The organism is Xanthomonas euvesicatoria pv. euvesicatoria (genome assembly GCF_020880415.1).
Taxonomy (GTDB): Bacteria; Pseudomonadota; Gammaproteobacteria; order Xanthomonadales; family Xanthomonadaceae; genus Xanthomonas; species Xanthomonas euvesicatoria.
The window spans coordinates 1-55,761 of sequence record NZ_JAJIUJ010000018.1; the positions used below are offsets into that span (position 1 = coordinate 1).

The 55,761-nt window shown below is 65.8% G+C and carries 41 protein-coding genes and 1 pseudogene; 25 read left to right on the top strand and 17 right to left on the bottom strand.

From position 1 onward, the window contains the following. Positions 1-23 precede the first annotated feature (23 nt). Positions 24-944, top strand: coding sequence for an LpxL/LpxP family Kdo(2)-lipid IV(A) lauroyl/palmitoleoyl acyltransferase (locus LN450_RS02255; RefSeq protein WP_011348529.1), 921 nt, complete (start codon positions 24-26; stop codon positions 942-944). Positions 945-1,036: 92 nt separating this feature from the next. Here the strand turns inward: LN450_RS02255 and LN450_RS02260 are convergent, their stop codons facing one another. The 3 genes from LN450_RS02260 to LN450_RS02270 are packed head-to-tail and all read right to left on the bottom strand — an operon-like array spanning position 1,037 to position 3,669. Next, the gene (locus tag LN450_RS02260; RefSeq protein WP_011348530.1) at positions 1,037-2,368 is read right to left on the bottom strand and encodes an O-antigen ligase family protein; all 1,332 of its coding nucleotides are present in this window, start codon (positions 2,366-2,368) and stop codon (positions 1,037-1,039) included. After that, complete coding sequence (locus tag LN450_RS02265; protein ID WP_011348531.1) at positions 2,349-3,461, bottom strand: glycosyltransferase; 1,113 nt, start codon at positions 3,459-3,461, stop codon at positions 2,349-2,351. The genes LN450_RS02260 and LN450_RS02265 overlap by 20 nt, the downstream gene beginning before the upstream one ends. Before the next feature lie 10 nt (positions 3,462-3,471). Next, complete coding sequence (locus tag LN450_RS02270) at positions 3,472-3,669, bottom strand: zinc-finger domain-containing protein (protein ID WP_008573675.1); 198 nt, start codon at positions 3,667-3,669, stop codon at positions 3,472-3,474. 313 nt (positions 3,670-3,982) lie between these two features. Here LN450_RS02270 and LN450_RS02275 point away from each other — a divergent pair, with 313 nt between their 5' ends. Continuing rightward, the gene (locus tag LN450_RS02275; protein ID WP_042840835.1) at positions 3,983-7,345 is read left to right on the top strand and encodes a GH92 family glycosyl hydrolase; all 3,363 of its coding nucleotides are present in this window, start codon (positions 3,983-3,985) and stop codon (positions 7,343-7,345) included. A 360-nt stretch (positions 7,346-7,705) separates the two neighbouring features. On the opposite strand, the gene LN450_RS02280 is transcribed toward LN450_RS02275, so the two are convergent. Then, positions 7,706-10,015: an NADP-dependent malic enzyme gene (locus tag LN450_RS02280; protein ID WP_011348533.1), complete on the bottom strand. Its 2,310-nt coding sequence runs from the start codon at positions 10,013-10,015 to the stop codon at positions 7,706-7,708. A gap of 196 nt (positions 10,016-10,211) precedes the next feature. Then, positions 10,212-11,585 carry a dicarboxylate/amino acid:cation symporter gene (locus LN450_RS02285; RefSeq protein ID WP_003483384.1) on the bottom strand — a complete coding sequence of 458 codons (1,374 nt, stop codon included), beginning with the start codon at positions 11,583-11,585 and terminating at the stop codon, positions 10,212-10,214. 283 nt (positions 11,586-11,868) lie between these two features. Here LN450_RS02285 and LN450_RS02290 point away from each other — a divergent pair, with 283 nt between their 5' ends. The 4 genes from LN450_RS02290 to LN450_RS02305 all read left to right on the top strand — a co-directional run bounded on the left by LN450_RS02290 (position 11,869) and on the right by LN450_RS02305 (position 18,484). Next, a complete protein-coding gene (locus LN450_RS02290; protein WP_008573669.1) occupies positions 11,869-13,041 on the top strand; it encodes an OprO/OprP family phosphate-selective porin in 1,173 nt (390 codons plus the stop codon). Between the two features lie 364 nt (positions 13,042-13,405). Beyond that, complete coding sequence (locus tag LN450_RS02295) at positions 13,406-16,051, top strand: hybrid sensor histidine kinase/response regulator (protein WP_039418606.1); 2,646 nt, start codon at positions 13,406-13,408, stop codon at positions 16,049-16,051. Between the two features lie 307 nt (positions 16,052-16,358). Next, a complete protein-coding gene (tcuC, locus tag LN450_RS02300; protein WP_014091012.1) occupies positions 16,359-17,708 on the top strand; it encodes an MFS transporter in 1,350 nt (449 codons plus the stop codon). Further along, entirely contained in the window at positions 17,705-18,484 is a 780-nt protein-coding gene (locus tag LN450_RS02305) for a substrate-binding domain-containing protein (RefSeq protein ID WP_011348536.1), read from the top strand. Before tcuC ends, LN450_RS02305 begins: the two co-directional genes overlap by 4 nt. On the opposite strand, the gene LN450_RS02310 is transcribed toward LN450_RS02305, so the two are convergent. Then, entirely contained in the window at positions 18,476-19,378 is a 903-nt protein-coding gene (locus tag LN450_RS02310) for a LysR family transcriptional regulator (RefSeq protein WP_005912048.1), read from the bottom strand. The two genes, LN450_RS02305 and LN450_RS02310, sit on opposite strands and share 9 nt — an antisense overlap. 249 nt (positions 19,379-19,627) lie before the next feature. Between LN450_RS02310 and LN450_RS02315 the strand changes: the two genes are divergently transcribed. The 3 genes from LN450_RS02315 to LN450_RS02325 are packed head-to-tail and all read left to right on the top strand — an operon-like array spanning position 19,628 to position 21,640. After that, on the top strand, positions 19,628-20,698 hold the full coding sequence (locus tag LN450_RS02315; RefSeq protein WP_011348537.1) for an aldo/keto reductase: 1,071 nt from the start codon (positions 19,628-19,630) through the stop codon (positions 20,696-20,698). Positions 20,699-20,714: 16 nt separating this feature from the next. Continuing rightward, positions 20,715-21,260, top strand: a complete 546-nt coding sequence (locus LN450_RS02320) for a nuclear transport factor 2 family protein (protein WP_011348538.1) — start codon at positions 20,715-20,717, stop codon at positions 21,258-21,260. A gap of 11 nt (positions 21,261-21,271) precedes the next feature. Next, positions 21,272-21,640 carry an Atu4866 domain-containing protein gene (locus tag LN450_RS02325; protein ID WP_039419067.1) on the top strand — a complete coding sequence of 123 codons (369 nt, stop codon included), beginning with the start codon at positions 21,272-21,274 and terminating at the stop codon, positions 21,638-21,640. Positions 21,641-21,864: 224 nt separating this feature from the next. On the opposite strand, the gene LN450_RS02330 is transcribed toward LN450_RS02325, so the two are convergent. The 4 genes from LN450_RS02330 to LN450_RS02345 all read right to left on the bottom strand — a co-directional run bounded on the left by LN450_RS02330 (position 21,865) and on the right by LN450_RS02345 (position 25,841). After that, the gene (locus LN450_RS02330) at positions 21,865-22,503 is read right to left on the bottom strand and encodes a response regulator (RefSeq protein WP_003483405.1); all 639 of its coding nucleotides are present in this window, start codon (positions 22,501-22,503) and stop codon (positions 21,865-21,867) included. Between the two features lie 209 nt (positions 22,504-22,712). Then, positions 22,713-23,762 carry an ABC transporter substrate-binding protein gene (locus LN450_RS02335; RefSeq protein WP_041855086.1) on the bottom strand — a complete coding sequence of 350 codons (1,050 nt, stop codon included), beginning with the start codon at positions 23,760-23,762 and terminating at the stop codon, positions 22,713-22,715. Beyond that, complete coding sequence (locus LN450_RS02340) at positions 23,762-25,147, bottom strand: sensor histidine kinase (RefSeq protein WP_011348541.1); 1,386 nt, start codon at positions 25,145-25,147, stop codon at positions 23,762-23,764. The genes LN450_RS02335 and LN450_RS02340 overlap by 1 nt, the downstream gene beginning before the upstream one ends. Then, entirely contained in the window at positions 25,140-25,841 is a 702-nt protein-coding gene (locus tag LN450_RS02345) for a response regulator transcription factor (protein WP_005912054.1), read from the bottom strand. Before LN450_RS02345 ends, LN450_RS02340 begins: the two co-directional genes overlap by 8 nt. Before the next feature lie 255 nt (positions 25,842-26,096). On the opposite strand from LN450_RS02345, the gene LN450_RS02350 reads away from it, so the two are divergent. The 4 genes from LN450_RS02350 (at position 26,097) to LN450_RS02365 (ending at position 30,981) form a co-directional block, all read left to right on the top strand. Next, positions 26,097-27,290 carry an OprO/OprP family phosphate-selective porin gene (locus tag LN450_RS02350; RefSeq protein ID WP_011348542.1) on the top strand — a complete coding sequence of 398 codons (1,194 nt, stop codon included), beginning with the start codon at positions 26,097-26,099 and terminating at the stop codon, positions 27,288-27,290. 226 nt (positions 27,291-27,516) lie between these two features. Then, a complete protein-coding gene (locus LN450_RS02355) occupies positions 27,517-28,845 on the top strand; it encodes a CitMHS family transporter (protein ID WP_005912056.1) in 1,329 nt (442 codons plus the stop codon). 118 nt (positions 28,846-28,963) lie between these two features. Further along, positions 28,964-29,704, top strand: coding sequence for an acetoacetyl-CoA reductase (phbB, locus tag LN450_RS02360; RefSeq protein ID WP_005912059.1), 741 nt, complete (start codon positions 28,964-28,966; stop codon positions 29,702-29,704). Positions 29,705-29,949: 245 nt separating this feature from the next. Then, complete coding sequence (locus tag LN450_RS02365) at positions 29,950-30,981, top strand: LacI family DNA-binding transcriptional regulator (RefSeq protein WP_008573641.1); 1,032 nt, start codon at positions 29,950-29,952, stop codon at positions 30,979-30,981. 194 nt (positions 30,982-31,175) lie between these two features. Here LN450_RS02365 and LN450_RS02370 read toward each other — a convergent pair whose 3' ends face one another. Beyond that, positions 31,176-32,501 carry an MFS transporter gene (locus LN450_RS02370; protein ID WP_011348543.1) on the bottom strand — a complete coding sequence of 442 codons (1,326 nt, stop codon included), beginning with the start codon at positions 32,499-32,501 and terminating at the stop codon, positions 31,176-31,178. A 266-nt stretch (positions 32,502-32,767) separates the two neighbouring features. On the opposite strand from LN450_RS02370, the gene LN450_RS02375 reads away from it, so the two are divergent. Further along, positions 32,768-35,230: a TonB-dependent receptor domain-containing protein gene (locus LN450_RS02375; protein ID WP_011348544.1), complete on the top strand. Its 2,463-nt coding sequence runs from the start codon at positions 32,768-32,770 to the stop codon at positions 35,228-35,230. A 34-nt stretch (positions 35,231-35,264) separates the two neighbouring features. Beyond that, on the top strand, positions 35,265-37,184 hold the full coding sequence (locus LN450_RS02380) for an alpha-amylase family protein (RefSeq protein ID WP_039417695.1): 1,920 nt from the start codon (positions 35,265-35,267) through the stop codon (positions 37,182-37,184). Between the two features lie 185 nt (positions 37,185-37,369). Here the strand turns inward: LN450_RS02380 and LN450_RS02385 are convergent, their stop codons facing one another. From LN450_RS02385 to rsgA, 3 genes are all read right to left on the bottom strand, one after another. Beyond that, entirely contained in the window at positions 37,370-38,050 is a 681-nt protein-coding gene (locus tag LN450_RS02385; protein ID WP_011348546.1) for a type 1 glutamine amidotransferase domain-containing protein, read from the bottom strand. 291 nt (positions 38,051-38,341) lie between these two features. Beyond that, positions 38,342-39,604, bottom strand: coding sequence for a flavohemoglobin expression-modulating QEGLA motif protein (locus LN450_RS02390; protein WP_011348547.1), 1,263 nt, complete (start codon positions 39,602-39,604; stop codon positions 38,342-38,344). Next, entirely contained in the window at positions 39,604-40,695 is a 1,092-nt protein-coding gene (gene rsgA / locus LN450_RS02395; protein ID WP_011348548.1) for a ribosome small subunit-dependent GTPase A, read from the bottom strand. The genes LN450_RS02390 and rsgA overlap by 1 nt, the downstream gene beginning before the upstream one ends. Before the next feature lie 153 nt (positions 40,696-40,848). On the opposite strand from rsgA, the gene LN450_RS02400 reads away from it, so the two are divergent. The 3 genes from LN450_RS02400 to LN450_RS02410 all read left to right on the top strand — a co-directional run bounded on the left by LN450_RS02400 (position 40,849) and on the right by LN450_RS02410 (position 43,890). Continuing rightward, positions 40,849-42,120, top strand: a complete 1,272-nt coding sequence (locus LN450_RS02400; RefSeq protein WP_011348549.1) for a pyridoxal phosphate-dependent aminotransferase — start codon at positions 40,849-40,851, stop codon at positions 42,118-42,120. Continuing rightward, positions 42,120-42,770 (top strand): SGNH/GDSL hydrolase family protein, encoded by a 651-nt coding sequence (locus LN450_RS02405; protein ID WP_011348550.1) that lies wholly within the window; start codon positions 42,120-42,122, stop codon positions 42,768-42,770. Before LN450_RS02400 ends, LN450_RS02405 begins: the two co-directional genes overlap by 1 nt. Positions 42,771-43,218: 448 nt before the next feature. Next, the gene (locus LN450_RS02410) at positions 43,219-43,890 is read left to right on the top strand and encodes a methyltransferase (RefSeq protein ID WP_039417694.1); all 672 of its coding nucleotides are present in this window, start codon (positions 43,219-43,221) and stop codon (positions 43,888-43,890) included. Between the two features lie 146 nt (positions 43,891-44,036). Here the strand turns inward: LN450_RS02410 and LN450_RS02415 are convergent, their stop codons facing one another. Beyond that, on the bottom strand, positions 44,037-44,828 hold the full coding sequence (locus LN450_RS02415) for a polysaccharide deacetylase family protein (RefSeq protein ID WP_011348552.1): 792 nt from the start codon (positions 44,826-44,828) through the stop codon (positions 44,037-44,039). A gap of 45 nt (positions 44,829-44,873) precedes the next feature. Between LN450_RS02415 and grxD the strand changes: the two genes are divergently transcribed. Both grxD and LN450_RS02425 read left to right on the top strand, forming a co-directional pair. After that, entirely contained in the window at positions 44,874-45,800 is a 927-nt protein-coding gene (gene grxD, locus LN450_RS02420; RefSeq protein WP_008573624.1) for a Grx4 family monothiol glutaredoxin, read from the top strand. A 198-nt stretch (positions 45,801-45,998) separates the two neighbouring features. Continuing rightward, positions 45,999-46,868, top strand: a complete 870-nt coding sequence (locus LN450_RS02425) for a hypothetical protein (protein WP_039418572.1) — start codon at positions 45,999-46,001, stop codon at positions 46,866-46,868. Positions 46,869-47,022: 154 nt separating this feature from the next. Here LN450_RS02425 and LN450_RS02430 read toward each other — a convergent pair whose 3' ends face one another. Continuing rightward, the gene (locus LN450_RS02430) at positions 47,023-47,589 is read right to left on the bottom strand and encodes a DUF924 family protein (protein ID WP_029820243.1); all 567 of its coding nucleotides are present in this window, start codon (positions 47,587-47,589) and stop codon (positions 47,023-47,025) included. A 133-nt stretch (positions 47,590-47,722) separates the two neighbouring features. On the opposite strand from LN450_RS02430, the gene LN450_RS02435 reads away from it, so the two are divergent. The 4 genes and pseudogenes from LN450_RS02435 to LN450_RS02450 all read left to right on the top strand — a co-directional run bounded on the left by LN450_RS02435 (position 47,723) and on the right by LN450_RS02450 (position 53,002). Next, positions 47,723-49,132 (top strand): amidohydrolase, encoded by a 1,410-nt coding sequence (locus tag LN450_RS02435; protein WP_011348555.1) that lies wholly within the window; start codon positions 47,723-47,725, stop codon positions 49,130-49,132. Further along, positions 49,129-50,409, top strand: a complete 1,281-nt coding sequence (locus LN450_RS02440) for an amidohydrolase family protein (protein WP_011348556.1) — start codon at positions 49,129-49,131, stop codon at positions 50,407-50,409. The genes LN450_RS02435 and LN450_RS02440 overlap by 4 nt, the downstream gene beginning before the upstream one ends. A gap of 301 nt (positions 50,410-50,710) precedes the next feature. Continuing rightward, complete coding sequence (locus LN450_RS02445) at positions 50,711-51,037, top strand: hypothetical protein (RefSeq protein ID WP_046932196.1); 327 nt, start codon at positions 50,711-50,713, stop codon at positions 51,035-51,037. 365 nt (positions 51,038-51,402) lie between these two features. Then, positions 51,403-53,002 (top strand): annotated as a pseudogene (locus LN450_RS02450) (rhamnogalacturonan lyase B N-terminal domain-containing protein). Positions 53,003-53,385: 383 nt separating this feature from the next. Here LN450_RS02450 and LN450_RS02455 read toward each other — a convergent pair. Next, a complete protein-coding gene (locus tag LN450_RS02455; RefSeq protein ID WP_005920703.1) occupies positions 53,386-54,201 on the bottom strand; it encodes a GH12 family glycosyl hydrolase domain-containing protein in 816 nt (271 codons plus the stop codon). Between the two features lie 479 nt (positions 54,202-54,680). On the opposite strand from LN450_RS02455, the gene LN450_RS02460 reads away from it, so the two are divergent. Further along, positions 54,681-55,625, top strand: coding sequence for a DegV family protein (locus LN450_RS02460; RefSeq protein WP_011348559.1), 945 nt, complete (start codon positions 54,681-54,683; stop codon positions 55,623-55,625). Positions 55,626-55,761: the final 136 nt, after the last annotated feature.

The following is a 55,761-nucleotide window of genomic DNA, read 5'->3' on the forward strand; positions in this document are numbered from 1 at the left end:
ATCACACGCTCTAGAATTGACGCATGTCCGAGCCCGCCAACGTCGCCGTCCGCCCTTCCCTGCGCAACCCCAAGCACTGGCCGATGTATCTGGGCCTGGCGGTGATGGTGGTGGCAGGGCGCCTGCCCTGGACGCTGCAACGTGCCGTGGGCCGCGGCGTGGGCTGGATTGCCATGCGCCTGGCGGGCACGCGTCGGCGCGCGGCCGAGGTCAACCTGAAACTGTGTTTCCCCGAGCAGGACGATGCCTGGCGGGCGCGGCTGTTGCGCGACAGTTTCGACGCGCTCGGCGTGGGCCTGTTCGAGTTCGCGCGCGCCTGGTGGGGCAGCATCGATGTCATTCGACCAGGCGTGAAGATCGAGGGCCTGGAGCATCTGCAGCAACTGCAACAGCAAAAACGTGGCGTGTTGCTGGTGTCCGGCCACTTCATGACGCTGGAAATGTGCGGGCGCCTGCTATGCGACCACGTGCCGCTGGCCGGCATGTACCGCAGGCATCGCAACCCGGTGTTCGAGTGGGCGGTCAAGCGTGGGCGCTTGCGCTATGCCACGCACATGTTCGCCAACGAGGACCTGCGCGCCACCATCAAGCATCTCAAGCGCGGTGGTTTTCTGTGGTATGCGCCGGATCAGGACATGCGCGGCAAGGACACCGTGTTCGTGCCGTTCTTCGGACATCCGGCCTCCACCATTACCGCCACGCATCAGCTGGCACGGTTGACCGGCTGCGCGGTCGTGCCGTACTTCCATCGTCGCGAAGGTGGCCGTTACATCCTCAAGATCGCACCGCCATTGGCCGACATTCCGTCCGATGACGTCATCGCCGATACCACGCAGGTCAATGCCGCCATCGAAGACATGGTGCGCGAAGCGCCGGACCAATACCTGTGGATCCATCGGCGCTTCAAGCGCCAACCGGGTGGACGTAGCGATTTCTATCGCTGACGCCTGCTCGGCGAACGCCTGCAACGCATGTGTGGGCGTTGCCGCCGCAGCTCGTAAAAGGGAGGAAGTGCCGATCAACCGCGTGCACCGCGCTACTGCGGCGCGCGGTCCGCATCGTCGTTGAGCAAGGCGCCGGCATACAGCCCGGCCAGCATCAGGCTCAGCCCGCCCCAGAAGCTGGAATAGAACGCCAGATGGGTGTTGAACGGAAATACCGTGGCCACCAACGCAATCATCGCCGGCCGCGCCTGCTCGCGTGCCACCACGCTTGAGTAGCGCCACGCACGCCATGCCTGCGCCGCGCCAGCCAGCCACAGAAGCAAGCCGATCACGCCGGTTTCGGCCAGGATCTCGAGCACGATCTGATGCGCATGAAAGGCCGGCCCGCCGCCCCAGGCCGGCGCTTGGCCAGGTGCCGGATTGCAGGCCGGATAGGCCTGCCGGAACCCGCGCACGCCTACGCCGTTGAGCGGATGCGCGCGGATCATGCACAGCGACGCCCCCCAGATCTGGGCACGCCCGGACAAGGCCTGGTCCACGCCCTGTTCGCCATTGCCGAACGCCAGCGTAGTGCGCTGGATGCGCTCGCGCGCCTGTGGCGCCACCGCCACCACCGCCACGGCCAACAGTGCGCCGACCACCGCCGCGGCCAGCAAACGACGTCCGCCCAGCAGCTGCCAACCGGACAGCAGCATGATCACGCCATAGGTGATCCACGACGCGCGCGAGCCGGCCAAGACCAACACAATGCCGACCGCCGCCGCGCCGACAAGCCAGGCCAAGACATGACGCCGCCCCAACGCCAGCAACAGGAACGGCGACAGGCTGGCCAGGGTCTGCCCGAATTTCAGATTGCAGGGGCCCAGCACGCCGCTCAACCGGTCCACCAGCGCCAGTTCCTGGGCCGTGCACAGGCCATGGCCGCTGATCAACTGCTTGATCTGATCGATGCCAAAAAACAACGGGCTGGTGCCGAAGGCGGCCTGCAGCAACGCGTCCAGCGTCCACACCCCACCGATGACCGCCAGCCCGGTAAAGGTGCGACCCCGACGCTGTGCATTGGCCACGGCGATGGCGCATAACCACATGAACGGCAGGTAGCGCAGATCGGTGGCCGACTTGCGTAGTGCGCGGCCGGCATCCATCGCGTCGAACGCCGACAGCATCTGCGGCAACCAGTACGCCAGGAACAACACGCTGGTCAGTGCCCAGGCTGCGCCGCTGAGCAGGCGCGTGCCGCCGCGAAAGCGCGCATGCAACAGGCGGTACGCCGCGAACAACGCGCCCAACGACAACACCGTTTCGGCCAGGCCGGGCGTAGGCCATAGCGCCACGAACACGATCACCCACAGCGGCGCCCAGCGGCCGGCATCGGGCGTCAACACGGGCGCCCGCGGGAGGGCCTCAGCGGCGGAGTTCGTCATAGACCTTCAGGGTGGCCGTTTGCATGGCCTGCAACGTGTAGGGGATCACGGCCGGCGCTGCCGGGGCGTGCTGCAGCAACTGCAGCGCCTGCGTGCATAAGGCCCGGGCATCGAAAGCGGCGACCGCACCACCGGGCTGTAACTCGGCCAGCAATTCGCCAACGCCGCCGTGTGCCCAGCCCAGCACCGGACGGCCGACCGACAGCGCCTCCACCACGGTGCGGCCGAAGGCTTCCGGCTTGCGCGAAAGCTGCAGCACCAGATCGCTGGCCGCATAGGCCTCGGCGATGCGGGCAGTGGGCTCGGTCAAGGCGATTGCCTCGGCAACGCCCAGCCTCGACGCTTCTGTCTCCAGCTCCCGCACGTACGCCTCGCGCCCGGGCTCGCGTGCGCCGGGCAACCACAAAAAGGCCGGCATGCCGGCTGCACGGATGTCGGCGAGCAGCTGCAGGCCATCGGCATGCCCCTTCAGGCGCGTGCCGCGGCCCGGCAGCAATAGCAGCGGTGCATCGGCCGGCAGAGCGGGCAGCAGCGTCTGCGCCCATGCACGGGCACTGCGGTCCGGCTGCAGCCGGCGCGGGAACTGCGCGATATCCACCCCACGCGGAATGGTGCGCAGCCGCGCCGGATCGGTCTGCGGGTAATGCGTGCACACGTATTCGCGCACCGTCTTGGACACGCAGATCACGCGCTCGCCGTAGGTCATCACTGCGCTGTAGCGGCTGGGCGAATTGAGTCCGTGCACGGTGGTCACCAGGCGCGGCCGCGTCGCCTCGGGCATGCCGCGCAGCGCGTACCAACCCAGCCAGGCCGGCAGCCGCGAACGTGCATGCACGATGTCGGCCCCGAGTTCGGCGAACAAGCGACGCAAGCCGATCACATGCCGCAGCGTCAGCAACGATTTGCGGCCGATCTCCAGGGTGAGATGCTCGCCGCCCACATCCAACAGCGGCTGCACCAGGCGTCCGCCGGCCGACACGACGACGGCGCGATGACCGGCGCGCACCAGCGCGGCAGCGATTTCCAGGGTGGAGCGCTCGACGCCGCCGGACTGCAATGCCGGCAGCAGTTGCACCACGGTCAGGCGGTGCATCCGGCCAGTATCAGTCGGCGAGCACGAACAGCGCGCCGCAATACGGGCACTTGGCTTCGCCGTTGGGCTCGTCTTCGATCGGCAGGTACACGCGCGGATGCGAGTTCCACAGCGCCATCTGCGGCGTCGGGCAGCTCAGCGGCAGGTCGCCGCGGTGCACGGTGTAACGCTTTTCGGCATTGGCGGGCGCGGTGGCGGTCTGGCTCATGGCGGTGCGATCGGAAGGCAAAGGCAGAGCGCGGATTCTAGCAGCCCGCGTGGTGATCGGCCCATCGACCGGGCGGTACAGGCCCGCGCGGGGGTGAGTTGCAAGAGTTGCCAATCCAATCGCCGAGGCCGCTATGGAATCGGCGATTCTGCAGCAGCCCCCCAATCGGCGGCGCGACAGCGCAACGACACCGCACCGCGCATGCCGCCTATCATCGGGAGCCGGCGTCTATCCAACCGGCGACGTGAACCATACCGGGCGCAACATCGGCCCAGCGCACGTGCCGTTACGTGCCCCAAGGAGACACTGCCCCGTGACCTTGCCTGTTGTCCTGCTGCATAAGCGTGGTCTGCCGCGCACCATCGCCATTGCCCTGTTCTGTCTCGCTGCGCTGCCGGCGATGGCCGCCACGCACTTCGCAAGCGCGTTCGAGGACGGTGACCCCTCACCGATGCCGGTGACCGACACTGCCGTGCAGGTTGCCGTCGGCGCCGGCCCGGCAGCGCCGTACGCCGCCAAGCCAAATGCCGGCTACAGCGCAGCGCATGCGCTGCGTTACGCGAGCAACGGCGCAGGTGGGCGACGCGCGTTGTTCACCACCGATCTGCTGATCCAGACGCAGACCACGCTGTCGTGGATGGTCTTGCCGGAAAGTGTCGGCAACGACCATGTGGCATCCACGTATGTCTCGCTGGACCTGCTGCTGGACGACGGCACACATGTCTCTGCCAGCGCAGCGCGCGATCAACATGGCGTGGCATTGGGTGCGCAGGCGCAGGGCGATTCGAAGACGCTGTACCCGCAACAGTGGGCGCGCAAGCAGGTGCGGTTGGGAGATGTGCCCGGGCTGCGTGGGCGGCGTGTGCGTGCGATCGAACTGGACGTGGCGCCGCCTGCGGGCGCGCGCGCTGCCGGGTGGATCGACGATATCGCCATTGCCGAGGTGCCGCTGGCAACGCCGGCGCGGCCCTCGGATCGGGTGCTGACCACGCGCGGCACGCAATCCAATGGCACGTTTTCGCGCGGCAATAATTTTCCTGCGACGGCCGTGCCGCACGGTTTCAACTTCTGGACGCCGGTCACCGATGCGGGAACGCTAACCTGGCTATACCGCTGGAACGAGCACAACGGTGCAGACAATCGCCCGCGTCTGCAGGCGCTGTCGCTGAGCCATCAACCGAGCCCGTGGATGGGCGACCGGCAGACGTTTCAGGTGATGCCCTCGCTCACTGCCGGCGTGCCGGATGCCGATCGCAGCAGGCGTGCACTGGGGTTTTCGCATGACGACGAACAGGCCCGCCCCTATCGCTACGCCGTGCAACTGGACAACGGCATCCATGCCGAGATCGCACCCACCGATCACGCTGCACTGTTTCGTTTTCGCTTCCCGGCGCGGGGCGATGCCAATCTGCTGTTCGACAACGTGGACGCGCGCGGCGGGCTAAAGCTGGATGCGGCGACCCAGACACTGTCCGGTTACACCGATGTGCGCAGCGGTTTGTCGACGGGCGCAACGCGCATGTACGTCTATGCCAGCTTCGACAGGCCCTGGCACAGCAGCGGCCTGCTTGACACCGGCCGCCCGACCGGATGGATCAAGTTCGATGCCGGCAGCGCGCGACAGGTACAGATGCGCATTGCCACTTCGCTGATGTCGGTGGATCAGGCAAAGCACAATGCAGAACTGGAAATTGCCGCAGACGCGAGCTTCGAGCAGGTCGCCGCGCGCGCGCAGGAGGCCTGGGATGCATTGCTGGGGCGCTTCGAAGTGCCCGATGCCACTGCCGACCAGACAACCACGCTGTATTCCAACCTGTACCGGTTGTACCTGTATCCGAACTCGGCGCATGAAAACGTGGGCACTGCGACTGCCCCGGATTGGCGCTACGCCAGCCAGAACAGCTGGTCGGACGACACTATCGACGGCAGCGCGGTGCGCAGCTTCGCACCGATCCGCGATGGCCGGGTGTACGTCAACAACGGGCTGTGGGATACGTTTCGCACGGCCTGGCCTGCGTATGCGCTATTTGCGCCCGATGATGCCGGCGCCCTGGTGCAGGGGTTTGTCGAACAATCCCGGGCGGGCGGCTGGATTGCGCGCTGGTCGTCGCCCGGTTATGCAGACCTGATGGTGGGTACCAGCTCGGATGTGGCGTTTGCTGATGCCTGGCGAAAAGGCGTGCAAGGCTTCGACCCGGCCGAGGCCTACGCCGCTGCACTGAAGAACGCCACGGTCGTTGCGCCGGACCGGCATGTCGGGCGCAAGGGCATGGCGCGCTCGACCTTCCGCGGCTATACCGATACCGACACGCATGAAGGCATGTCGTGGTCGATGGAGGGCGCCCTCAACGACTTCGGCATTGCCAACATGGCCGAGGCGTTGTCCATCCAGGCCAACACTGCCGCAGCGCGCGAGCGCTATGCGACCGAAGCGCTGTATTTTCGCTACCGCGCAGCCGGGTATGCGGCGCTGTTCGACCCGGCGGTCGGCTTCTTCCAGGGGCGCAAACCCGACGGCACGTGGCGCGTGGACGCGGCGCAGTACGATCCACGCGTGTGGGGCAACGATTACACCGAATCCAGCGGGTGGACGTTTGCATTCACCGCGCCACACGATGGCGAAGGCCTGGCTACGCTCTACGGTGGCCGCGCGGCACTGGCCGCCAAGCTGGACATGTTTTTCGCCACGCCCGAGACTGCCCAAGCGCAGTTTGCAGGCTCGTATGGCAACACCATTCACGAGATGACCGAAGCACGCGATGTGCGCATGGGCATGTACGCGCACAGCAACCAGACTGCGCACCACATTCCATGGATGTATTTGTATGCAGGGCAACCGTGGAAGACACAGCGCATTACGCGCGAAGTTCTGGCGCGCCTGTACTTGGGTAGCGAGATCGGCCAGGGTTACCCTGGCGACGAAGACAATGGCGAGATGTCGGCGTGGTATCTGTTCGCTGCGCTGGGGTTGTATCCGTTGCGGATGGGAGCGCCGGAGTATGTGATCGGCTCGCCGCTGTTCAAGCAGGCGCGCGTGCGCTTGCCGGGCGGCGGTACGCTGACGATCAATGCGCCGCAGAATTCGCCGGAAAATGTGTATGTGCAATCGCTCAGGCTCAACGGCAAGCCATGGCGCAAGACCTGGTTGCCGCATGCGGCGATCGCCAAGGGTGCGACGCTGGACTTCGAGATGGGGCCCACGCCCTCGCGCTGGGGCAGCGCACCAGAGGATGTGCCGCCGTCGTTGACCGCGCCAGGCAAGCGCCCTGCCCCGTTGCGTGACCTGCTGGGTGCCAGCGCACGCGTGACGCAGGCCGATGGTCGCGCGCTGACGGCTTTGCATGACGACGATGCGGGCAGCGCGAGCGCGGTGTCGCCCGCCACGGTGCTGACGTTGAGCGGTCTTGATCGCGGTGAGGCCATGCTTTACACCGTGACCAGCGGCGACGCTGCGATTGCGTCGGCCGCGTGGACGCTGGAAGCACGCACTGCAGGAGGCACGTGGCGCGTCGTCGATACGCGCCGCGAGGAGCGTTTTCAATGGCCGCTTCAAACGCGCCCGTTCCGGATCGCGACGCCCGGTTCGTATGCGGAGTATCGGCTGCATTGGACCGCGCCCGCGCGTGCACAGGTGGCGGAGATAGAGTTACTGGGTGCGGTGCCGGATGGGCGCTGAGGACTGAGGTTTTGGGCGTGATCGCTGGGATGATGACGACCCGCGACGCCTGCTGTTTGCGTCGCTCGTCAACGTTTTGGATGGTCGACGCTGAGTCGCTGCCAAGGGTAGGCCGTACCCTCACCGCAACCCCTCTCCCGCGGGGAGAGGGGCTTGTGGGTTATTGCTGCAGACTGGGGACTAAGAGCAGCTAACAAAACTACTGCGCTACGTTTTGTTAGCCGCTCTAAGTGCCTGGGCGCCTTGCACCCTATCGAGGAAGACACTTATCGGCCGTTGTCTTGCCGGCCGAGCGCTTGCTGCTTCAAATCAAGCAGCACTCGGCCAAGTCTTGGACCTGGCAAGTCTGAACATCTCGAGTCAGTCGCTGCCCTTGTCGGCTGCCGCCTTTTCCGCATCGCGCTGCCTGCGGATCTGCGCATCCACCGCTGCGATGGCGGTCATGTTCATCACCCGGCGCGAGGTGGCGCTGGTGGTGAGGATATGCACCGGCTTGGAGATGCCCATCAGGATCGGGCCGATCGCCACGCCATCGGTGAACACGCGCACCAGGTTGTAGGCGATGTTGGCCGCTTCCAGGTTCGGCAACACGAACAGGTTGGCGCGGCCCTTCAAGGTGCTGTTGGGCATGATCTGCTTGCGTAGCGCCTCGTCCCAGGCGGTGTCGCCCTGCATTTCGCCGTCGATGTTGAGCTCGGGCTTGCGCTTGAGCAGCGCTTCGCGCACCTGGCGCATCTTCAGCGCATCGCGCGAGTCGTGGCTGCCGAAGTTGGAGTGCGACAGCAGCGCGATATTCGGCTCGATGCCGAACAGCTTGAGGCGGTACGCGGCCTGCAATGTGGCTTCCACCACCTGCTCCACCGTCGGGTCTTCCTGCACGTGCGTATCCAGGAAGAAGAACACGCCCAGCTGGTTGATGACACCAGTCATCGCCGAGGTGGAGCTCACCCGCGGTTCCAGCGGAATCACGCTGCGCGCGTAGCCCAGCTTCTTGTGGAAGCGGCCGACCACGCCGGACAGCATCGCGTCGGCTTCGCCGCGCGCCACCATCACTGCCGCGATCAGGGTCGGGCGCGAGCGCATCAGCTCCTTGGCCGCGGTGACGGTCACGCCACGACGCTCGGTCAGCGCGTGGTAGTACTGCCAGTAATCGTTGAAGCGGGGGTCGTCGAGGATGTTGGTGATCTCGAAATCCACGCCGGCGGTCAGGCGCAGGCCCATGCGTTCGATGCGTGCTTCGATCACGTCCGGGCGGCCGATCAGGATCGGGAAGGCCAGGCCTTCGTCGACCACGTTCTGCACCGCACGCAGCACCACTTCTTCTTCGCCCTCGGCATACACCACGCGCTGCTTGTCGGCGCGCGCGCGGTCGTAGACCGGCTTCATCATCAGGCTGGTGCGGTAGACGAACTGGCCGAGCTTGTCGCGGTAGGCCTCCATGTCGGTGATCGGGCGCGTGGCCACGCCCGAATCCATGGCCGCCTGCGCAACCGCAGACGACAGTTCCACCAGCAGGCGCGGGTCCAGTGGACGCGGAATCAGGTAGTCGGGACCGAAGCTCGGGGTCTCGCCGCCATAGGCCGCACCCAGGTCGGAGGCCTCGCGCCGCGCCATCGCCGCGATCGCCTTGACGCAGGCGATCTTCATCTCTTCGTTGATGCCGGTGGCGCCCACGTCCAGCGCGCCGCGGAACAGGTACGGGAAGCACAGCACGTTGTTGATCTGGTTCGGATAGTCCGACCGACCGGTGCCGATGATGCAATCCGGGCGCACCGCCTTGGCCACTTCCGGGGTGATTTCCGGATTGGGGTTGGCCAGCGCGAAGATCACCGGCTGGCGCGCCATGCTGGCGACCATCTCCGGCTTGAGGATGCCGGCGGCCGACAGGCCCAGGAAGATGTCCGCGCCTTCGACGATTTCGGCCAGGGTGCGCTTGTCGGTATCGCGGGCGTAGCGCTGCTTGTCCGGGTCCAGATCGGTGCGGCCGGTGTGGATCACGCCATCGCGGTCCAGCGCCAGGATGTTCTCCGGCTTCAGGCCCAGCGATACCAGCATGTTGACGCAGGAAATGCCGGCCGCGCCCATGCCGGTGGTGGCCAGCTTGACCTCTTCGATCTTCTTGCCAGTGACCACCAGCGCATTGAGCACGGCGGCGCCAACGATGATCGCGGTGCCGTGCTGGTCGTCGTGGAACACCGGGATGTTCATGCGCTCGCGCAGCTTGCGCTCGACGATGAAGCATTCCGGCGCCTTGATGTCTTCCAGGTTGATGCCGCCGAAGGTCGGCTCCAGGCTGGCGATGATGTCCACCAGCTTGTCCGGGTCGTTCTCGTTGATTTCGATATCGAACACGTCGATGCCGGCGAACTTCTGAAACAGCACGCCCTTGCCTTCCATCACCGGCTTGGAGGCCAGCGGGCCGATGTTGCCCAGGCCCAGCACCGCCGTGCCGTTGGTGATGACCGCCACCAGATTGCCGCGCGCGGTGAGCTCGCTGGCCTGGGTGGCATCTTCGACGATGGCCTCGCAGGCGAACGCCACGCCCGGCGAATACGCCAGCGACAGATCGCGCTGGGTCAGCATCGGCTTGGTCGCGGTGACCTTGATCTTGCCGGCCGGCTGCTGGCGGTGGTAGTCGAGGGCGGCCTGTTTGAAGTCGTCGGTGGACATCGGTGGTGTGGTTCTCGAAGGCGCAGGAGGCTGAATTCTACCCTCCTGCCTGAACAAGGGCCTGTCGCGCAGCTGTCAGCGCGGCAGGGAAATCACGGGTGCGGCGTGACGCGCAGCGCAGCCGGCGTGGAGGCCAAACAAGAACGGCCCTGCATCCCGTCGCTAACACCGACGGAAGACAGGGCCGTAGGAAGCATCAACGCAGGCTGGCAGGTGCCACGCCGGGTTGGCCGACCGGGGCCAGCAGCGGCGGTTCGCCGCCGTCCAGCACCAGCTTGAGCCGGTCGCGGTCCAGGGCGTTTTCCCAGCGCGAGACCACCACGGTGGCGACCGCGTTGCCGATGAAGTTGGTCAGCGAGCGGCATTCGCTCATGAAACGGTCCACGCCCAGGATCAGCGCCATGCCGGCCACCGGCACTTCAGGCACCACGGCCAGCGTGGCGGCCAGGGTGATGAAGCCGGCACCGGTGACGCCGGCCGCTCCCTTGGAGCTGAGCATCGCCACGGCCAGCAATGCGATCTGGTGGCCCAGGGTCAGTTCGGTATTGGTGGCCTGGGCGATGAACAGCGCCGCCAGCGTCATGTAGATGTTGGTGCCGTCCAGATTGAACGAGTACCCGGTTGGCACCACCAGGCCCACCACCGACTTCTCGCAACCGGCCTTTTCCATCTTCTCCATCAGCGACGGCAACGCCGACTCCGACGAGGACGTGCCCAGCACCAGCAGCAGCTCGGCCTTCAGGTAGCGGATCAGCTTGAGGACCGAAAACCCGCACAGCCGGCTCACCAGCCCCAGGATCACCAGCACGAACAGCAGGGATGTCAGATAAAACGAACCCACCAGCCAGGCCAGGTTGACCAGCGACTCCACGCCGTACTTGCCGATGGTGAAGGCGATGGCGCCAAAGGCACCGATGGGGGCGGCACGCATCAGGATGTGCACCAGCTTGAACACCGGGGCGATCAGCGCTTCCAGCAGGTTCAGCACCGGCTTGCCGCGCTCGCCCACCAGCGCCAGCGACACGCCGAACAGCACCGCCACGAACAGCACCTGCAGGATGTTCGGCCCGGTCAGCTTGCCGTTGACGACCTGATCGCCGGTGAACGCGCCGATCAGCGAGTTGGGGATGATGTCCATCAGGAAGCCGACCAGGGTCAGGTCATGCGACTTCTCGACGTAGCTCTTGACCGCACTCTGGTCCAGATCGGCCGGATTGATGTTCATGCCGGCGCCGGGCTGCACCACATGGGCGACCACCAGACCGACCACCAGGGCCAAGGTGGAAAAGAACAGGAAGTAGGCCATCGCCTTGCCGAACACCCGGCCCACCGTCTTGAGATGGGTCATGCCGGCGATGCCGGTGACGATGGTCAGGAAGATCACCGGGGCGATGATCATCTTCACCAGCTTGATGAACGCGTCGCCCAGCGGCTTGAGGCTTTCGGCGAAGGCGGGCTCGAAATGGCCCAGCAGGGCACCGAGAACGATCGCCACCACCACCTGAAAATACAGTTGGCGATAGAAGGGGACGGATGCCGGCAGGGGGCCGGCAGGCTTGCTGATGTGCATGACACCACTCCGAGAGACGAGAGAGGGTGCCGAGCAGGCACCCGTTGCACGCATTCTGGCCGCACGTCACAGCCCCGGCCGATAGCCCATTGGTACTACCCCATGTCCAGCGGCTGAACGTGGGCTTACACTTCAGCCGCGCCGCCGCCGGCCGTTAATTCCGTTTAACGCAGACACCGTTTCTGTGCTGCCGTCGTCCGGACCCTGCGCGCTTGCTGAAGACATTCATTGCGATCGCCATGGCAGGACGCCCGGCCCCTTTTCATTGCCGAAGACCATACCTATGCGCCTCAATCTGCTTGTCCTGGCGTTGGCTGCTGCCATCGTCCCCGCCGCTGCCAATGCAGCCACCTCGATCGAAAACTGGCCGACCAAGTACACCTTCGGTGACGGCACCGAGCTTGGCCTGACCGGCAACTACGCCTACGACGACAACAACTTCTCCGGCGACGACCGCCTGGAAGACCGCAACGACTTCCGCCGCAAGGAATTCGGCGCCACCATCAAGAAGAAGGGCGTCTACGACGCCATGGTGTACTACGACTTCGAGTCCAAGCTGTGGCTGGACGTGTTCTACCGGTTCGAGACCAAGGCCCTGTTCGGCCAGGATTACGGCCGCGTGCGCCTGGGCTACATGAAGGTGCCGGTGGGCCTGGAAGCGGTGCAGAGCTCGCGTGCGGGCAGCTTCATGGAACTGGGCCTGCCGATCCAGGCGGTGTTCCAGGGGCGCCGTACCGGCGCGGAATGGACGCTGGAACGTCAGCAGTACCTGCTGCAGGCCGGCGCGTACGGCGGCAAGGATCTGCAGGGCGACAACCCGGGCACCACCCAGGCCGTGCACGCGGCATGGACCCCGATGAAGGCCGAAGGCGACGTGCTGCACCTGGGCATCGCCGGCTCGATCGAAAACCCGCGCGGTTACAGCGACGGCCGCGGCGTGTCGTTCAGCCCGCGTGTGCGCCTGCGTGCGCGCCCGGAAGCCGGCCTGACCGATGTGCGCCTGATCGATACCGGCACCATCCTCGATGTGGACCATGTGATCCGCACCGGCCTGGAAGCGGTCTGGATCCATGGCCCGTTCTCGCTGCAGAGCGAAGCCCTGCGTGCCGAAGTGGCGCGCAACGCGAACCAGCCGCACTTCATCGCCCAGGGCCAGTACGTCTACGGCACCTGGACGCTGACCGGCGAATCGCGCAGCTATGCCGGCGGCGTGCCGGGCAACATCAAGCCGTCGCACGACTACGGCGCGGTCGAGCTGACCGCCCGCTACAGCCGCCTGAACCTGGAAGACAACAATGTGCATGGCGGCCGTCAGCACGACACCACCATCGGCGCCAACTGGTACCTCACCAGCCACTTCAAGTTCCAGGCCAACTACAGCTGGGTGGATTCCTCGCGCAATGGCGTGCATGAAACCCCGCACGTGATGGAACTGCGTGCGCAGGTGCAGTTCTAAGCTGCACTGAGCAAAAGCAGCGCGCCGGCGATTCGCGCCGACGCACTGCCGCGTCATGGCCGCGCGCCGGTTCGCTGACGCGCCGCCGGCATCGCACCGCCACAGGCATTCGACACGGCCGCATCCATCCCGGGTGCGGCCGTTGTCGTATTCGGCGCTTGCTCAGCGTGCGATGAGCGGCTGACACAGATCGCGAGCAGCGGCCAGGCAACTGCGGGCCGAGCGCCCGGAACCGTCGTCGACGCGTGGCACATGCGGCACCGAGCGCCGGCTGCGTCTGTCTGGAGTTGAGCGCAACCGTTTCTTGTTGGCCGTTACGCGCTGATGGCTACGCGATCCGGCAGCAGACCGCATACTTGCGCCCATGTACGCATCGCAACGCCGTCGCCTGCTGCTCACCTTGTCCATCGTGCTGGGCGGGATGGTGGTGGCCATGGTGGCGGCCGGGCACTTCGTCGAACAGAGCGCGCTGCACGATGAAAGCGCCACCGTGCGCCGCCAGCTGCGGCTCTACGCGCAGGCGCTGCAGCAGCGCGTGGACCGCTATCGCACGTTGCCGCAGATTCTGGCGCTGGACCCGGAGTTGCGCGCGGCCGTGTCCGGCCCGCTGTCGCCGGCACAGGTGGATGCGCTCAACCGCAAGCTCGAACGCGCCAACAATGTCACGCAGTCGTCCACGCTGACCTTGATCAACCATGACGGCGTGGCACTGGCCGCCAGCAACTGGCGGGCGCCACGGAGCAACGTGGGCGTGGATTACGCCTTCCGTCCGTATTACCAGCAGGCGCTGGCCACCGGCAGCGGCAGCTTCTACGGCATCGGCATGACCACCAGCGAGCCAGGCTACTTCCTGTCGCAGGCCATTGTCGATGGCGCCGGCCGGGCGCAGGGCGTGGTGGTGATCAAGATCGCGCTGGCTGCGCTGGAGCGCGAGTGGCTGCAGACCCCGGATATCGTGCTGGCGTCGGACGCGCACGATGTGGTGTTTCTGGCCAGCCAGCCGGAGTGGCGCTACCGCGTGCTGGCCCCGCTCAGCGACCGCGATCGCCGCGAACTGCAGAGCACCCGCCAGTACGCCGACCAGGAATTGCTGCCGCTGCGGCGCCGGCTGATCGAGCAGACCGGGTACGGCGGCGTGCTGGCCGACGTGCGCGACCCGCCGCTCGGTGCGCAGGTGCTGTGGCAGACCCTGGAAGTGCCCGAAAGCGGCTGGCGCCTGCATCTGCTGCACGACACCCGCGCCAGCGCCGCTGCCGGCCGCGCCGCGGCGATTGCCGCCGCCGGCGCGTGGCTGGCCTTGGCACTGCTGTGGTTGTTCGTGCAGCAACGGCGGCGGCTGTCGGCGCTACGCCAGCGCAGCCGGCACGAACTGGAAACCTTGCTGCAGCAACACGCCGAAGAACTGCGCACGGCCCAGGACGGCGTGGTGACCGCCGCGCAGCAGGCCAATGCCGGCCTGAGCCGCAGCCTGGAACATCTGCCGCAAGGCGTGGTGGTGATCGACGAGGCGCTCAACCTGGTGGCGTGGAATTCGCGCTATGTGGAGCTATTCCGGTTCCCGCCGGAACTGCTCAAGATCGGCCGACCGATCGAAGACCTGTTCCGCTTCAATGCACGCCGCGGCCTGCTGGGGCCGGGGCCGATCGAGGCGGCGATCGAGCGGCGCCTGAATCATTTACGCAGCGGCAAGCCGCATATGCGCGAGAGCGAAAAAGAAGACGGCACCGTGCTGGAAATCCGCGGCAATCCGCTGCCCGATGGCGGCTTTGTCACCAGTTACGCCGACATCACCAGCTACAAGAACGCCGCACGCGAACTGCGTTCGCTGGCCGACGCGCTGGAACACCGCGTGGCCGAGCGCACCCGCGACCTGGCGGCGGCCAAGCGCGAAGCCGAAAGCGCCAACCGCTACAAGACCCGCTTCGTCGCCTCGGCGGTGCACGACCTGCTGCAGCCCCTCAACGCCGCGCGCATGTTCGTCTCGGTGCTGCGCGGGCAAGTGCGCGAGGCTGGCAGCGCACGCGTGGTCGACAACATCGACGGTGCACTGGCTGCGCAGGACGCCATCCTCAACAGCCTGCTCGACATCTCGCGCCTGGAAGCGGGCAGCCTGAAGACCCAGGTGCGCGACTTTGCGCTTGCGCCCTTGCTGGACACCCTGGCGCGCGACTTCGGCATCCTGGCCGAAGACCGCGGGTTGGTGCTGGAATCGGTGCCGACCTCGGCGGTGGTATTGAGCGATGAAAACCTGCTGCGCCGCATCCTGCAGAACTTTCTGTCCAACGCCATCCGCTACACGCCGCGCGGGCGCGTGCTGATCGGCTGCCGTCGCCGTGGCGGCTGGCTGCGTATCGAAGTGCACGACCAGGGCCCCGGCATCCCCGACGCCTTGCAACACGAAATCTTCGAAGAATTCCGCCGCCTGGACGACGGCGTGGCCAACGATCGCGGCGCAGGCCTGGGCCTGGCCATCGTCGAGCGCATCGGCCGTCTGCTCGGACATCGCATCGGGCTGCGTTCCACCCTGGGCGCCGGCAGCGTGTTTTCGGTGACTGCCCCGCTGGGCGATCGCACCGCCATCGCTCGGCAACTGCCAGCGGCGGCCAGCACTGCCGAACACGGCAACGACCCCATCCTGCACGGCTGCCGGGTATGGTGCGTGGACGATGAGCCATTGGTGTGCGAAGCCACCCGCACGCTGCTGGAACGCTGGGAATGCCGCGTGGATTTCGCCGGCGGCCCGGATGAGGCATTGAGCGCTGCCAATGCCGAGGAGGTGCCGGAACTGCTGCTGCTGGATGTGCGCATGGGCGCACACCACGGCCCCATGCTGCTGTCGCAGTTGGTGGAACGCTGGCAACGCGAGCCACGGGTGATCCTGGTCACCGCAGAACCCGACCCTGTCCTGCGCGAGCATGCGCTGGATCTGGGTTGGGGATTTTTGTCCAAACCGGTCCGCCCGCCTGCCTTGCGTGCGCTGGTGACGCAGATGTTGATGCGGCGCGGGTAGCGCGCTGCCAGCGCTGCCTGCTTGCTCTCACGCGCCCAAGACCGGCAGCGCACGCACCAATCTAATCGGCACATCGGCAGGCCGCCAGCGCACCTGCGGCGACGGCATGGACGGATCGACCTTCAGGTCAGGCGGCAACGCCAGCGGCCGCTGGCGAATGCGGCATGCGCATCGTGGCGAGGGTACTGCGCGTCGCGCACTGCAGCCGCGCGGGCCGATGTTCAACGCGCATCAATCGATGAGAAAGCAGCAATTATCAACATCGACCATCTGGACCAGAATCGAGTGCCTCAGGTGTCAGACGTCCATGCATACCTATCGTGGAGGGCGATTTATGCACAGTTCCAGCGGTGAGGCAACGCAACAGTCCAAACTCGGGATGGTGCTGAGGGTGACCTCGGGCAACTTCCTCGAGCAGTTCGACTTCTTCCTGTTCGGTTTTTACGCAACGCAGATCGCCGCGGCCTTCTTCCCGGCGAGCAACGAATTCGCGTCCCTGATGATGACCTTCGCCGTGTTTGGCGCGGGCTTTCTGATGCGGCCGCTGGGTGCGGTGATCCTGGGTGCCTACATCGACGATGTCGGGCGCCGCAAAGGCCTGATCGTCACCTTGGCGATCATGGCCAGCGGTACCGTGCTGATCGTGCTGGTGCCAGGCTACGCCAGCATCGGCTTGTGGGCCCCGGCCCTGGTGCTGCTCGGGCGCTTGCTGCAGGGCTTTTCGGCCGGCGCGGAAATGGGCGGCGTGTCGGTGTATCTGGCCGAGATGGCGACACCGGGCCGGCGCGGCTTCTATGCCAGTTGGCAATCGGCCAGCCAGCAGCTTGCCATCGTCGCGGCGGCCGCGATCGGGTTTGCGCTCAACCAGCTGATGGCGCCGCAGGATCTGGCGCAATGGGGCTGGCGGATTCCGTTCGGCATCGGTTGCGTCATCATCCCTTTCATCTTCTTGCTGCGGCGAAGCCTGGAAGAGACTGCCGAATTTGCGCAGCGCCGGCAGCCGGTCACGATGAAGCAAGTGATGCGCGGGCTGGCGAACAATGCCGGCATCGTGATTGCCGGCGGCTTGATGGTCGCGCTGACGACGACCGCGTTCTATCTGATCACCGTGTACGCACCGACGTTCGGCAAGACCGTGCTCAAACTCAGCACCGGCGATGCATTGATCGTGACGCTGCTGGTGGGCGTGTCCAATTTCATTTGGCTCCCCATCGGCGGCGCACTCAGCGACCGCTTCGGCCGCAAGCCGCTGCTGGTGACCATGGCGGTGGTGTGCATCGCGACGGCCTATCCGGTGCTCGCGTTGCTTGCGGCCGCACCGAGCTTTACGCATATGTTGCAGGCGCTGCTGTGGCTGTCCTTCATCTATGGCCTCTACAACGGCGCCATGATCCCGGCGCTCACCGAACGGATGCCGGCGCATGTGCGGGTTGCGGGATTCTCGCTCGCCTACAGCCTGGCAACCGCGGTGTTTGGCGGTTTTACGCCGGTGATCTCCACCTGGCTGATCCATGTCACCGGCGACAAGGCGGCGCCCGGCTATTGGCTGGTCTTCGCGTCGGCGTGCGCGCTGGGGGCCACGCTGTTTCTGTATCGCCGCCAAGGCAATCCAGCGACGGCGACCGGCCTGGATGCTGCGGCAGGAGCGACGAAATGATGCGGAGCAGGTGGAAAAAATGGTTGGCTGCGATCGTTGCAACGGTTCTGCTGTCCACAGCGGCGGGCGCACAGGAGTTGACCGTGATGACCTCCGGCGGTTTCACGGCCGCCTTCGATCGCCTGGCGCCGCAATACACCAAGCAGACCGGGGTGAAGGTCACCACCCTTCTCGGTCCTTCGATGGGCGAAACGCCACAAGCCATTCCCAACCGGCTTGCACGCGGTGAGCATGCCGATGTGGTGATCATGGTCGGCAGCGCGCTGCAGACGCTGATCGACACAGGCTTGGTCGACCCGGCATCGCGGGTGGAACTGGCCGATTCCAGGATCGGCATGGTGGTGCGCAGCGGTGCACCCAAACCCAAGATCGACAGCGTCGAGCACTTCAAACAGACGCTGCTGCACGCCGATTCGGTGGCCTATTCCGACAGCGCCAGCGGCGTCCACATCGAAACCACGTTATTCAAAAAGTTGCAGATCCAGGGCCCGATGATGGCCAAGAGCAAGAAGATTCCGCGCATCCCGGTGGGCACGGTGGTGGCCGATGGCAGCTATCAGCTCGGCTTTCAGCAGGTGGCCGAGCTGCTTCCGGTGGCAGGCGTGGAGTTTGTCGGCAAGATCCCCGAACCGCTGCAGTCGATCACGCGCTATGCGGCGGGCGTTCCGGTCAACGCGGAGCATCCCGAGGCGGCCAAGCGCCTGCTTGCGTACCTGCAGTCGGGTAATGCGCAGGCGGTGGCGCGCGCGACCGGCCTGGACCCGGTGTCACCCTGAACGTGCGGGCATCCGTCGCACCAGTTCCGCCAGTTCCAGCGCGGTCGGTGTCAGCGTGCGTCCGCGACGTTTCAGCAGCCCCACGTTGCGCGACACCTCCGGTTCGACCAGCGGCACCGCCGCCAGCACCGGATGCGGGCCGGACGGCATGGCAATCGACGGCACGGCGGCAATACCGACGCCGGCCTCCACCAACCCCAGCAACGTGGTGACATGCCGGGTCTCGCAGATGCTCGGCTTGTCCGGCGTGAATGCAGCCAGCGCCCGATCCAGCACCAGCCGGTTGCCCGATGTCTTGTCCAGCGTGATGTAGTCGTAACCGTAGGCCTCCTGCCAGCTGACCTGTGCGCGCCCGGACAGCGGATGGTCCTGGCGGCAGGCAATCACATAGCGCTCCTGCAACAACGGTTCGAACTCCACCTCCGGCGCCAGGTTGCCGCTGAAGCTGACCCCGAAATCCGCTTCGCCGGAGGCCACTGCCGCACTGACATGACTGGCGCTGCCGTCGAACAGCCGGATGCGGATCTTGGGAAACAACTGATGCAGCCCGTGGATCGCCTGCGGCATGAAGTAGTACGCCGCAGACGGCACGCAGGCCACGGTCACCGTGCCCATCCTGCTGGACCCTGCATCGCCGATGCTCATCAGCGCCATGTCCAGATCGTCGAGCATGCGCTCGACCTGCGGCATGAACGCCTGGCCGACGGTGGTGAGCGTGACCTTGCGCGTGGTGCGCTCGAACAGTTTGACGTTCAACGCCGACTCGAGCTTGTCGATCCTGCGGCTGAGTGCCGGTTGCGTGATGCGGATGCGTTCGGCAGCGCGGCGAAAGCTGCCGTTTTCGGCAACCGCACGGAATGCCTGCAGATCGTTGAGGTCGAATTTGATGGTCACGGTGCCACGGCTTCAGTGTTCGATGGCGGTCGCCATAGCATAGACGCTTGCCTGCGGTGCTGCGTCTGACGCCAAGAGAGCCACTGCATTCGGGCGCAGTGCATGCATCGGCATGGGAACAGCCATGACTGGCCGCGGCCATTCGGACGATCAGGCAAGGATGCCGGATAACCAGGCTCACGCTCGCCCCCCGCGCCGCGGCACAGTGGCTGGCAACACGCACCACGTCGCTACCGGGAGACATCACGCATGCATCAGCCACGCTCACTGGACCACTACCGCCTGCTCGGCCGCTCCGGCCTGCGCGTCTCGCCCCTGTCGCTGGGCACCATGACCTTCGGCGAAGCCTGGGGCTGGGGCGCAGATGCAGGCGAAGCCAAACGCATCTTCGACGCCTATGCCGACCGCGGCGGCAACTTCATCGACACCGCAGTGAACTACACCAACGGCGGCTCCGAACGCATCCTCGGCGAGTTGATCAAGGACCGACGCGAACGCTTCGTGCTGGCCACCAAATTCACCATGGCGCGCGATGCGGACAACATCAATTCCGGCGGCAATCATCGCCTGAACCTGATTCGCTCGGTTGAAACCAGCCTGCGCCAACTTGCCACCGACCGGATCGACCTGCTGTACCTGCACGCCTGGGACTTCACCACCGCACCGGACGAGGTGATGCGCGGGCTGGAGCATCTGGTGCAATCGGGCAAGGTGCTTTATCTGGGCATCTGCAATACGCCGGCCTGGCGCGTGGCGCAATTGCAGACCCTGGCCGACCTGCGCGGCTGGTCGCCGTTGGTGGCGCTGCAGATCGAGTACAGCCTGGTCGAACGCAGCGTCGAACACGAGCTGCTGCCGATGGCGCGCGAACTCGGCCTGGGCGTGTTGCCGTGGTCGCCGCTGGGCGGTGGCATCCTCACCGGCAAATACAGCCGCGCCGATCTGACCGACGACAATGCGGCAGAGGTGTCGAGCAGCCGCAAGGGCGTGATCGCCTCGACCGGGCATCTCAATGCACGCGCGCTGGAGATCGCCGATGTGGTCGGTGCGGTCGCCGATGAACTGGGCGCATCGCGCTCGCAGGTGGCGCTGGCCTGGACCTTGCGCAACCCGGCCGTCGTGTCGCCGGTGATGGGCGCACGCACCTTGCAGCAGGCCGAAGACAACTTCGGCGCGCTGGAGATCGTGCTCAGCGACGCGCATGTCGCGCGCCTGGACGCGGTCAGCGCAGTGCCGCCGATCTTCCCCGAACGCTTCATCGGCAGGCCGATGGCGCAGCAGTTGATCTACGGCACCCATCACGTGCAGCTGCGCACCTAACCACCACGGAGCAGCCATGACCAGACTTTCAACCCTCGCTGCGGCAGCGCTGCTTGTCGCCGCAGCGTTCGCAGGCAATGCCGGCGCCACATCCAAGGATGCTGCATCCACAGACACCTGCGCAGAGCAACTCGTGCCCATCTGCAACAAGCGCATCGTCGAAGCGGCCTTTGCGCAGTGGCGAAACGGGGGCAGCGGTATCTTCGAGACGCTGCTGTCGCCCGAGGTGGTGTGGACCATCGAAGGCTCCGGTCCGAGCGCCGGCACCTTGCGTGGTCGCGAGGTGTTGGTCGACGCCGCGGTGCGTCCGCTGAGCGAGCGCCTGGCCTCGCCACTGCGGCCCGTGCAGCAACGCATCTGGGCCGATGGCGAGCACGTCATCGTGCAGTGGGAAGGCGTGGCCACGCTGCGCGATGGCGGCAGCTATCGCAATCGCTACGCATGGATCATGCGGATGGCCGGTGGCAAGGCGGTCGAGGTCAACGCGTTCCTGGACCTGCCCGCCTACGACGCCGTGCTGCAGCGCGGTCGCAGCCAAATGCAACGCAGGGCCAGCCCATGAGCGACAGGCCGATGAAAGCCGCCATCGCGGTGGCGCTGGGCGCCGGCTCGGCGCTCGCCTGCCCGTTCGCGGCAGCTGCGCAACCGCCTAAGGCGCCGACCACTATCGCGACCCAGCAACCAGGACATCCGATGCAAGCACACCCCTATCTCGGCATGTGGGTCACCGGCGACGGACGGATCCGGCAGGAACTCCTGCCGAACGGCCGCTACGACGAGGCCCGCGGCACGCGCCAAAGCGCCTACCAGGGCCGTTACGAAATCACCGGCACTCACATCGAATACTGGGACGACACCGGCTTCACCGCCGATGGCCGCTTCGTCACCGACGACGAGCTGCATCATGGCGGCATGGTGTTCTATCGGCAGCCGCCGGCCTAGAGCCAATAGACACTGCGGCAGTCGCCATGCGGCTGGTGCTCGCTGCCACATGTAGCTGTGCGTGCACTGAGGGTCTGAGTACGCAGTCCATGCTCACCTGACGACTGCTCGCTGCGTTTTGCCAGCCGCTCTTGATGCGCAGGCGCAATGCCTGCATGCGTTCTGCGGGATGTGTCATGTGGGCTGCAGACGGCAATGCGCGGCCACCCGTTGCGCAGGCTAGCTCAGCCCTCGCCTTCCGGCTCCAGCGCCTTGACCAACACCGCGGCCTGGGTGCGGCTGTAGCAGTCGAGCTTTTTCAGGATCGCGGTGACATGCACCTTGACGGTGTTCTCGGCCAGGCCCAGTTCGTGCGCGATCTGCTTGTTGAGCAGGCCATCGGCCAGGCTCAGCAGCACACGGAACTGTTGTGGCGTGAGCTGGGCGAGTTTGGAAGCCAGTTGTGCGTCGGCCTCCGAACGCTCGGCGGTCATCGGCGGGAACCAGGTGCCGCCTTCCAGCACGCTGGCCACCGCGGTGCCGATCGATTCGGCCGGCGTGGATTTGGGAATGAACCCGGCCGCGCCGAACTGCTGCGCACGCCGGATCACACGCGGATGATCGTTGGAGGAGATCACCACCACCGGAATGTCCGGGTGTTCGCCACGCACGTGCAACAACGCCGAAAAACCGCGTGCACCGGGCATGGCCAGATCCAGCAGCACCAGCTCGGCCTGCGGATGCGAACGCAGCATGGCACTCAGGGTGGCAGCGCTGGAGGCTTCCACCACGTTGGCCTGCGGCAGGGTCTGCTGCAGCACGTGGATGACGGCGGCGCGGAACAGCGGGTGGTCGTCGGCGACGAGAATGGTGAGATCAGCCATGCGCCAAGTCTGGCACAGCGCCGCCGCCGATGCCTTGCACTAGAGCGTGTCATGTACGTTGAAGTGAGTGCGAAGCGGAGGGTTGGCCGTCAGCGGCACGGAGCGGGTGCTGCGTGGCGCCGGCTTGGCTGGCGCCAAGACAAGCCAAGCGGTGGCCGCTCCACACCGCTGACGGCCAACGCATCTCATCTCAACGTGCATCACACGCTCTAACGCGGCGGCTGCGTGCTCGCCCGCCAGGCGTCCAGGAACTGGCGGCGCTTGAGCTTGTCCAGATACACCAGCAGACCGGGGCCGAGCGGGATCGGGCGGAACGGTGGCTGCGCCGAACCGCCGCGGCCACCGGCGGCCGGCAGGATCGGCATCAGCCGCGCCTCGCGCGACAGCACCTGCTGGCCGCGCGGCGAAAGCAGGTAGTCCAGAAACCGGCGCGCCTCCGGCGCATGCGGCGCCGTCTTGGGGATCACCGCCGTGCGCAGCGCCACCAGCGTGTAGTCCTGCGGCTGCACGATGCCCAGCGGCGCGCCCGCATCGATGCGGGCCTGCGCGTAGGAGCCAAGCACGTTGTAGGCCAGCAGGAGCTCGCCACGGCTGACCCGGTCGAGCAGGCTGCCGGTGCGCTCCTCCAATACCACCCGGTTGGCCCCCAGCGCCGCGAGCAGCGCGCCGGCGATACTGCCCACCTGGCCGTCCTGGGTCGCGAACAGATACCCCACGCCGCTGCGTTCGACATCGTAGGTGCCGACCTTGCCGCGCAGCGGTGCATCGGGCGCGCGCAACAACGCCAGCAACTGCCGGCGCGTGCGCGGCACGCGGGCGGCATCCAGCTTGCGCGTGTTGTAGACGATGGCCACCGGCTCGTAGCTGATGCCGAACACTTCATGGCGCCATTGCGCCCACGCCGGCAAGGCTTCGGTCTGTGCGGAGCGATGCGCCAACGCGTGGCCGTCGTTCACCAGTTTGGTCTGCAGATCCATGCTGGCGCTGATCAGCATGTCTGCAGCAGGTGCGCCATGGCCTGGGTGCAGATAACGGTCATAGATGTCCCAGGCAATCACGTCTTCGTAGATCACCTCGGTGCCCGGATGCAGCCGCTGGTAATCCCGGATGACTGCGCCGAACACTTCCAGGTCGGTGGAGCCCTGCACGCGCAGCTGCACACGCACCGGGCCCTGTGCAGGAAAGCGCCGCACATCGCCGGGCGCCGCGCAGGCGAGGCCATGGACCAGCAGCAACAGCAGCATCCACATCGCCCGCATCACGCGTCTCCTCCGGGAAAATGCAGCGAGGCGATCAAGCCGCCACCGATGCGGTTGGACAGATCGATGCGCCCGCCATGCGCTTCCACCACGCGCTTGACGATGGCCAACCCCAGCCCGGCGCCGCCGGCCGGGGCATCCGCCCCCCGCACGAAACGCTCGAACACACGCTCGGCTTCGGCCGCCGGAATGCCCGGGCCATGATCGGCAATGGTCAGCACGTGGTGGTTGCCGTCGCTGGTGAGCGCCACCTGCAGCGGGGCACCGGCACCGTATTTGCAGGCGTTGTCGATCAGGTTTTTCAGCGCCTCGCGGAGCAGCAAGGCATCGCCGCGCAGCAGCGCCGGTTTCGGGTCGATCGCCAGCTGCACGCGCGGTGCGCCTGGGCTGCGCGGCAGCGCTTCGTGCAGGGCCTGATGCAGTACATCGGCCAGATCCACGGTGGCAAAGCGCTGCAGGTTGGCGCGGTGGATCACGCTGGCATCGCTGAGCAACTGATTGAGCAGCCGGCTCATATGGCTGGCGTTGCGCTCGATCGCCACCAGGCTGCGTTGCATCTCGTGCGGGTCGTCGTCGTCCATCGCCAGCTGCGCCTGCGCGCGCAAGGCCGCCAGTGGTGTGCGCATCTGGTGCGCGGCTTCGGCCATGAAGGCGCGCAGGGTTTCGTTGCTGGACGATAGCCGCGCCATGAACCGGTTGAGCGCGGTCACCATCAACTGCATTTCCTGCGGCGCCGGCACGTTCAGCGGCTTGAGGTCGGAGGGTTCGCGCCGCGACAGATCGCGCTCGATGCGCTGCAGCGGCCGCAACGCGCGGTAGACCCCCAGCCACACCAGGCCCAGCGCCAGCAGCGACAGCACGCCGATCGCCACCAAGGCGTTGAGCACCACATCGCGCGCCACCGCATCGCGTGCGCGCCGGGTCTGGCCCACCTGCACGCGCACCTCGCCCTGCCCCGAGGCCGACGCCACCCGATGCATCACCACCGCAAAGCGCACCGGCTCGCCGCTGTACTGCGCATCGAACAGCAGCGGCCGCTCGTCGCGGGGCGCACGCGGCGGCGGCGGCAGCGTGTCTTCGCCGGTGATGGTGCGGCCCTGCGCATCGAACACGCGATAGAACACGCGGTCTTCCGGCGCCATGCCGAGCAGATCCAGCGAGGCATACGGCAGATCCACCTGCCAGTCACCGCCGACCAACGCCACGCTGTCGATGATCGACAGCGCCGAGGACACCAGCAGGTGATCGTAGGACCGATTGGCCGCCCGCTCGCCGTAATCGCGTGCGGCAAAGAACAGCACCACCGCACCCAGCAGCGACAGGCTGCCCAGGTACAGCAGCAAGGTGCGCCGGATCGACGGTGCCACCACCAGCGGCTCAGCCATCGGCGCCCGGCTCCACCGGCGCATGCGGGTCGGCTTCTTCGAGTTTGTAACCGGCACCGCGCACGGTGACGATACGCAACGGCGCGGCGGCCAGCTTGCGCCGCAGCCGGCCGACATACAGCTCGATCGCATTGGGGCCGGCGTCGTCGTCGAAGCCGAACAAGCCGTTGCCGATCTCGTCCTTGCCAACCACCTGTCCGAGCCGTCCGATCAGGATCTCGAACAGGCGATATTCGCGATTGGGCAACTCGATCGGCACGCCATCCAGCAGCAGCGTGTGCGCGGCATTGTCGAAGACGAATCCGCCGATCTGCACCACCTCGCTGGCCTGCCCCCGGTTACGCCGCAGCAACACGCGGCAACGCGCTTCGAACTCACGAAAGTCGAACGGCTTGCCCAGGTAATCGTCCGCACCGACATCCAGTGCCTGCACGCGGTCTTCGATGCCATCGCGCGCAGTCAGCATCAGCACCGGCGTGGTATCGCCCCGCTCGCGCATGCCGGCCAGCACCCGCAGCCCATCGAGTTTGGGCAGACCGATGTCCAGCACCACCAGATCGAAGCTCTGATACCGCAGCACGCTGGCCGCCGCCAACCCATCGGCCTGCCAATCCACCGCATGTCCGCTACGGCGCATGCGCCGCACGATGGCATCGGCGAGATCGGCATTGTCTTCGACCAGCAGAAGGCGCATGGGGCAGGGATTCGTGAATAGGGATTGGGGATTCGGAACAGCGGTTGGTCGCGGCCGGAAGGTAACAGGCCACGCGTACAAAAGCTCGCCGCTGTTGCAACTCTGCTTTTACGAATCCCAAATCCCGACTCCCCAATCCCCGCCCCCAAACGACAGGTCCATGACAGCTTCGCCGGACTAGGCTGCTGCCAACGCGCCGCGGCGGTTGTGCGGTGCATTGCCAAACGTGATTCACACCTGTACCTGGGAGGGTCTGTGAGCAACGACACCTTGCGTTTGCGTGCCTTGGGCGCCTGCGCGGCGATCTGCCTGGCACCGGCGGCACATGCAGCCGACGAGGCCGGCCCGGTCACTGCCGAAGTGGGCGGGCGCGTGCATTGGGACTTCACCATGTTCGACAACGACGACCGTGGTGCACGCGAGCACAACGACACCCAGTTCCGCCGCGTGTGGCTGGACGTGTCCGGCAAGTTCTACGGTTTCAACTACAAGGCCGAGGCGGATTTCGCCGGCCTGCAATACGAGGCGGGCAGCCGCGGCATCCTGGCGCGCGATGTCTATATCGCCAAGAAGTTCTCGGCCGGTACGTTGACCGTTGGCCAATTCAAGCAGTACTTCTCGCTCGACGATCGCACCGGCTCCAACTACGGCCCGTTCCTGGAACGCGGCTACGCCTCGACCACGCTGGCGCCGATCTACCGCAAGGCCATTTCCTGGCAGACCAGTCGCCCGAATGCAACCTGGTCAACGTCCGCCTACAGCCTGGAAAGCATCGACAATTCTTCGACCAAGGGCGGTGCGCTCGGCACGCGCCTGACCTACGCGCCGGAGATGGGCCAGGCGCGCTTGCGCCACCTGGGTGTCTCGCTGGCGCACGAGCGCTATTCGCATCCGGGCAGCGGGGGCGCTTCATCGCTGCTGATCCGCCCACGTCCGGAAAACGATCTGGCCAACAATAGCCGCATCACCCTGGCGCGCTTTGCCGATGGCCGCGATACCGATTTCGACAAATGGTCGCTGGAATATGCAGAAGTGCTCGGCCCGTGGTCGTGGCAGAGCGAATTCAGCGGTGGCCTGCTCGACGATGGCGCGCAGCACGCCAAGGTGTTGGCCAGCTATGGGCTGGTCAGCTGGTTCGTCACCGGCGAATCGCGCGGGTACGACCGCAAGACCGGCCGCTTCAGCCGCATCGCCACGCCCAACCGCCCCTCCGGTGCGTTCGAGCTGGCATTGCGCTACGACTACATGCGTGGCGGCCAGCATCTGGACAGGCAACCGGACTTCATCAACGCAAGCACGCAGTCGTGGACGCTGGGCGGCAACTGGTATTTCAAGCCGAACCTGCGCGTGATGCTCAACGTGATCGATAGCCACAACCGCGATCGCATCGCCAACGCAGTGGTCGACCACACGCTGGCGGTAACCGGCCGCTTTCAGTACGACTTCTGATGCGCAACTGCATCGTGTCGGCAATCAGAAACACCGACGTGCGCACGCTGTTCGCGCATAGCGGCGCAACGCGCCGCTACCGCGGCAGGTACGCGCGCAACGCCGCGCTTGCGCTAGCTCGCGTACGTCCAGCAGCAACCGCATACCTGCATCGTCGGCGCTGCGCACCTTGCGCAACGCTGAGCTCCACTCTCCCCCTGCCGTACGCCTCAAAGGATTCTCCCGCATGCTGACCGCGCTCGGTTTCGGAATGGTGATCACCTTCATGTACCTGATCATGAGCAAGCGGTTGTCGCCGCTGGTAGCTCTGATCACGGTGCCGATCGTGTTCGCGTTGTTGGGCGGCTTCGGCACCGGCATCAACGAGATGATGCTCGAAGGCATCAAGAAGATCGCGCCCACCGGCGTCATGTTGATGTTCGCCATCCTGTATTTCGGGGTGATGATCGATGCCGGGCTGTTCGATCCGCTGGTCGGCCGCATCCTGCGCCTGGTCAAGGGCGATCCGCTGAAGATCGTGATGGGCACAGCGATCCTGGCGCTGCTGATCTCGCTCGACGGCGACGGCTCCACCACCTACATGATCACCGTCTCTGCGATGTTGCCGCTGTACCAGCGCCTGGGCATGAACGCGCTCAACCTCACCTGCGTCACCATCCTGTCCAGCGGCGTGATGAACCTGACCCCGTGGGGCGGCCCCACCGCGCGTGCCGCTACCGCGCTGCATGTGGATCCGGCCGATGTGTTCGTGCCATTGGTGCCGGCCATGGTGTTGGCGATCGCCGGCATTCTCACGCTGGCCTGGTATCTGGGCATGCGCGAACGTCGCCGCCTGGGCGTGGTGCGCCTGCCGGCGGACGGCAACTGGCTGGACACCAGCATCCCGGAAGACAACGACGCATTGCCGCGCGTGGAAGACACCGAAGACATGAAGCGGCCCAAGCTGCTGTGGGTGAACCTGATCCTGACCCTGGCGCTGATGGGCGCGCTGGTGGTGGGCGTGCTGCCGATGCCGGTGTTGTTCATGATCGGCTTTGCGCTGGCGCTGATGATCAACTACCCGAACCTCGCCGAGCAGCGCCGCCGCCTGGTCAATCACGCCGGCAACGTGCTGTCGGTGGTGTCGCTGATTTTCGCTGCGGGCATCTTCACCGGCATCCTGTCCAACACCGGCATGGTCGAAGCGATGTCGCGCAGTTTTCTGGCCGTCATTCCCGACAGCTGGGGCCCGTATCTGGCGGTGATCACGGCGATCGTCAGCATGCCGTTTACGTTCTTCATGTCCAACGACGCGTTTTATTTCGGCGTGCTGCCGATCCTGTCCGAAGCGGCCGGCCACTATGGCATCACCCCGGTGGAAATGGCCCGCGCCTCGCTTGCCGGCCAGCCGGTGCACCTGCTCAGCCCCCTGGTGCCCTCGACCTATCTGCTGGTCGGCCTGGCCAAGGTCGACTTCGCCGACCATCAACGCTTCACGCTCAAGTGGGCGGTGCTGATTTCGCTATTGATGCTGGGCGGCGGGTTGTTGTTTGGTCTGTTCCCTTTGGCGCGCTAGCCGCGCGCCGGGATTCGGCATTCGGGATTGGGGATTCGCAAAAGCGAATACCGCTGCCCGCTATTGCGAATCCCGTCATCCCCAATCCCGAATCCCAACTCCGAAGGAGTGACACCCAATGACTCTCCGCATCGCATACGTCACCAGTGGCATGGGCAGTGTCGGTACCGCGATCTGCCAGAAACTGGCGCGCAGCGGGCACACCGTGGTTGCCGGTTGCGGGCCCAATTCGCCGCGCAAGGCGTCGTGGCTGCGCGAGCAGCGCGAGTTGGGCTTCGATTTCGTGGCATCCGAAGGCAATGCCGCCGATTGGGAATCCACCGTGGCTGCGTTCGCCAAGGTCAAGGCCGAAGTCGGCGAGATCGATGTGCTGGTCAACAATGCCGGCGGCAGCCGCGACACCTTGTTCCGGCAGATGAGCCGCGACGACTGGAATGCGGTGATCGCCAGCAACCTGCATTCGTTGTTCAACATCACCAAGCAGGTGGTCGATGGCATGACCTCGCGCGGCTGGGGGCGCATCGTCAATATCGGCTCGGTCAGCGCGCACAAGGGGCAGATCGGCCAGATCAATTTCGCCACCGCCAAGGCGGCGATGCATGGTTTCAGCCGTGCGTTGGCGCAAGAGGTCGCCTCGCGCGGGGTCACCGTCAACACCATCTCGCCCGGCTATATCGCCAGCGCCTCGATCAGCAGCTTTCCGCCGGATGTGCTCGATCGCCTGGCCACCTCGGTGCCGGTGCGCCGGCTCGGCAAACCGGCCGAAGTTGCCGGACTGTGCGCCTGGCTCGCCTCCGATGAGGCCGCCTATGTCACCGGCGCCGATTACGCGGTGAATGGCGGGCTCTACATGGGCTGAGCGAGCGCGCAAACGAGGTCGGTTGCGCTGTACGACAACACGCTCTCGCCGCGCACCGCTGCATGTCTCGCTGCCCACCTGCCCCGCACGTCCGGCGCCCGATCTGCGGCAGCGCCCACAAGGCCAGCAGATCCGTGCGCGTGCGCGTGTGCGCCGCGCCCGCGCGCGCAAGCAGCCGCCACCGTGCGAACAACCCGCCTCTAGTGCGAACTGATTACACTCTGGCTTTTCCGCAGCGCGCTGCCATGGCCAAACCTTCAGACCGCACCACGCTCACTGCCCGTCCGCAGATGGCCGACATCGCGCGCATGGCGGGCGTGTCCGAGTCCACCGTGTCGCGGGCCCTGGCCGGCAGCCCGGTCGTGGCCGAACGCACGCGCGCCTACATCAAGCAGATTGCGGCCGATGCCGGCTACCAGGTCGACCCGGTGGCACGCAGCCTGCGCGCCAAACGCTCCAACACCGTGAGCGTGGCAGTGCCGATGATGCATGCGCTGGATCAGCCGCTTTCGGACCCGTTCCTGATGACCATGCTGGCGCTGCTGGCCGAAGAACTCACCGGACGCGGCTACAGCATGCTGCTCTCCAAACTGGACCGGCATCAGGATGGCTGGGTGGAACAACTCGCGCGCGGCAGCCGCTCCGACGGCGTGATCGTGCTGGGGCAAAGTTCCGAACACGCCGCGCTGGATGCAGCCGCACGCGACGGCCTGCCGATGGCGGTATGGGGCAGCCGCATCGATGGGCAGTCGTACATCAGCGTGGGTAGCGACAATTTCCAGGGCGGCGTGCTCGCCACCGACCATCTCATCGCCAGCGGCCGCCAGCGCATCGCCTTTCTGGGCGACGACCAATTGCCCGAGGTGGCACCGCGGTTTGCCGGCTATCGCCACGCGCTGGAGCGACACGGGCTGGAATTCGATACGCGGCTGCACGCGCGCAGCCATTTCGTCAGCGAAGATGCCTACCGCCTTACCCGCGCGATGCTCAAGAAAGCCGACCCGCCCGATGGCCTGTTCGCCGCCTCCGATGTCATCGCCGTGGGTGCAATCCGCGCCCTGGTCGAGGCCGGCCATCGCGTGCCGCAGGACATTTCGCTGGTGGGCTTTGACGACATCCCGCTGGCCGCCTACAGCCAACCGCCGTTGACCACCGTGCAGCAGGATCTGGGCCTGGCCGCGCGGTTGTTGGTAGACCGGCTGCTGGCGTTGATTGCAGGCGAGCAGGTGCAATCGGTTGAAATGCCGGTGAAGCTGGTGGTGCGCGAGTCGGCGTGAGGCGGAGATTCGGGATTCGGGATTGGGAGATACCAGCCCGGCAACCCGCTTCCTTCTCCCGCCTGCGGGAGAAGGTGCCCGAAGGGCGAATGAGGGCCGGCGGCCAGCCGATCCACCGTACTCGCCACCCCAGGCAACCCGGCAGGCACTCGCGTCTGGCATCTGCGGCAGCCAGCGATGTCAGCCCCGCATTGCTACGCCCCTGCCGGGCTCGTCCCCTGCTTGCGGCCCCGTACGCACAGCATCGCCGCTGCCGCTGCCAGCATCAGCGCGCCGGCCAGACGGACCACGTTGCGCGGGTCGCCGTGCAGCACATGCTCGTAATACAGCGGCAAGGTGACGATCTGGATCAGCATCGGCAGCACGATGAACAGGTTGAACAAGCCCATGTACACGCCGGTGCGCTCGGACGGGATGCTGTCGGCCAGCATCAGATACGGGTTGCCCATCATGCTGGCCCAGGCCAGGCCAATGCCGATCATCGGCAGCAGCATCAGCCAGCGATTTTCGATGCCAGGCAGCAGCCACATGCCGATACCGGCGGCGACCAGGCAGGCCGCATGCGTGTACTTGGGACCGAAGCGACGCACCACCGGCACCATCGCAAACGCCGCCAGAAACGCAACGAAGTTATAGAACCCGCCGATCTGTCCATTGACCAGGCCGGCCTCGCGGAAACCATGCGAGGTGGGGTCGGTGGTGCCGAACAACGTGGTCGACAGCGACAGCACGATGTATTGCCAGTAGCAAAAGATCGCGTACCACTGAAACAGCATCACCGGGGCCAACTGGCGCATGGTGGGCGGCATCTCGCGCAGCGCGCTGCCGATTTCGCGCACCGTCGCACCCAGCCCGGCGCCGCGCTGGCGGATGCGTGCGATCTCTGCCGGCGCGATCGCCGGCTCGCGTACGCTGCGTGCGGTGAGCAGGATCGAGCCTGCTGAAAAGCCCGCGCCGATCACGAACGCGGCAATGGTGACATAAGGGATGTGGTGTGCGTTGGCAGCGTCCTGGTTCATGCCCATCCACACCAGCAACGGCGGCGTGAGGTAGGCCAGCGTCTGCGCAAGGCCGGTGAATGCGCTCTGGGTGAGATACCCCAGCGGTCGCTGCGGCGGCGCCAGTACGTCACTCACCAGCGCACGGTAGGGCTCCATCGCCACGTTGTTGGCCGCATCCAGCACCCACAGCAGGCATACCGCCATCCACAGCGCGGTACTGAACGGCATCGCCAGCAGGCACAGGCTGCACACCAGCGCGCCCAGCACCATGTACGGCATGCGCCGGCCCCACCGCGTCACCGAGCGGTCGCTCCACGCCCCTACGAACGGCTGCAGCACCAGGCCGGTGATCGGCCCGGCCAGCCACAGGTACGGCAGGTTGGCGTGGTCGGCGCCCAGATAGTTGTAGATCGGGCTCATGTTGCTCTGCTGCAGCCCGAAGCTGTATTGCACGCCAAAAAACCCGGCGTTGAGCGCCAGGATGCGCGCGAAGGAGAGCTTAGGAACGGTCGACGACATGCAAGGCCCTGGGCATCGGTGCGGCTCCCGGTGGCCGCAGCGCACTGTACCCTGCCGTTGATGCAATCGATTGTAACGCTGCATCGCAGCACGTTTCCCCATCTGAAATAAATCAGATGCAACTTGCCATTTATGTTGCGACGCAAGATTGCAATCGATTGTAGTGCAGCGTATTACTGCGCTCGCACTGCAGGCCACATGGCCACTCCCTGGGAGGGGACGATGCAGGCGTCGGCACACCACCATCTGTGAGAGAGAGAATCGCAATGTCCACCTTGCACACCATGCGCCTGCATGCCCTGGCCTGCGCGGTCGTCTCCTGCCTGTGCGCGCCCGTCGCGCTGGCCCAGGACACCGCCGCCGCTGCGCCGGCCACGCCGCCGGCTGCCGACAGCGCCGCGGTCAATCTGGATTCGGTGTTCGTCACCGGCACCTCCACCGCCACCGCCACCACCAAATTGAAATCCAGCGTCTCGGTCAGCACCGTCGGCGCCGAGGCGATCGAACAATCGGCGCCGCGCAGCACGGCAGAAATCTTCCGCAACATTCCCGGCATCCGCTCCGAATCCAGCGGTGGCGAAGGCAATGCCAACATCGCCGTGCGCGGTTTGCCGGTGGCCTCCGGCGGTGCGAAATTCCTGCAACTGCAGGAAGACGGCCTGCCGGTGATGGAGTTCGGCGATATCGCCTTCGGCAACTCGGACATCTTCCTGCGTTCGGATTTCACCCTGGACCGCATCGAAGCCATCCGCGGCGGTTCGGCGTCCACCTTCACCAGCAACGCGCCCGGCGGCATCATCAACTTCATCAGCAAGACCGGTGACACCGCAGGCGGCAGCGTCGGCGTCAGCCGCGGCCTGGACTACGACAACACCCGCATCGACTTCGATTACGGCGCACCGTTCGCCGAGCAATGGCAGTTCAACATTGGCGGCTTCTTCCGCCAGGGCGATGGCGTGCGCGATGCCGGCTACACCACCGACAAGGGTGGCCAGCTCAAGGCCAACCTCACCCGCCTGTTCGACAACGGCTACGTGCGCCTGTACGGCAAATACCTCAACGACCGCGCCGCCGGCTACCTGCCGGTGCCCACCTCGGTGCGCGGCCGCGATGGCTCGCCAGACCTGGGTGGCTTTCCCGGTTTCGATCCAGGCAACGACACCTTGTACAGCCGCAACTTTCGCACCGACGTGGGCCTGGACGGCAACAACCAGACGCGCCGCACCGATCTGGGCGACGGCATGCATCCCATCTCGCGCACCATCGGTGCCGAGGCCTGGTTCGACCTGGGCAATGGCTGGAACCTGAGCGAGAAGTTCCGCGTCGCCGACAACAGCGGCCGCTTCGTCAGCCCGTTCCCGGCCGAAGTCACCGACGCCGCGTCGCTGGCCGCTTCCATCGGCGGTGCCGGTGCGCAACTGGTGGAAGCCGGCGGACCCAATGCCGGCCAGGCCTACACCGGCAACGCGATTCGCACCCACCTGTTCAACGTGGCCATCAACGACCTGGGCAACGTCACCAACGACCTCAGCGTCTCGCGCGAGTTCGGCGGCGACGGGCGCACGCTGAACCTGCGCATGGGCTATTACAGCTCACGCCAGACCATCGACATGGACTGGACCTGGAACTCGTACGTGCAGAGCCTGGGCCGCAATTCGCGCTTGCTCAACGTGGTGGACGCGGCCGGCGTCTCACGCTCGCAGAACGGCCTGTACGCCTACGGCACGCCGTTCTGGGGCGACTGCTGCGTCACCCGCAGCTACGACGTGCGCTACGACGTCAACGCGCCCTACGTTGCGCTCACCTTCGACAGCGGCAAGTTCAGCGTCGACGGCAGCCTGCGCTACGACATGGGCGATGCGCGCGGCAGCTACAACGGCACTGCCATCGCACAGAACCTGGATGTCAACGGCGATGGCGTGATCCAACCGGTGGAACAGCGCGTGGCCACGGTGGACACCGCCAATTCGCGCCCGGTGGACTACGACTGGAATTACCTGTCGTACTCGCTGGGCGGCAACTATCTGATCACCGACGACCTGGGCGCGTTTGCGCGCATCAGCCGCGGCGCACGCGCCAACGCAGACCGGTTGTTGTTCGGCGTGGTGCGCGACGACGGTTCGGTGTCTTCCGAGGAAGGCGTCAACGTGGTGCGCCAGGCCGAAGCCGGCCTGAAGTGGCGCCGCGACGGGCTGAGCCTGTTCGCCACCGCGTTCTCGGCACGGACCCAGGAGCAGAATTTCGAAATCACCAGCCAGCGGTTCTTCAATCGCAGCTATGAAGCGCACGGCGTGGAACTGGAAGCCAGCTATCGCTACCAAGGCTTCACCCTCAACGGCGGCCTGACCTGGACCGATGCAGAGATCTCGCGCGATCAGATCACCCCGGAAAATACCGGCAACGTGCCGCGTCGTCAGGCCGATGTGGTGTGGCAGCTCACACCCAGCTACCGCGGCGACAGCTACCAGTTCGGCGTGAACCTGATCGGCACCACCGACGCCTACACGCAAGACGCCAATCAGTTGAAGATGCCCGGCTATACGCAGGTGAACCTGTTCGGCGACTACCGCGTCACCGACGCGCTCACCGTGGCGCTCAACGTCAACAACCTGTTCAACACCTTTGGCCTGACCGAAGCCGAAGAGGCGACCATCCCGGCCAATGGCATCATCCGCGCGCGCTCGATTGCCGGCCGTACCACCAGCATCAGCCTGCGTTACGACTTTTAAGGACCCCGCGCCGGGCCCTGCCCGGCGACCTCTGATGAGCACCTCCCCGATCGATTCCACCGCATTGCGCGCGGCCTTCGCCGCGCCGCTGGACCCGCAACGCGCCGACGTGCTGTTGTCGCGCTACGACCAGCACGCGTCGCGTTTGCTGGATGCCTTGCACGCGCTCTACGGCCAGCGTGCCGACTATGCATCGTGGCTGGCGCAGTGGCTGGGCGAGATAGGCACGATCGCCCGGCAACGCCCGCAAGCCTTGCAAGCGCTCGACAGCACCCGGCACGCCGGTTGGTTCGGCGAACAGCACATGCTCGGCTACAGCGCCTACGCAGACCGCTTTGCCGGCACGCTGCAGGGCGTGGCCGAACGCGTGCCGTATCTGCAGGAACTGGGCGTGCGCTACCTGCATCTGCTGCCATTCCTGCGCGCACGCGCCGGCGACAACGACGGCGGCTTTGCGGTCAGCGACTACGGCCAGGTGGCACCCAGCCTGGGCACCAACGACGACTTGATCGCACTCACCACCCGCCTGCGCGAAGCGGGCATCAGCCTGTGCGCGGACTTCGTGCTCAATCACACCGCCGACGATCACGCCTGGGCACAGGCGGCCCGCGCCGGCGATGCACGTTATCTGGATTACTACCACCACTTTGCCGACCGCAGCCTGCCCGACCGGTACGAAGCCACGCTGGGGCAGGTGTTTCCGCACACAGCGCCTGGCAACTTCACCTGGGTGGACGACACCGCGCAATGGATGTGGACCACGTTCTATCCGTATCAATGGGATTTGAACTGGAGCAACCCGGCCGTATTCGGCGATATGGCCCTGGCGATGCTGCGGCTGGCCAACCTGGGCGTGGAAGCATTCCGCCTGGATTCCACGGCCTATCTGTGGAAGCGTATCGGCACCGATTGCATGAACCAGCCCGAAGCGCACACCTTGCTGGTGGCTCTGCGCGCGGTGACCGATATCGTCGCGCCGGCGGTGGTGATGAAGGCCGAAGCCATCGTGCCGATGACGCAACTGCCGCCATACTTCGGGAGCGGCACGGACCAGGGCCACGAATGCCATCTGGCCTATCACAGCAGCTTGATGGCGGCCGGCTGGTCGGCGCTGGCGTTGCAACGCGGCGACATCCTGCACAACGTGATCGCGCACAGCCCACCGCTGCCGCGCCACTGTGCATGGTTGAGTTATGTGCGTTGCCATGACGATATCGGCTGGAATGTGCTGCAGCACGAAGCCAGCGGCAATGCAGCGCAACCGCCGTTTTCGCTACGCGATGTGGCGCGCTTCTATGCCAACGCGGTGCCTGGCAGTTACGCGCGCGGCGAGAGTTTCCAGAGCAGCGGCGACGGCGTGCATGGAACCAATGGCATGGCTGCTGCACTTGCGGGCATCCAGGCCGCGCAGGAGGCAGGCGATGCGGCGGCGTTGGCGGTTGCAGTGGACCGGCTGGTGTTGCTGTATGCCATTGCGCTTGCCATGCCGGGTGTCCCGCTGATCTACATGGGCGACGAATTGGCGATGGTCAATGACCCCGGCTATCGCGACGATCCGCTCCGCCAGCATGAAGGCCGTTGGCTGCATCGGCCGGCGATGGATTGGCAGCTTGCCGCGCAACGTCACGATGCCAACAGCCTGAGTGGCAAGGTGTACCGACGTTTGCGTGGATTGATCCGGAAACGTACCGCACTCACCGCGTTGGCGGCGGATCAGGCATTGGGCAGCATCGCGTTGAACGATGCTCGCGTGTTCGCGTTGACGCGTGGCGAGAGCTTTATCGCCTTGCATAACTTCAGTGACCAGCCGCTCGACGTGGAGCTTGCGGCGGTCGGCGTCGATGGATGGACGCTGCTGGCCATCGACGACGCGGTCGATGCTGCGGCCGTGAGCGACGATGTATCGATCGTGCTTCCGCCTTACGGCGTGCGTTGGTTGCAGCGTAAGGGCTGAACATACCCGATAGGCGTAAGCGGTGATTGGCCGCGCGTTTGGTGAGCCGCATCTTCGCCTAAGCGCGCTCCGCGCAATCACCTACTGATGCAAGCGCAGCATGGCCCGCGCACCAGGAGCGCGCGGGCCATGCCTTGAGCCCCGACGGGAACGGGGCTTTTTCAAGACCCGTCAATTGCCAGGAATCAGCGCTTTGCCAGCGCCAGCAGCGTTTCTGCGGTTTTCTCCGAAGACGCCGGGTTCTGACCGGTGACCAGGGTGCCGTCGGTGACCACGTACACGCCCCAGTCGGCGCCCTTTTCGTACTTGCCGCCGAGTTCGGTCAGCACGTCTTCGACCAGGAACGGCACGATCTTGGTCAGGCCCACGCCCTCTTCTTCGCTGTTGGTGAAACCTGTGACGCGGCGGCCATTGACCAGTGGCTTGCCGTCGCTACCCTTGACCCGACGCAGCGCGCCTGGTGCGTGGCACACCAGACCATGCGGCTTGTTGGCCTTGGCAAAGGTCTCGATCAGCGCGATGGAATCGGCGTCTTCAGCCAGATCCCAGAGCGGGCCGTGGCCGCCCGGGTAGAACAGCACATCGAAGTCCTCGGCCTTGATGTCGGCCAGACGGTGCGTGCTAGCGAGGGCCTTCTGCGCATCCTGGTCCTGCTTGAAGCGTTTGGTGGCGTCGGTTTGTGCGTCGGGCTCGTCGCTCTTGGGATCCAGCGGCGGCTGGCCACCCTTGGGCGAGACAAGGGTGATGTCCGCGCCTGCATCCTTGAACACGTAATACGGCGCGGCAAATTCTTCCAGCCAAAACCCGGTCTTCTTGCCGGTGTCACCAAGCTGGTCGTGGGACGTCAGTACCATCAAAACTTTCATCGCATTGCCTCGTGTCATGGCCCAACTGGGCAAGGCGGCCAGTGTGCAGTTCAGCCCGTTGCAGCCTCGTGTAGAGCGCGTGGTGCCCGCTGCATGTGTTCATGAATGTTGCGATCGCGTCCAACAAGCCAATGCAGTTGACAGGCGCGCCGCCGGTGCTCCGGGCGCCGCACGTGTCTTTTTACATGCCGGCTTTTGCGCGCCATTCGCGCCCACCCAACAATGTCTCGCCAGCTGTGTCAGCAACTGTCGGGCGCTGCGATGCGCCGCAACGGCAGCAAACGCCTCGCCTCACACATTCATTGCCGGCGGCTGCAGCTGATCCATGCGGATGCGGTTGGCGAACAACGAAAACGCCAGCATGCCGGCCAGCCCGCTGACACGGCTCACCCACGGCGGCAGCCAGCGTGGCGCGACCAGCACGCCGCTGTCGAACAACGGCGCAAAGCGCGCCACATCGCCCAATGCCATCTTGCCGGCGAACAGGTAACGGCACAGCTGCAGCTGGTCGCGCTGCAAGGAATGGCGGAAGAAGGTGTGCACCGCGACCAAACCACGCAGATACACGGTGTCCTTGGTGAACGCACCGCCGCCACTGGTCGGCACGCCGCGGAACACGCGCTGCGCCGACGAAAAACTTTCTGCAGCGCTCTGCCCGCCTGCGGTGAAATAGCGAAATACCTCGATGAAATCCGCACCCGAGCGTGCCATCGCAATCGCTTCGATGCGCAGGCTGATGCGCTTCATGCGCTCGATATCGATGCTGCCGGTGATCTGCTCGGCAAACGTGGCCAGGCCCTCCTGCGTTGCGGTCGTGCGCGGGGACGAAATGCCCAGGCTGGGCAGATGCACCTGCGCGCGCCCGTTGAGCGCGGTCAGCGAATGCACCAGCGCTTCGTGATGGAACAGCTGCGCGCGGTCGTAATCGCTGAACGTGGCACCGGTGCGCAAGCGGATGCGATGCGCGCCGGCCGCCGCCTTGGCGAGCAGATCCGGATCGAGCGTGACAGTGATGACGCGCCCCTCGAAAAACCCGTCCAGATCGTTCTGCAACTGCATGCGCAAGGCGGTGGCCGAGACCGGCACCTGCTCTTCCGGCGCCATCAGTTCGCGATCCAGCTCCCGCGCGATCTGGATGAAATGCTGCGCCGCTTCGCGTGTGCTCGGCCCGTTGCCCGGCATCGGGTCCTCCGGCACGCCGAACAATTGCGCCGAGTATTCGCTCACCGCCGGGGTGCCCAACGACTCCAGCAAACCTGCTGCAAGACTCCAGCTATGCGCCGAATCGATGAGGTATTCACCCAGCGGATGATGCGGGTCGGCGTCCTTGGCGATGGCGGCCAGTTCGCGCCGGGTGTCGCCGAAATCCAGCGATGGATACTCGACCTGCGGCAATTCCGGCTGCCCGCGCGCCACGCTGTTGAGAAACGGCTCCTGCAGCGAGCGCGGCCAGCTGGCCAGGGCCAGCAGGCGCACACCGCGCACGGCCTTGACCAGGCGCGCATCCAGCGCCGCGTGATGGACGATGTCCGGCGGCCCCTTGCGCGAGGGCATCAGCGCCGCCCGGGACGATCGACGCTGGCCGGCCGCTTGCCCGACCCCTTGCCGCGATTGTTCTGCGCAACGCGGGTGGCGAGCTTTTCGGCGGCGCTGGCCACTTCCACCCGCAGCTTCATGTAGTTGGCAACACGCTCCGGGTCCAGCTCGCCTGCGTCGATCGCCGCACGCACCGCACAGCCCGGCTCGGCGATATGCGCGCAATCGTTGAAGCGGCACTGCGCCGCCAGGGCCTCCACGTCCGAAAAACCGCCTTCGGCCAGATCCTCTTCGCCGGTCGGCTTGAGCTCGCGCATACCAGGCGTGTCGATCAGGCACGCCCCGGACGGCAATGGAATCAACGCACGATGCGTGGTGGTGTGGCGGCCGCGCGAATCGTTCTCGCGCACCGCATTGGTCTTCATCTTCTGCGTGCCGAGCAGCGTATTGGTCAGGGTCGATTTACCCGCACCGGACGAGCCCACCAGCACCGCCGTGCGGCCATCGCCCAGCCACGGCCGCAACGCGGCCACGCTGTCCGGATCCTTGGCATTGACCGCGCGTAACGGAATGTTCTGCGCCTCCAGCTCTTCCAGCACCGCCAACGCATCCTCGGCGTATTCGGTCTGATCGGCCTTGGTCAGCACTACCACCGGCTGCGCACCGCCGCCGCCCACCAGCAACAGATAGCGCTCGATGCGGCGTGGATTGAAGTCCGCATCCAGCCCGCACACGATGAACACCGTATCGATATTGGCCGCGATCACCTGCTGGTGGTAATGCTCGCCGGCCGCCCCCCGCTTGATCGAGGTGCGTCGCGGCAGCAGCGCCACGATGCGCTTGCCCTCCATCAACACCCAATCGCCCACCGCCGCCCGCTCATGGCTGGGAAAGCGCGGCCGCTGCCACTCCGGCAACGACTCGGCCTTGACGCTGGCCTGAGGCGTATCGGCCGCCACATAGCCGGTGCGATGCTGCTCCACCACCCGCGCCGGCAATGCCTGCGGATGCGCAGCGAAGATCGCCTGCCAGGCCGCCTCTTCAGGCGGCCCCGGCCAGGGCCAGCCGATGGATTGGAGGGTGGGGTAGTCGGGGGGTGTGTCGCTCATGGGGCGATTCTAGCTGGCTGGCCGCAGCGGCTTGTGCAAGCGCGTGCTGCACCGTGCCTGACGCGCCGCTTGACATCGTTGCCGATGCAAGCATGTCCGCTTGTCATATTTCCGATACCATGCCAAGCCTCACGCCTACAACCGGCCCGTCGCATGTCCACTGCCCCGCAAAAGCCGCTCGCCATCCGCGAGCGTCTGTCCGAAGTCCGCTACGAGATCCGGGGCGAACTGGCGCGGCGAGCGCGGGAGTTGGAGGCGCAGGGCCGCAAGCTGATCAAGCTCAATATCGGCAACCCCGGTGCATTCGGATTCCGTGCGCCGGAGCATCTGCAGCGCGCCATTGCCGACGACATGGGCCGCACCGATCCATATACCCATCAGCAAGGCCTGCCGGAGGCGCGCGAAGCGGTTGCCACCGCGTACTCGCGGCGCCAGCATCCGGATGCGCATCCGGACCGCATCTTCATCGGCAACGGCGTCAGCGAGCTGATCGATCTGTCGCTGCGGGCGCTGCTCAATCCCGGCGACGAAGTACTGGTGCCCTCGCCCGACTATCCGCTGTGGTCGGCGGCGACCATCCTCAATGACGGCCGCCCGGTGTATTACCGCTGCGCGCCGGAAAACGGCTTCCAGCCGGACCCGGTGGAGATCGAGACGCTGGTGTCCTCGCGCACCCGCGCCATCGTGCTGATCAATCCGAACAACCCCAGCGGCGCCAGTTATTCGCGCGAGCTGCTGGAGCGCATCGTGGCGATCGCCACCAAGCACAATCTGCTGCTGATGGTCGATGAGATCTACGACCAGGTGCTGTACGACGACGCGGCCTTCGTGCCGGTCGCACCGCTGGCCGGTGCGCACCCGTGCATCACCTTCAGCGGCCTGAGCAAGGTGCATCGCGCCTGCGGTTGGCGCGTGGGCTGGGCGCTGCTGTCGGGCGACCAAGCGCGCATCAACGACCTGCGCAATGCGATGGACCTGCTCGGCGCGCTGCGCCTGTGCGCCAATGTGCCAGGCCAGTACGCCATCGATGCGGCCGTGAACGGGCCGGACACCATCTCGGCGCTGTGCGCGCCGGGCGGCCGCCTGTATGAAACCCGCCGCGCGGTGATCGAGGCCTGTGCGGCCAGCGAGCATCTGCAGCTGGTGGCACCGGCCGGGGCGCTGTATGCGTTCCCGGCGGTGGTGGGCGCGGCGGCGCGCAACTTCGACGATCATGCGTTCGCACTCGATCTGATGAACGAGGAAGGCGTGCTGGTGGTTCCCGGCTCCAGCTTCAACGTGCCGTATCGCCACCATTTCCGCGTGACCCTGATGCCGGAAGCCGGTGTGATGCGCGATGTGTTCGCCCGCATCGACCGTGCATTGGCACGCCGCGCCGAGGCCATTACCAAGGTGGTTCCACTCAAGCCACGCAACGTGGCCTGATGACTGCGCCTGGCGCGCCGCTGCGCTATCTGGCGCTCGGCGATTCGTACACCATCGGCGAAGGCGTTGCGCCTGCCCAGCGTTGGCCTTCGCAACTGGTCGTTGGCTTACGTGCATACGGTTGGAACGTGGCGCCGCCGCAGATCATCGCCACCACCGGCTGGACCACCGACGAATTGCAGGCCGGGATCGACGCGGCAGCCCCGCAGGGTCCGTTCGACCTGGTGAGCTTGTTGATTGGCGTCAACAATCAGTATCGCGGGCGCCCATTGGACGAGTACCGCCAGCAGTTCGACGCCCTGCTGCTGCGTGCAATTGCATGCGCGAACGGCCACCCGGCACGCGTGTTCGTGCTGTCGATTCCCGATTGGGGCCTGACCCCGTTTGCGCGCGCGCGCAGTGGCGATGCCGCGTTGATCGGTGCGCAGATCGACGCGTTCAATGCAATCGCTGCCGACCGCTGCAGTGCACATGCGGTGCGCTTTGTCGACATCACGGCCACCAGCCGCGATGGCGGCGATGCGGTGGACATGCTGGTGGACGACGGTTTGCATCCTTCCGGCGCAATGTATGCGCGTTGGACGGCACTGGCGCTACCGGCAGCGCGCGATGCGTTGGGCGCAACTGGGTCGTTGGACACGATCGTCTAAGCGTAGCTGGGCAACACAGACCGGGCTGCTGCCAGGTAGCTGCGGCCGGCGCCCGGAATCAGGATTCACCAACCGTACGCTGCAGTTCTTGCATGCGGCCCAAGCCCATCTGCTGGCTGCGCGCAACATCTTGGCAAGGCACCAAGTCACAGCGTTTTGCTGCGCTTCTCTGCCGCGGTTGTGCGCGCGTGGGTTTGCACCTGCCTCCACAGCGCGAGATGTCGCACGCAATCAATGCCAGCCCTCTTTACGTCGATGCGGTAGCAGCAGGCGTTGCAGCCAGGTCTTTCGATCCGCGCAGGTCGGATACCAGCCACCGATGCATCCGTGGGCACGCATCGCAAACTGCCAACCCGCCCTACCCCAACCAGCCCGGCAGGCCCTAAGCTAGCCGCGCAGCACGCCTGATTGCCAAGGAACGACATTGCACACCACTGCCACCCAACCGATGAGCCGCGCGCAGGCGTTGACGATTGCACGCGCATTTCTGCCGGCGCATCCGCTGGGCAACCGCTACGACTACTACTACACGCAAGCCAAGCTGCGCACCGACCCGCTGTATCCGGGCGTGCTGGCCGAGCTGCGCACGACCACGGCGCCGGTGCTGGATCTGGGCTGCGGGCTCGGCCTGCTGGCCCATGCACTGCGCGCCGATGGCCAGGCCTTGGCCTATCACGGCGTGGATGTGGATGCGTCCAAGATTCGCCGCGCACAGCACATCGCGCAGCGCTCGAACCTGGGCGCTACCAAGTTCGAGGTGGTCGATCTGAGCGTGGCGTGGCCGCAGCATCGGGGCAGCGTCACCATCCTGGATGTGCTGCAGTATCTGCAAGCGGACATGCAGGTCAGTCTGCTGCGCAGCGTGGCGCAGATGCTCACGCCCGGCGCGAAGCTGGTGATTCGGAGCGCGCTGGGCGATGCCAGCAGCCGTGGCCGCACCAGCCGTGTCACCGACGTCCTGGCGCACCTGAGCGGCTGGATGCAGCGGATGCCGCGCAGCTATCCCACGCGCGAGAGCCTGCAGGCGCACCTGGACGCAGCCGGTCTGCGCGCCACGTTTGCGCCGTTGTATGGCAACACGCCCTTCAACAACTGGCTGATCGTTGCAGAGCCACGCTGAGCGCGGCAGGCGACGGGCACACGTTGCGAGCAATCGTCGACCAGACGTCGAAGCGGGGAAGGAACTGTCATGTCTGGGCGGCGCATGCCGCGCCAACACCGGCAGCGCCCGCCAGGCGGCGACTGCAATTGTTTTGTCCGTCGCGCTTAATCCGGCCGCCGCCCCACCAACCCGCGCGCCTGCATCGCCTCCAGCACGCCGCGCAGGATGGTGAGGTTGTGGCCGTGCGCAGCGCCTTCATGCAGCAGCACGATGGCGCCGGGTTGCAGGTCGCGCACGATGCGGGCGATGGTGGTGTCCGGCTCGCATTGCACGCCGTCGAAGCCGCGCGCGCTCCAGGCCACCCGGGTCAGCCCGTGCGCGCGCAGCGGCGAGGCGACGAAAGGGTTGGTCATGCCGACCACCGAGCGGTACAGCCGTGGCGCCTGGCCGGTAATGCACGCCAGCACGCGCTGCGCCTGGCCGATTTCCTGCGCCATCCGGCGCGGCCCCAGCGCCCAGAACCAGGCTTGCGGATGGGTGTGGCTGTGGTTGCCGATGCCATGCCCGCGCCGCACCATGTCGCGCACCAGCTCGGGCCGCTGCTCGGCACGCGCGCCGACCAGGAAGAACGTTGCCTTGGCGTCGTAAGCATCCAGCAGGTCGAGGATGGCTGGGGTGTCGTCGGACGGGCCATCGTCGATGGTCAACCAGACATGCGGCGCGCGACCGGGTAGCCGCGCCAGCACCGGCGCATACAGCCGCGCGCGCGGCAGGAACACCGGCACCACGAACAGCGCGTGCGACAGCAGCAGCGCAGGCAGCCCCCAGGCCCAGCCCAGATGCCACCACAGCAGTGCCACCGCTGCCTGCGAGAGGGCCAATAGGCCCACCCAGCGGTAGGGGCGCGAAGGGGTGCGATACAGCGTTTCCGGCGTGGTCATGCCCAATGATGCCATGCGGCGTAGAATGCCCGGTCTCCACGCTGCCACCCAAGTGCTGCCATGTCTCTCGATCCCGCCCTGCGTTCCCGTATCGATACGCTGCTGCAATCCAGCCGCGTGGTGCTCTTCATGAAAGGCCAGCCCGGCATGCCGCAGTGCGGTTTTTCGGCCAAGGCGGTCGGCGTGCTGGACGGTCTGGGCATCGACTATGCCCACGTCAACGTGCTGGCCGACCAGGAAATCCGCGAGGGCATCAAGGCCTATGGCGACTGGCCGACCATCCCGCAGCTGTACGTGGACGGCGAGCTGATCGGCGGCAGCGACATCATCGTGCAGATGGCCGACAGCGGAGAGCTGAGCAGCATGCTCGGCCTGCAGGCGCCCGACCGCAGCCCGCCCAAGATCACCATCACCCCCGCCGCGGTCGAGATGCTCAAAAGTGCGCTGGCCGATGCGCCGGATGCCTCGCTGACGCTGGCCATCGATGCCAATTTCCAGCCCAATTTCCAGCTGGCGCCGACCAACCCGAACGCCATTGCGGCTGAATCCAACGGGCTGCGCGTGCAGTTCGACCTGGCCAGCGCGCGTCGTGCCGACGGCATCACCATCGACTGGGTCGACGACATCCGCGGCCGTGGCCTGGCCATCGATAACCCCAATGCGCCCAAGCCGGTGCAGGAGCTGTCGGTGCGCGATGCCGACGACCGTCTCAAGGCCGGCAGCCTGACCCTGGTGGACGTGCGCCCGGCCGACGAGCGCGCACTGGCCACGGTGGCCGCACCGTTCCGCACGCTGGATGCGCACGAGCGCGCCGCCATCGAACAGTTGCCCAAGGACACCCCGCTGGCGTTCCTGTGCCACCGCGGCGGCCGCAGCCTTCAGGCCGCCGAACATTTCCGTGGGCTGGGCTTCACCAATGTCTACAACGTCACCGGCGGCATCGATGCGTGGTCGGACGAGGTGGACAACGGCGTGGCGAAATACTGAGCAACACATCGGCGGTCGTCGCACGGTTGCGGCTGCCGCTCGCCGGTCATGCTTCCTGGGTAGACTGCTGCGCTTGCGACAACCGCGTGACCGCGGTTCGCCAAGAGGCAACCTAGGCCGGCGCACCTCAGACCGAAACGGGCGCTCCCTGGAGCGCCCGTTTTTTCATGGATCACCCTGCACAAGGACATCGCTGCAATGCATACCCGCCTGCTCTCTGTCGCCCTGGCCGCGCTGCTGCCGTTGGCCACCCACGCCGCCGAACCGTCGCGCGCGGTGCTATTGGTCCAGACCTACGACAACCAGCCGACCGACGATCCGCTGGAATACATCCCGGTCTGGCTCGGCGAGGGTATCGCCAGGGAATCGACCCTGCCCGAGGCGCTGCTGGGCCAGCCGTTGCGGGTCTTCAACGCAGGCGTTTCCACCGGCAACGTGCGGCTTGCGGCACTGACGGTAGACGACAACAGCATGTGCGGCGGCACCGCGAAGCTGCGCATCAAGGGCAACCCCACGCTGTCCGACTCGCCGCTGCTGTCGACCGTGGATGTGAATCCCGGCAAGCGCTTTGCCGGCCGCGCAGCCACCGCCAGCGAACAGGCCGAGCTGTTTGCACAGGTCAACAACACCGCGCCGCTGCGCAAGCGCGTCAAGCCGGCAGCCCTGGCGCAGGCGCTGGCCGCGTTCGATGCCGATCGCGCGCAGGATCTGGCGGCGCTGCAGATCGTCACCGATACGCAGCAACCGCAGCGACGCGTGGCGATCCTGACCTCCAACCATCCCATCGAGACCGGCAACCCGGACAACCCCACCGGCGTGCTCGTCGTCCTTGCGATCTTCGAGCATGACGGCAGCCGTTGGCAGTTCCGCAAGGGTCACGCTGCCAGCGGCTGCGACGATTGCGAAGACCTGCCGCTGCGCACGCATCTGCTGCAGTTCGGCGATATCGACGGCAACGGCACGCTCGATTTCGTGCTGGCCGAAAGCGGCTACGAAAGTTACGGGTTTTCTCTGCTGCTCGGCGAAGGCGCCAGCTGGCGGTCGGAAGCATTGCCGGGCGGCTGCTGATCGGTGTTGACTGCTTGCACGCTGCCCGGTGCGGCATGCGCAGGGCGGCATCTTCTGCGTTGCGATGCCCACCTGTGCCCGGCTGCAGCAGCGTCGTTACCCACGCTGCACGGCAGACCTCGATCATCGACATGCAGATCGCCGATGCAGGTCTTCAACCGGCAAATCCACCCTCATCCAGAAACTGCTGCTCTTCTGCCGTGGTCTCACGTCCCAGCACCGCATTGCGGTGCGGGAACCGGCCAAAGCGCTCAATGATGCGCTGATGCTCCAGCGCCCAGTGGGTGGTCTGTGCATCGCCCAGTGCAGTGATCAGCTGCACCGCGCGCGCCTGCTCATCGGCGTGTTCGGCATGCTCGAAGGGCAGATAGAAAAACAGACGCAGTTGCGCCGACACCTGTTGATCGAAGCCGCTGGCGAGCGCCTGTTTGGCGTACCGCAGTGCCAGGCCATCGGTGGCATAGGCATGCGCACTGCCGCGAAACGCATTGCGTGGAAATTGATCCAGCAGGATCAGCAAGGCCAGTGCATCTTCGGCGCGTGCCATCCACTGCGCGTACTCACCCCGTGCGGCGGCAAAATGCTGCTCGCTGAAGTGTTGGCGAAAATTGGCATCGAAGGCGTCGTTGTGCGTGAACCAGCGCGCCGCGCCGGCAAGCTCCCAGAAAGCCAACACCACATCGGCCTGCTTGTTGCGCTCTGTTTTGGCAATCATCGGCACATCCCCTGACGAATTCGGCATAGCATGCACGGGTGCATGTGATGAGCCCGCCGCTCTCGACCTCCAGCACTTGGCAAGCACGCCGCCGACGACTAGGTTGGCGGCTGACGTTTTCGTGTTACCGGGGAAATCCATGCGTTCCATCCTGTTCGCCGCGCTGGGCGCGGCGGTGCTGTGCGGGCCTGCGTCTGCGGCATCGGCCGCATCGCGCTTCGTGCAAGATCCCTACCCCAGCACCTATCGCGCGCTCGCGTCCGCTCCGGTGCTGATCCAGCACGCCACCGTGCTCACCGGCACCGGCGAGCGGCTGGACGATGCCGACGTGTTGCTGCGCGACGGCAAGGTGGCTGCGGTGGGCAAGGCGCTCCAGGCGCCCGCTGACGTGCGCCGTATCGACGGCACCGGCAAGTGGGTGACGCCCGGCATCATCGATGTGCACTCGCATCTGGGCGTGTATCCCAGCCCGGGCGTCAGCGCGCATAGCGACGGCAACGAGATGACCGCACCGGTGACGCCCAACGTGTGGGCCGAGCATTCGATCTGGCCGCAGGATCCCGGCTTCGGCACTGCGCTGGCCGGCGGCATCACCTCGCTGCAGGTGTTGCCGGGCTCGGCCAATCTGATCGGCGGGCGCGGCGTCACGCTCAAGAACGTTGCTTCCACCACCTACCAGGGCATGAAATTCCCCGGTGCACCATGGGGCCTGAAGATGGCCTGCGGCGAAAACCCCAAACGCGTGTACGGCCAGAAAGGTGGCCCCGGCACGCGCATGGGCAACGTAGCCGGTTACCGCGCTGCGTTCATCGACGCGGCCGAGTATCTGCAGAAAAACGCGCCGAAAAAGAAAACCGCCAAAAAGCGCCATTGGTGGAGCCGCGGCGGCGACAACGACAGCAGTGGCGATGCCGGCGGCAAGCGCGATCTCAAGCTCGACACACTGGCCGGTGCCATCAACGGCGACATCCGTGTGCACATCCACTGCTACCGCGCCGATGAGATGGCGACGATGCTGGATCTGTCCAAGGAGTTCGGCTTCCACATCGCCGCCTTCCATCACGGCGTGGAGGCCTACAAGCTGGCCGACCGCCTGGCGCAGGACAACGTCTGCGGCGCGCTGTGGGCCGACTGGTGGGGCTTCAAGATGGAAGCCTTCGACGGCATCCAGGAAAACATCGCACTGGTCGATCGCCCGGCCAACAGCTGCGCCATCGTGCATTCGGATTCGGAAGAAGGCATCCAGCGGCTCAACCAGGAGGCCGCCAAGGTGATCGCCAACGCGCGCCGCAGTGGCATGGAGATCCCGCCGGAGCGCGCCATCCGCTGGCTCACCAGCAATGCCGCCAAGGCGCTCGGGATCGAGCAGCAGACCGGCGCACTGGAGCCGGGCAAGATGGGCGATATGGTGGTCTGGAACGGCAACCCTTTCAGTTCGTATGCGCTGGCCGAGCAGGTGTATATCGACGGCGCGCAGGTCTACGACCGGCATAACCGCGCACTGCAGCCGGTGTCGGACTTCATGCTCGGCCAGGAGGTGGCACGATGAGCCGCGTCACGCACATGCCCCCGCGGTTGCGCGCGATCGCGGCATTGGTGATGGCCACGCTGGCATTGCCGGCCTTCGCGCAGCAGGTGCTGATTCGCGGCGCCACCGTGCACACTGTCACCGCGCAAGGCACCCTGCAGAACACCGACGTGCTGGTGCAGGGCGGCGTGATTCGCGCCATCGGCCGCAACCTGGCAGTACCCACCGACGGCCGCGTGGTCGAAGCAAACGGCCGCCTACTGACGCCGGCATTGTTCGGCGGCATTACCGAAATCGGTATCGAAGAAGTCTCCGGCGAAGAAAGCACCGTGGACAGCGGCGTCAAGCTGGCCGATCAACCGATGCGCCCGGAATTCGACGTCACCCTGGCCTACAACCCCGATTCGGCGCTGGTGCCGGTGGCGCGCGTGGAGGGCATCGGCTTCACCGCGTTGGGGGCGACCGCCAGTGGCGCCTTCATTGCCGGCCAGGGCGGCATCGTGCGGCTGGATGGCAGCCCGGATCCGGTCGGCCCGCATGCCTTGTTTCTTCGCATCGGAGCGGCGGCGTCCGACCTCACCGGCAGCTCGCGCGCCGCGCAATGGATGTTGCTGGATCAACTGGTTGCCGAAGCACGCGGGCGTATCCCGGCCGATTCGCCGCATGCGCTACTGACCCCGGTTGGACGCGGTGTACTGGCAAACTACCTGGCCGGCCAGGGTCGCATCGTGGTGCAGGTGGAACGCGCAGCCGACATCCGCCAGCTGTTGCGCTGGGCGCAGCGCGAAAAGGTGCGCATTGCCATTGCCGGCGGCGCCGAAGCCTGGAAGCTTGCGCCGCAACTGGCGCAGGCCAAGGTCCCGGTGTTGGTCGACGCGCTGGCGGATCTGCCATCGACCTTCGACCAGATTGGCGCGACGCTGGAAAACGCCGCACGTCTGCGCGCTGCCGGCGTGGAGGTCAGCTTTACCCAAAACGGCGATGCCTCGCACAACGCACGCAAACTGCGCCAGCTGGCCGGCAATGCGGTCGCCAATGGCTTGCCATGGGAAGCCGGCCTGGCCGGCCTGACCCGTGTGCCGGCAGACATCTTCGGCGTGGGCGATCGCATCGGCAGCATTGCGATCGGCAAGCAGGCCGACCTGGTGCTGTGGGAAGGCGACCCGCTGGATGTGGCGCATTATGCCGAGCAGGTCTGGCTGGGCGGCCGCGACATGCCGATGCGATCGCGCCAGAGCGAGCTGCGCGACCGCTACATGCAGCAGGCCAGCCCGCTGCCGCGCGCCTATCTGAAGTAAGCGTGCGGTGGGTTGCTCAAGCGCCACCTGAGCATGGTCTTTCATCGTTGGTGTGCCGGCACAGCGGGTACCGGCGCACCGCTTCACCGCTTCGCTGCTGTGCACAGGTGATGTGCTGTCATGGCGTCCTGCCGCATCTTGCTGGCGGCCTTCGCTGTTGTGATGTTTCACACTAGGCCTATCGCATGTTTTCGGTTTCGCTCCTGATAGCGCTTGGCCGCCTTGGCGCCTTGCTACGGCATATGCCGCGTGCCCACCTCGCCGTTGCACGACCGTGAGCTCGCTCTTCCACGGTAGCGGCTTGCGTTCGATCGATCGGGCGGTATTGCGCCAGGCACCTGCCAATCTGCAGCGCGGGATGGAAGCGGTGGGCGGGCGTCTGATTCTCACCGCCGATGCGCTGCTGTTTCAGCCGCACGCGTTCAATGTACAGCGCCAGACGCTGAGCCTGCCCTTGCGGCAGATCGTGGCGATTCAGTCCTGCTGGACACGCCTGTTCGGCCTGCTGCCGATCGCGCCGACATCGCTGGCAGTGCGGCTGGAGGACGGAAAGCGATACCGCTTCGTGATCGGCAAGCGCACGCAATGGATGGCGGACATCGCCTCGGCGCGGGATGCCCTGCGCTGAGCCGTGCAAGGACGCCGGTGCGTCGCAGAGGCAGCTGGCAAGGCGACTGCGTCACCGCCAAGCCGGAGGCGGCCGCCGAGCCGTGCGGCATGTCCCGCTCGTGCAGCGCGGTGGCCGTGCGCCGTCCACGACAACCGACAACCGACAAAGGCTCTCGAGGTTTTGGTAGCCTCTCCATGGCCGATGCCGGAACTGCGTATTGCAGTTGCCCACTGCGGCGACAGTCAGCGATGCCCGCAGGTAACCAACGACGCCACCCTTGATCGCTGGAATTTCGAACAGTGCGTACATTCTCTGTCTTCGGTACTGGCCTAGCATCGCGCGCACGCATCGCCACCATGCCTTGCTTCCGACAGCTCACCCGCATGCCTCGCAATCTTCGACATTACTTCGCCTGCGCACTGCTGCTCTATGCCGGCATCAGCGCACCTGCACTGGCCGACTTCGGGATCAGCCGCAGCGGCAACCGCGTGATCGTCGACAGCGGCGCCGAGCTGGTGTTTGCGGTCGATGCCCGAAATGGCGACATCGTGTCGATGCGCTATCGCGACAACGAACTGCAGACCACCGAATCGAAGGGCTCGCACATCGCTTCGGGGTTGGGCAGTGCCAGTGTGTATGCACGCATCGTTGGCGGGACGATCGTGGTGTCGGCCAAGGCCGGCGACTTGGTCCAGTACTACATCGCACGCAAGGGCCGCAACGCGATCTACATGGCCACCGATGCGCCCACCTTGCTGCCAGTGGGCGAATTGCGCTTCGTCGCCCGCTTGAACGTGTCCAAGTTGCCCAATGCGCAGCAGGAGCCCGATTCCAATGTCGGCAGAGCGATCGAAAGTGAGGATGTCTTTCTATTGCCGGATGGGCGCACCAGCTCCAAGTCCTATTCTGCACGTCGAATGATGGACGACCAGGTGCATGGCGTCAGTGGCCCTGGCGTTGCCGTGTTCATGCTGATGGGCAACCGCGAGCGCAGCGCGGGCGGCCCGTTCTTCAAGGACATTGCGACGCAAAAAACCAGCCTGACGCATGAGCTCTATAACTACATGTATTCCGATCACACCCAGACCGAAGCCTTTCGCGGCGGCCTGCACGGGGTGTACGGGCTGCTGTTCACCGATGGAAGCTTGCCGTCGAGTGCGCAGCTGGACACCGCGTTCGTCGATGCCACGCTGGGCCTGAGCGGTTATTTGCCGGCAAGCGGGCGCGGCACCGTGAGTGGGCACGTCGGCGGCGTGCTGCCGGGCCAGCCGGCCGTCATCGGCCTGCGCAACGCGCAGGCGCAGTACTGGGCCACCGCCGACGGCAGCGGGAACTACCAGGTGACGGGTGTTCGCCCGGGCAGCTATCGCATGACGCTCTACCAAAACGAACTGGAGGTCGCACAACGCAACATCGAGGTTTCTGCCGGTGCCACTGCGCACGCCGCACTGCAGGCGGTCGTTTTGCCGGGCACGGTGAAGTGGCAGATCGGCATTCCCGACGGCACGCCGGTGGGGTTCAGCGACGCGGACCTGCTGCCGCGGGCGCACCCTTCCGATGCGCGCATGCACTGGTCTGCGGTGACCTACACCGTGGGATCGAGCAGCGTGAGCAGCTTTCCGGCAGTGCAGTGGCGCGGCATCAACACCCCGAGCCGGATCGACTTCACCCTGCCCGCCAACGAGGTGCGCGGCTATCGCCTGCGTCTTTTCGTGCCGTTGGCACAGGGCGGCGCACGTCCGCAGATCAGCGTGAACGCACGCTGGAACGGCCCGCTGCCTGCCGCGCCCACGCAACCAAAGACACGCGGCATCACGCGCGGCACTGCGCGCGGCAACAATACCCTTTACGAAGTGGACATCCCTGCCTCGGCCTTGCAGGCCGGCAACAACCGCATCGAGATCGGCATTGCCTCGCTCCCCGGATAACGGCTACCTCAGCCCGGCAATCGTGTTCGACAGCATCCAGCTGGTGGCGTTATAGCAACGTCCGAACACACGATTCGCGCAGTGGCAGGCGCGCGCGGCTGGTAGGTGGCATCGGCATGCAGCGCTCAGCCGTTCCGATGTTTCGCGCCGGCACCGGCCGCGTAGCGGCGCGTTGTTCGCCGCTCTGGATCTGCGCGCCAGCGCATCCGCGGCCACGCGCGGCGCAGGCGCAGTGATCCATGCACATCGCTCACGTGAGCTCATCCAAGATCCGATGCCGAGGCGACAGGCGCCACACACGGCACGTGACTGTCATGTGTGCAGCGCTGCGCCGCCAGTCGCTCGAACAATGCACAGGCGGCGACTTGTCCAACGTTGAAAAAACCCGTGTGCGTGCCGACCGATACCGCCGACACGCACGATACAGCGGGGCTGCGCTTACTTCGCATCCAAGGTCGCGCTGACCTTGGCCCATCCATTGCCGCGTACCACTTCAAAGCCCGCTTCGGCCGCATGCAGGTACATGCTGTTGCTGTAGCGGCCATCCTTGGCGCGGTTGTTCTGCAGCCAGGTCAGGAACGGCTTGGCATCCACGTTGAGGCTGCCGCTGGTCTTCAGCGTCGGCTGGCCGGCGGTCCCGGTCGGGATGAAGGTGTAGACGTAATAGCCCGCGCCGGAATTGAAGCCTTCCCACAGATCGAAAGTGCGCCCGCCCGCGGTGATGACCTTGGTCGCAGTCACGGTGCCGACCGGCCAGGAATTGTGGTCGCCCCAGATCATCACTTCCAGCTGCGGATTGCCCTTGGCGGTGTCCCAGCGAAAGAAGATGTCGTAAGCGAAATCACCGGCCAGATTGGTGCCGCCTGCGCTGTAATTGAATTTGAATGGCAGCGAGCTGATCGAGGAGATTTGCTTGGGGAACAGCGTGTCGGTGGTCGGATTCCAATTGTAATGCCAGCCGCGCACGATCGCCGGATAGCCGTAGAGGTTGTAGTCGGCGAAGTTGAAGGTGACCGTCAGCTCCGGCGTACTGCCGGTGCCGAACGTGCCCTGGATGATGTTGTTGGGATCGTTGAAATTGTTCACCCACGCATAGTGGTTGCCAAAGATCTTGTACGGGCCGGCGAGCGCCGCCGGGGCGAGTGCGACCAGACCGAAAGCAAGCGCCGCGGTCCACCAGCGCGAGGCGCGCCGCCGCGTGGTCGGCGCCTGGGCGCACGTCTGGACAAGGGAGCTGGATGGGCAGTTGTGCATGGTGACTCTCCGTATGATTCAGCGCGGCGGCGCTGGTGCAGCGTCGTCGGGACCTGCCGTGCGGCAGTCGGGTCGGACCGTAGCAGCGGCGCCACGCGGGGAGCTATAACGATTCCGGCGGCGCCACCCGGCCAAGCGCGATAGCGGGCGCCACCTTGCACTTGGAGCGTGCGCTGGCTAGCACTTAGGTCACCGGACACGGGCGTAGCGGCGGGTTTCGCGCCAAAGACGCCCGCGCGTGGGGCGGTAAATGGTGCACAGCCACATACGCATCGCCCGTGTCCGCACGTGCCGGCGGCGTCGCTTGCGCGTGCAATGCCTTTCAACGCAGTGCGGCGTCGCTGCCACCGGCCTGCATCAGTCCGGTCGCCATCCGCGCGATCGGCGCCCGCAACACGCTCCACCTCAGGCCTACGCGGCGGAGCCGTTTTGCGATAGCGTTCGCACTACAGACAACGCAACAGCCGGAGGGGGCGACGATGCGTATCGGAATCGTGGTGGACAGTGCGTGCGATCTGCCGCAGGACTTCATCCAACGTCACAACATCATCGTATTGCCGATCAGCGTGCGTATCGGCGAGGCCGTGCTGGCCGATCATCGCGACGAGGAAGCCACGCTGAGCTTTTTGCAGGCGCATGTGGCCGAGCGCGGGCACGAAGCGGAAACCACGCCGTTTTCGGTCAACCAGATCCGCGATCTGTTCCTGCAACAACTGGTCATCGACTACGACCATGTGTTCTGCCTGACCATTTCCAAACTCCGCAGCCAGATCTTCGACAATGCGATGCAGGCCAGCTTCGCGATCCTCAACGACTACAAGCCGATCCGGCAGGCCGCAGGCCACACCTCGCCGTTCGCGCTACGGGTGATCGACACGCTCAACCTGTTCGCCGGCCAGGGCATCACCGCCGTGGAAGCAGTCCGCCTGCGCGACCAGGGCCAGAGCGTGGCGGCCATCCGTACCCGCCTGGAACAGCTGGCCGAGCACACCTATGGCTACATGATTCCACGCGATCTCTATTACCTGCGCGCACGTGCACGCACCAAGGGCGATCGCAGCGTCGGCCTGATCGGCGCCGCGCTCGGCAGCGCGCTGGACATCAAGCCGGTGCTGCGCGCCTACCGCGGCGTTACCGAGCCAGTGGCCAAGCTCAAGGGTTTCGAACCTTCGGCCGAAAAGCTGTTCGGCTTCACCGTGCGCAAGATTCGCGACGGCCTGATGACGCCAACGGTGTGCGTGGGCTACGGCGGCGAGCTGGCCGAGCTGCATGCCCTGCCCGGCTATGCCGCACTGCAGGGCGCCTGCCAAACCCACGGCGTGGAACTGCTGGAAAGCGTGATGAGCCTGACCGGCATGGTCAACGTCGGCAAGGGCGCCTTGGCAGTCGGATTTGCTGCCGAGCCACACGCGTTTTCGGCCTGAGGCATGGGCGGGGGTGCGATGCGCTCACCAGACACGCCGTCATCCATCACGCGAGTCGATTGCTACGTTGATGCCGCCAACGGTGCCGCAATGCCGAGGCACCGCGCCAGGCAGCGTGCTGATGATTGCCTTGAAT

Coding starts and splice junctions, on each gene's coding strand:
- LN450_RS02255 (WP_011348529.1), top strand. CDS start 24: ATGTCCGAGCCCGCCAACGTCGCCGTCCGCCCTTCCCTGCGCAACCCC.
- LN450_RS02260 (WP_011348530.1), bottom strand. CDS start 2,368: ATGACGAACTCCGCCGCTGAGGCCCTCCCGCGGGCGCCCGTGTTGACG.
- LN450_RS02265 (WP_011348531.1), bottom strand. CDS start 3,461: ATGCACCGCCTGACCGTGGTGCAACTGCTGCCGGCATTGCAGTCCGGC.
- LN450_RS02270 (WP_008573675.1), bottom strand. CDS start 3,669: ATGAGCCAGACCGCCACCGCGCCCGCCAATGCCGAAAAGCGTTACACC.
- LN450_RS02280 (WP_011348533.1), bottom strand. CDS start 10,015: ATGTCCACCGACGACTTCAAACAGGCCGCCCTCGACTACCACCGCCAG.
- LN450_RS02285 (WP_003483384.1), bottom strand. CDS start 11,585: ATGCACATCAGCAAGCCTGCCGGCCCCCTGCCGGCATCCGTCCCCTTC.
- LN450_RS02290 (WP_008573669.1), top strand. CDS start 11,869: ATGCGCCTCAATCTGCTTGTCCTGGCGTTGGCTGCTGCCATCGTCCCC.
- LN450_RS02295 (WP_039418606.1), top strand. CDS start 13,406: ATGTACGCATCGCAACGCCGTCGCCTGCTGCTCACCTTGTCCATCGTG.
- tcuC (WP_014091012.1), top strand. CDS start 16,359: ATGCATACCTATCGTGGAGGGCGATTTATGCACAGTTCCAGCGGTGAG.
- LN450_RS02305 (WP_011348536.1), top strand. CDS start 17,705: ATGATGCGGAGCAGGTGGAAAAAATGGTTGGCTGCGATCGTTGCAACG.
- LN450_RS02315 (WP_011348537.1), top strand. CDS start 19,628: ATGCATCAGCCACGCTCACTGGACCACTACCGCCTGCTCGGCCGCTCC.
- LN450_RS02320 (WP_011348538.1), top strand. CDS start 20,715: ATGACCAGACTTTCAACCCTCGCTGCGGCAGCGCTGCTTGTCGCCGCA.
- LN450_RS02325 (WP_039419067.1), top strand. CDS start 21,272: ATGAAAGCCGCCATCGCGGTGGCGCTGGGCGCCGGCTCGGCGCTCGCC.
- LN450_RS02330 (WP_003483405.1), bottom strand. CDS start 22,503: ATGGCTGATCTCACCATTCTCGTCGCCGACGACCACCCGCTGTTCCGC.
- LN450_RS02335 (WP_041855086.1), bottom strand. CDS start 23,762: ATGCGGGCGATGTGGATGCTGCTGTTGCTGCTGGTCCATGGCCTCGCC.
- LN450_RS02340 (WP_011348541.1), bottom strand. CDS start 25,147: ATGGCTGAGCCGCTGGTGGTGGCACCGTCGATCCGGCGCACCTTGCTG.
- LN450_RS02345 (WP_005912054.1), bottom strand. CDS start 25,841: ATGCGCCTTCTGCTGGTCGAAGACAATGCCGATCTCGCCGATGCCATC.
- LN450_RS02355 (WP_005912056.1), top strand. CDS start 27,517: ATGCTGACCGCGCTCGGTTTCGGAATGGTGATCACCTTCATGTACCTG.
- phbB (WP_005912059.1), top strand. CDS start 28,964: ATGACTCTCCGCATCGCATACGTCACCAGTGGCATGGGCAGTGTCGGT.
- LN450_RS02365 (WP_008573641.1), top strand. CDS start 29,950: ATGGCCAAACCTTCAGACCGCACCACGCTCACTGCCCGTCCGCAGATG.
- LN450_RS02370 (WP_011348543.1), bottom strand. CDS start 32,501: ATGTCGTCGACCGTTCCTAAGCTCTCCTTCGCGCGCATCCTGGCGCTC.
- LN450_RS02375 (WP_011348544.1), top strand. CDS start 32,768: ATGTCCACCTTGCACACCATGCGCCTGCATGCCCTGGCCTGCGCGGTC.
- LN450_RS02380 (WP_039417695.1), top strand. CDS start 35,265: ATGAGCACCTCCCCGATCGATTCCACCGCATTGCGCGCGGCCTTCGCC.
- LN450_RS02385 (WP_011348546.1), bottom strand. CDS start 38,050: ATGAAAGTTTTGATGGTACTGACGTCCCACGACCAGCTTGGTGACACC.
- LN450_RS02390 (WP_011348547.1), bottom strand. CDS start 39,604: ATGCCCTCGCGCAAGGGGCCGCCGGACATCGTCCATCACGCGGCGCTG.
- rsgA (WP_011348548.1), bottom strand. CDS start 40,695: ATGAGCGACACACCCCCCGACTACCCCACCCTCCAATCCATCGGCTGG.
- LN450_RS02400 (WP_011348549.1), top strand. CDS start 40,849: ATGTCCACTGCCCCGCAAAAGCCGCTCGCCATCCGCGAGCGTCTGTCC.
- LN450_RS02405 (WP_011348550.1), top strand. CDS start 42,120: ATGACTGCGCCTGGCGCGCCGCTGCGCTATCTGGCGCTCGGCGATTCG.
- LN450_RS02410 (WP_039417694.1), top strand. CDS start 43,219: ATGAGCCGCGCGCAGGCGTTGACGATTGCACGCGCATTTCTGCCGGCG.
- LN450_RS02415 (WP_011348552.1), bottom strand. CDS start 44,828: ATGGCATCATTGGGCATGACCACGCCGGAAACGCTGTATCGCACCCCT.
- grxD (WP_008573624.1), top strand. CDS start 44,874: ATGTCTCTCGATCCCGCCCTGCGTTCCCGTATCGATACGCTGCTGCAA.
- LN450_RS02425 (WP_039418572.1), top strand. CDS start 45,999: ATGCATACCCGCCTGCTCTCTGTCGCCCTGGCCGCGCTGCTGCCGTTG.
- LN450_RS02435 (WP_011348555.1), top strand. CDS start 47,723: ATGCGTTCCATCCTGTTCGCCGCGCTGGGCGCGGCGGTGCTGTGCGGG.
- LN450_RS02440 (WP_011348556.1), top strand. CDS start 49,129: ATGAGCCGCGTCACGCACATGCCCCCGCGGTTGCGCGCGATCGCGGCA.
- LN450_RS02455 (WP_005920703.1), bottom strand. CDS start 54,201: ATGCACAACTGCCCATCCAGCTCCCTTGTCCAGACGTGCGCCCAGGCG.
- LN450_RS02460 (WP_011348559.1), top strand. CDS start 54,681: ATGCGTATCGGAATCGTGGTGGACAGTGCGTGCGATCTGCCGCAGGAC.